The following is a 57,671-nucleotide window of genomic DNA, read 5'->3' on the forward strand; positions in this document are numbered from 1 at the left end:
GATCAAAACCACCATGTATTCCCTGCGACGCAAATTGGGCGACCCGAAAACCATCGAATCAACACGCGGGGAAGGATACCGACTCGCATGAACCGCTTTTCTAGCTGGGTTCTGGCTCCCCTTGTTAGGGGAGCTGGCGCGCGAAGCGTGACTGAGGGGTAGTCATATGCAAGTATTCCAATCGTTGCGAACGCGTTTTTCTGTCATTGCCGGCAAGCTCGCGCCGAAGTCGTTCCGCGCGAAAATCACTGTGGCCATCGCACTTATCATCATCGTGATGATGAGCGCGCTTATCGTCACGCAGAATATCGTCGTGGCACATACCACTGCGGAGGCAAGCCAGACGGTGACCATGTGCGCGAACTCCGATGGCACTGTGTCCGTCACCGCAGGCGCGGATGCCGAAAACGGATCAGCCGCCGACGGTACCGGAGATGACGCACTCGTCTGCTACACGGGTGCGAGACGAAACCTCGACGGCATGAAACTGTACGTGCCCTTCAATTCCAAAGAATGGGATACGGCCATAGAGCAGACCAAAAACGGCAGCCCTTGGATTCTTGACGAGTACAACGGCGTGATGATCAACACGGCGAACACCATCGCCAACACGCTGACCACCTCCATGCGCACGGTCTCCATTATCGCGCTCGCCGTATTTGGCGTATTCGCGGTGCTTGCAGCATGGTTCATCGGCACAATGCTGTCCCGACGCGTCACCGAAGTAGACAAGCAGGTGGCAGCCTTGCAACCTAATGATTTGAGCGTCAGGCTTGATGTGAAACCCGGCCATGACGACATCGACCGACTGGTCGATTCGATCAACGGCATGCTTGACCGCGTGGAAGCCAGCGCGGAAGCCGAACGGCGGTTCGTGTCCAATGCCTCACATGAGTTGCGCACGCCTATCGCCGCCGTGGAGACCAATCTTGATGCGCCTCTTTCCCAAGGCCGTTTCCCTGCTGATGTGGAACCATCGGTACGTCGTGCGCTTGCAGCCAATAGGCGCGGTGCCGAACTCGTACAAGCGTTGCTTACTCTTTCACGCATTCAAAGCGGCACCATCGGCGGCGATAATGCGCAGGCTGAGGGCAACGTCGATTTGCGCGAATGCATTGAAACGTCACTCGCTGATATTGATGATGCAGTTGTTCAAGCCGAAATCGCTGTCAACATCGATGGTGATGCCACAGTTCCTGCAAACCCGGCATTACTGGGATTGGCCGTGGGCAATCTGCTGCGTAACGCCGCAGTGCACAACATGGAGAACGGGTCTATCGATGCGACGATTACCACGACCGATAACGCTGGTGATAAAGAAAGTAACGGAGATGAAGCAGCCAAAAGTATTGATACTAACGCCCACCATGACGTATCGCTGACTGTCGTCAACACAACCGACGAAATACTGCCGGCAGATCTCAATGAGCTTGTCCAGCCATTCCACCGCGGTCAGAATTCGCGCATCAGCGCCACGCCTGGCGTGGGCCTTGGCCTATCCATAGCGGACGCCGCCTGCCAAGCCATGCACGCCACCCTCAGTCTCAGCCAGCCGGAACCAACCAAGTTCCAAGCCACCATACAATTCCACAATTAGGTATTGCCTTTACCTTCAATCCCCGATACATTGGCGAGAGGTAAGTTGTTCCCTCACAAGAAACGGAAAGTATTGTGACCGCTCCGAATTCGCCAGAAACCAATGCTCAGACCGCAAATCAGACCGCGGCCAAGACAGCCAAGACCGGCAAGCTTGAGGTCTCCGATCTCATTACCATTGGCGTATTCGCCGCACTGTATTTTGTGATGGTTTGTGTGGCTACGCTGGTCAGCACGCTGTTCACCGGCGGCTTCGGCTCCATCTTCCTGCCTGCCATCGCCGCGTTGATTTCCGGCTGCGTGTACATGCTGCTGGCCGCACGACTCGGCAAATTCGGCGGCATTACCGTCATGGGCGTGGTCATCGGCCTGTTCCTGTTCATCTCCGGTCACTTCGTGCTCTCGTTCATAGCCAGCATCGTATTCCCAGTGATTGCTGACTTGATTGCCAAAGCCGGCAAGTACAAGAGCAAGGCTTTGTTGCTGGCCAGCTATGTGGTGTTCTCCTACGGCCTCACCGGTCCGATCCTGCCGCTGTGGTTCATGAAGGACGCCTACATCGCCAGCCTGCAGGCACGAGGCAAGGATGCAGCCTACATCGATGGCGTGTTCGCCAACATCAACACCGGCACGTTCATCATCTCGATGGCGGCAATCCTGGTTTGCGCGATCGTCGGCGGCTGGTTCGGCCAGAAGATGATGAAGAAACACTTCGTCAAGGCCGGCATCGTCTGATGCGATCCAGCCTTCCTGTGGAACATACGGCGAGTACAACCCTAACGCCGATACAGCCCCCGGTAGTCTCAATGACACCGGGGGCACCCACGTATTCGGGCACTGCTGACGATTGCTCAACGGAACAACCAGGCCATCATATTCGAGCCGTTCGCACACTCGATCCGCGAACAAAGCTGTTTCTGCTTTTGACCGCCAATCTCATGCTGTTCTTCCATGTGACGGTCACCACGCAAATCATCCTCGTGACGATTTTTCTCATTCCGCTTGTAGTCGCAGGCCGTTGGAAGTTGACCCTGAACTTTGCACTTACGTATGCCGTGCTCACCGGATTGGGCTTCCTTGATCCTGATGCTTTGGGAGTGCCGTGGCTGCATGTAATCTCTGCGTTGGCAGTCGGCTGCACGATGATGCTGCCCTGTTTCATCACGGGAGCCTACGCGTTCACCACCACCTCCCCCAGTGAATTCATTTGCGCAATGCGACGCATGCATGTGCCTGAATCCGTGGTGATTCCCTGCGTGGTCGTCATCCGGTTCTTTCCGACGATTGCCGAGGACTACCGGCAGATTCGCAATGCGATGGCCTTGCGCGGTATTGCCGCAGGCGGCTGGGGGCTCGTGCGCAATCCCGCGCAATCGTTGGAATACATTCTTATCCCGTTGCTGATGAACGCCACCAATGTGGCCCAGGACTTGTCTGTGGCTGCGGTGACCAAGGGGCTAGGACATACAGGAATGCACACCTCGCGTACCCAGATTCGTCTGCGAATCATAGATTGGCTTGCAATGATTGTAGTGCTGATTCCGCTGGTGCTTGACATTGCTGGGGTGATTCAATAATGACAGCCGACGTGTATTCCAACAACGTGTCGTTTACTTATGAACATGCCGACGAACCAGCTTTAATCGACATCACGTTGAGTATTGCAAGCGGTCAGTGCATCGTATTATGCGGTGCCAGCGGATGCGGCAAAACCACATATTCCCGTATCGTCAATGGTCTGATTCCACAGTTCTTCCACGGTGAATGCAGTGGGGCACAACGTACTTGTGGGCTCGATACCGCTATCGAGCCCATCGATGGGCTCACTCCCTTGGTCGGCAGTGTATTCCAGAATCCCAAAACCCAGTACTTCAACGCCAAAGTCATCGACGAACTTTCATTCCCCGCGGAAAACATGGGATTGCCGCCTGAAGCAATCAATAAGCGTATCGCGAAAACCGCGCGGCGATTCTCCATCGAACCATTATTGAATCGCAGCATCTTCCACCTTTCCGGAGGCCAAAAACAGCGCATTGCCTTGGCTGCGGCAACCATGTTGAGTCCAAGACTGCTCGTGCTGGATGAACCAACAAGCAATTTGGATGCTGTGGCTATTGAGAAAATGCGCGAGCTCGTTGCACAACTCAAAGCGGCTGGCATGACCATCGTCGTGGCGGAGCATCGACTCGCATGGCTGAATGGCATCGCCGACCGATACCTTGTATTCGACAACGGTCGCATCGCACACGAATATGAGGCCGCAGAATTTCTTGCGCTCTCCCCCGGCTGTATTGGCGCAATGGGATTACGTGCACTTGATTTGCAGCCGTACCGGCAGCGCATTGCACAGCTCGAATCGCAAACGGCATCGTCGTTTTCCGAATCGCCCACACCGCTGCTTTCCACTCGCAATCTGAGTATCGGCTACCGTGGGCGTGACGGTTTCACGAGGACCATTCCGGATCTTGATTTCCATGCCGGCCAGATCATCGGCCTGATGGGCCACAACGGTTGCGGCAAAACCACACTGGTCCGTACACTGACCGGTCTTATCAAACCAGCATCCGGCACCGTGCTGCTCAATGGCAAACCAGCCAAGCCACGCGAACTGACACGTGCCGGATTCCTGGTCATGCAGGACGTGAACTATCAGCTGTTCTCCGACAGCGTGCGCGAGGAATTGTTGCTTGGTCTTGATGAGTCTGACCCGGCGAATACCAAACACTGCAACCAAGTGCTTGAAGACCTTGACCTCACCAGATTCGCCGACCGGCATCCGATGAGTCTTTCCGGAGGCCAGAAGCAGCGCGTGGCCATCGGTTCGGCATTGATGTGTGGCAAGGACCTCATCATTCTGGACGAGCCGACCAGCGGCCTCGACCGCTACCATATGGAGCACGTGGGTGAACTTCTCCGCCAGCTCGCCGCACAAGGCAAGACCGTGCTCGTCGTAACCCATGACGAGGAACTCGCCGCCGGCTGGTGCACCGACATTATCAACCTGGAACACAACGAAGACGCGTCAAAAACAAACAGCTAAAGGCATGCGCGCATTCTTTACACAGCCAACCTATTAAAACCGGTAAATATCTACCGCCTCGATTGGCGCGCTCATATATTCGAGGCATGAGATGCAGAGCAACACAACACGACAACAGTTCGATTGATTTCGAAGAATGGCCTGACAAAAATCAAACCTTCAATAATTTCGTCGTCAACACATCCAATCGAGAGGCTTGGAGATAACCATGATGACAGTCAAACTTGAGTGGACTGCTGATATGCCGTCAAACTCTCCGTATGCGCTTGATGCGAATCATAATAGGCGAATGAGCCGAGATGATTTTCATCGAGCTGGAGAGGCTCTGTCGGATTTCTTGAATATCGTTGCCGGAACGAAGACAACGGTTGAATGGTATAACGATTATTCTGCAGAAATTGTTCCGACGCTTGATGAGGAACAGGAATACTCAACGGATGATGACGGCCACACAAGCGAGGTATTCGAGCTCGATGAAGCTCTATTCGATGATATTGACTGGAAATTGCAGGATACACTGACATTAATCTCAGACGTTCAACGCCTTGGCCAGAAGGGAGTAATGAGCATTGACTTCACTGACGGCAGCATCCAGTTATCGCAGCACGATATCATTCGAATGGCTAACAGATATGCTCTGTTGAATAGCGTTTCAGCTCATCGAGATCTACTCGCGCAAATCACACGATTCAGAACCGGATTCATGACCGTACGAACTGAGAAAACCACCATCACGTTGAATCAAACCTGGATTCGCGATTTCGAAAAAGGACTTGAAATCGCACTCTACGCCATGCGTATCAGTCAACTGATTTAATTCAACAATCGCTCCAGCCATATGACTAGTCGGCATACAGGCTTGCAAGGTATTCGCCGTCTTTTTGTAACGTGTCGCGCAGAGATTGCGGAGACAATATTTCGATGATGCGATCGTCGGCGTATTGCAATGCCCACCAGAGTGCCGCTTTTTCATTCGAGGTAATTTGTACATCGTATGTGTGCTCGGCAATACGAGTTACCGTGGCATCATCGAACTAATCATAAACAGACTCAAGGGTATTCTTGATGCGCAAATGAATCGGGACGGCCTTGTCGTTCATCGGGTAGGGACGCTCCCCCATGTGTTTATCCCAATCAAATGAAGAACCCGGCTCCGGATTGAAGCTGTCCAATGCGCGCATCAGTGAATGGTCATGCTCATTCACTGCAAGATTACGGAAACGCTCTACATGCAGATAGCTCAGATTCTCATATTGATGCATATGGCAAATCAAATAGTATTTGCCGTTTCGATACATCAACCGGTATGGGTCTGCCGCATAGTTTTTTACGCTGCCTGAAGCATCTTTCCTCGGTATTAAAGTCCCGTCAACGTCATAGGTGCAGTAGTGGAATGTAATAGCCCGCTCATGAACAATCGCATCATTCAGCAGTTCGATGTTATTCAGGAATTCACGATTGTAATTGCGCGGCGTGCTCAGCTGGCCAAGAGCACCAAGCTAGTTGGGCTGGCCAGCGAAAGCATATAATTTCGCGATAAGGTCGTGCAGATATTCGCTGTCTGAGCGGGAAAGGATTGCCCCGTCAGCGAGCAGCCTCATTTGAGCGGTATCGAAAATAGGTTCAATGTACCAGCCAGGTCGAGGATCGGCGCTTTCGGCATTTTTCAAGTCCTTGCGTTCGATGCGTTCAATCTTACGCCCGAATGGCTGCATTGCTTGCAAGGTATGCAGATGGGAACGAACCGTTTTCTCCGTGACTCCAAGCTGATTGGCAATCCAAACGGCGGTTATACCATGCTCTCGGTCGGTGTTCTTATCAAGCAGTTCAAGGATGCTTACGACAATCTCTGCGGTTGACGGTACAAACTGTGCCATTACCACCATTGCCTATCCCCCTTGTAAAAGAATGCTGATTCATGAGCTAAGCTGACAAAAATGCAATTACACAAATCCATTTAATGCTCAAGCTTATCGAGATACTCTTTCTCTTTTGACAGCATCTTATCAATCGCGGTACGTAGCTTATTCTCTACTGCTTGAGGATTTACATCAGTCTTATCTTCATATTTCAGCGAACCAATATTGGTTGGAATAGTGATAATCTTCCTATATCTGTTAGTCGGGAGAACAGTCTGCAGCTTGTGAGGTATTACCTCAACCAGTCGATTCATGCGTTCAATCACATCCTCTGATTGGTTGAGTGGTCCAAGTTCAAGTTTGACCGACGGATTATTCAGCGGAGGATAAATCCAATATGTGTAGGTTCGGCTGTTATCTCCCCAACTGCCACGTTGCTCTTGTTTGTTGAGCAAATATTTATCCATACGTTTTGTAGTAAATCCAAGATATCGTCCCGGCTCATTTTCACCGTGGCACCAAGAAAAAACATCCTCATTCTTGTACTTGTTATACTCGTTCAGAACTTTAATATATATGGATCTCAACTCTCCATCAAGACTGTCATCACCGACATAGCGCGCATATACCATGTCAAATACAGGCCCATATTTCGAATACAAGTTTTTTGCTAGTTCATCGAGCTCTTTGTCTTCCACAATAGTCTCTTTCTTCAGCATGCGGATATAGTCATTGATAACGGATCCGGTTTTCGACTCCGCATATGGCACAAGGTCTTCAAGAATGCGTGCAATGGTCTCATAGCTTATGGGTATCCATTTGTCTGGATTCTTGCACTCTTTTTCAGGGGCCGGCTCTCCTCCGGGCGATAAAAGCACATATACCCGGCACCAGTCAGAATATGTATTCTCCACATAGTCGTAATACTTATCGAGCTGCCGGTCATGCAATTGAGAGTCAACCTTATTTTCAATACAAAGCGCCAGACGTTCATTGCTGTCATAACAAAGTACGTCGATACGATTCCGCCCTTCACCCGTCGTAACCTCGCGTTCAACCACGAGATCAGATAAATCCTTGACTGCAAAAGTAGCGAATCCTTCCGGATGAGCTTTGTAGAGTTCAGCAAGAAGACGACGAATCAATAAATCGTCCAATCCATGAGGATTAGACGGTTCAAGAAGCCATGCCAGAAATGCGCTGTGGCGGATTTCCTGACGACTCATGCCGACCATATCGAACATGTTAGGCTTATGCAACAGACTATTAGCCTCAAGGAAATCCGGATCCGACAGCATAGACATTGCCAAACTAACAGGCTCTATTGTTTTTACCGGTTCACTCATACCAGCCATACTACCTACTATCACCGGTATGATTCCATTGCAATTGCAAGAGTAATCTTGAATCTATTGGCGATGGACATTTTCTCTGGCATGATTATGAGAAAACGCCGCCGGTTAATCGTATCGATTGTCTCAATAACAATATGTACTGGAGAAAGAATGCACATGAGCAATGCATCCATAGACTTCAATCTGACCGATTGGCTTGGCGATTGGGAGAGCTTTGAGCATTACATTGATGCTCAGGATGAAGCTCTTCGCAAGACTTGGGATGAGGCGGAGCAGGCTGTGCTCTCTAATCCGAAGATGGCACCAATGGCAGCTCACGGCATTCGCAAGTTCTGGGCTATGGCCTGTTCCACCACCAGCCCGGAGAACATCATTCATATCGGCTATTGGACTGTTGGCGAACCGGACAGCACCGATGCGGATGTGCGCATCACCTGGTATCCGGAAGACAACACGAACCTTGACGCCTATGACTACCGCATCGATCATGTGATCGAACATGGTTTGGAAGGTTCGCCTACCTACGTGTTCCGAACCGACGATCCGCACGCCGAAGACAGTCCATTCCGTTGGTTGATTGCCATTGCACCGCTGCCGTCGCGAGCCGCATTCGCAGAAGGTGGGCTGCTGAGCCACTTGCATTTCCAGTATGCCAATGACTTGCACACGCTCGTTGCAGTTGATGACTCTGGCGCAGAGACCCTGCGCAATCCGCGATGGTATGCGACGATGTGCGCGGATGAGGGAACGGTTGAAGACCGTTGCCGGATTATTCGCGCGTTGCATCATCTAGACTGAGCAAATGCATTGCTCAATGCGCAGTTACTGTCTGTTTTTCGTTGAATACCGGCAGTAACTGCGCGGATATGGGTCCGACCTCAGCTGTTGCGGTTGATTTCGATGTCGGTGACGGTGAGGTTCGCCTCGTTGATGAGGTTGAACAGAATGACCTCGGCCAGCGGGCCGGGCTGCATGAACGTGTGCTGCTTTTCCTCGGACACGTAATCGTGGCTGTCACGGTAGAATGCGGTGTCGATGCCGCCCGGGTAGACGGCCACGACCTTGACGCTCGCACCCTTGTAAGCGGCCTGGAGGCTCTTGGTGTAGCCCTTTTCGCCCCATTTGGTGGCACAGTACACGCTTTCGTTCGCATTGCCGCGAGTGGCGGCCGTGCTCATGATCTGTGCGATCTTGACGTCCTGTTCGCCGCAAGCCTTCAGCGTCTCAACGGTCCACAGAATCATGCCCTTCAAACCTTTGAGGCACTTATCAACGTCTGCGGCCTCGTAAGCGGTCGGCACCTTGAACGATGGCTGACCAGCGTTGTTGATGAGCAGATCGATGTGGCCGAAGGAGGCGATCTCCGCCACGGATTTGCGCACGAAATCCTCGTCGGTGATGTCGCCCACGTAGGCACGATACGATTCAGCCGGCCATTGCGCGGTCAATTCGGCCTGACGCCCAGCGTTGAAATCGACGCCAGCCACCAGCCAACCGGCTTCAATCAGCTGGCTCGCCAATTCGTAGCCAAGTCCCAGTGCGCTACCGGTGACGATGGCGATCTTCTGTCCGCTTGCAGTGGTCATAGCTATCTCCTTTATTCCTCAGCGACTATTCTTCAGCAACCAATTCTAGGTAGGAGTCGTTCCACAGATCCTCATCACCGTCGGGCATGAGCAGCACGCGCTCCGGGTTCAATGCTTCAACTGCACCTTCATCGTGGGTGACGAGCACGATGGCACCCTCATATTTGGCGATGGCCTTCAAAATCTCCTCGCGGGAGGCGGGGTCAAGGTTGTTGGTGGGCTCATCGAGCAGCAGCACGTTGGCGCGTGAGGTCACCAGAGTCGCCAATGCCAGACGGGTTTTCTCGCCACCGGAGAGCACGCGCGCGGGCTTCATCGCATCGTCGCCGGAGAACAGGAACGAGCCCAGGATGGAGCGTGCGTGCGTATCATCCAATTCCGGGGCCACATGCTGCAGGTTCTCCAACACGGTGGCGTCCAGATCCAACGTATCGTGCTCTTGGGCGAAGTAGCCGATCTTGCAGCCGTGACCGTACTCCACCGAACCGGTGTCCGGCTCCTCGATATGAGCGAGCAGACGCAGCGTCGTGGTCTTACCGGCGCCGTTGTAGCCCAGAATCACCACGCGAGAGCCCTTATCAATGGCCAGATTCACTCCGGCGAACACGATGTTCGAACCATACGCCTTGGAAATATCCTTGGCCATGATCGGCGTCTTGCCGCATGGAGCGGGCTCCGGGAAGCGGATGTCCGCCACCTTCTCCTTCTTCTGCGCCTCCGAGGTCTCAGACAGGAGTTTCTCTGCACGGCGCATCATGTTCTGCGCGGCCACGGCCTTTGTGGCCTTGGCGTGCAGACGGATGCCCTGCTTCATCAGGCGTTCGGCCTTCTTCTCGGCCACTTCGCGTTCACGGCGGCGACGCTCCTCATCCACCACGCGCTGATGCAGGTACGCCTTCCAGCTCAGCGAATACATGTCGATCTGACCGAGCTGTGCGTCAAGATGCCAGACTTTGTTCACCACTTCGTCCAGCAGTTCCGTGGAGTGGGAGATGACCAGGAAGCCACCCTCATACTTCTTCAGGTATCCGCGCAGCCATTCGATGGAGTCGGCATCCAAATGGTTGGTGGGCTCGTCGAGAATCAAGGTGTCGGCGTCAGAGAACAAAATGCGCGCCAGTTCGATGCGGCGACGCTGGCCGCCGGAGAGCGTGCCAAGTTCCTGCTGCATGGTTTCCTGCGGCAGACCGAGCGAAGCCGCCATGGAGATCGCCTCGGATTGTGCCGCATAGCCGCCGGCCTTATCGAAATCCTGCATGGCCTTGTCATAACGGGCCATGGCTTTCGTCATCACATCCGGATCCGGATCGGTCATTTCCTTTTCGGCCTTGCGGATACGGTTGATGATGGTGGCGATGTCGCGTGCGCTCATCATGCGATCCAACGCGGTCTGATTCGGATCGGCGGCGTGTGTATCCTGCGGCAGGTAGCCAAGCTTGCCGGAGACGCGAACCTTGCCGGCCGTAGGCAGCATGTCGCCGGTGATCACGCGGGTCAGTGTGGTCTTGCCGGCACCATTACGGCCCACCAGACCGATCTTGTCACCCTTGGCCACATGGAAGTTGGTGGGATGCAATAAGGTACGTGCGCCGATCTGAATCTCCAGACCCTGTGCCTCAATCGCCATACCTCACCCTTCGCTTTCCCTACCGTGCAGTAATTGCAACATCTCAAAAATAACCAACAGACCATAGTAACGGAAGGCGTGAAAAATGTGCTTGACAATAATCACGGCGATACTAGCCAAGTGTTTCACTCACGTGGTCAGCTTCGCAAAGAGCAGCCAATACACTGAATCATTTCCAAAACCGTGCAGGGAAGCATGAGCTTCGCCACAGGCGTGAACCAGCAAAACGGCTAGAATCAGCACCAGAACATATCTGTACCGTGAAGGGGACCGCTATGGAATACGCCGATGATGCCGACCGCCGCGAGCTGCTGCTGCACAGCGCCTATGATGCACAGACCGTGCGGGATATGGAACGTCCGCTTCTCGATAAGGGCATACCCCTGATGCGTATGGCCGCACAAGCTGTGGCGCATACGGCCGCCGGCATGCTCGATGATGAGGATCTGGCTCTTGAGGATTCCTCCATCGTGCTCCTCGCCGGCGCTGGCGACAATGGCGGTGATGGCCTGTTCGCTGCGGCCGCTTTGACTCAGGAGGGTGCCGCGGTGACCGCCGTGGCGGTGGGCAAGTCTCTGCATGAGGCTGGATTCGCCGAGTTTGTGCGTGCTGGCGGCAAGGTGCTGGTCCTTGATCCGGCAGCCGAAATTCCCGGCTGCGCTTCGGGCTTCTCCGCCGGTGAAGCCGGTGAACGTTTGCAGGCTGCGGTGTCGCTGATTAATAAGTCACACTTGGTGATTGATGCAATGACCGGCATCGGCATTCAGGGTGCGCTACGCGGCATTCCGGCGGCACTGGCCGCCGCCGTGGGATTGGATGGCGAAGTACCGGATGAGCCGGCATTGCCCGGACGTGAATCCTCCCGTGATTATCCGTTGATCCTAGCAGTGGATACGCCTTCTGGCGTCGGCGTAGACGATGGTTCGTTGCCTGGACCTTATCTGCCGGCAAACGTGACGGTGACGTTCGGCGCGATGAAACCATGCGCTGTATTGCCGCCTGCAACGTTTGGCTGCGGCCGCATCCAACTGGTTGATTTCGGCTTCACCATCGATGATGTTGAACCTGCGGTGGAGGTGGTCGATCATCTGTTCGCCTCGGATGCGATTCGCCTGCCTCATTATGAGGATTCCAAGTACGCGCGCGGCGTCGTCGGCTTGGTGACCGGATCACAGCGCTACCCTGGTGCCGCTGTGCTCACCACTCGTGCAGCTGCACGGGCCAATACCGGCATGGTCCGTTATCTAGGCCCTGAACGTGCGCAGAACATGGTATTGGCTTCGGTTCCCGAGGCGGTGCTCGGCAAGGGGCATGTGCAGTCTTGGGTTGTAGGTTCCGGCGTGCCAGCAGCCGATGCGGAAGGTGCGGGCTCCGATCTGCAGCGTGAGACGATTGCCGCATTGGTGAAGCATTATTCATTAACGGACCCTGATACTACCAATGATGAAATCACGAACGCCAATGACGATGCCGCCTATGACATGCCGCCCCTGGTGGTGGATGCGGGAGCCCTTGACCTGCTTCCTGACCATGTGCCGGGTCAAGTGGTGATTACACCGCATGCCGGTGAGATGGCTGCATTGCTCAACCGCTTGGAGCAAAGATTATTCAGCGGTGAAATGAAGAATGATGTGGAATCCGATAGCGTTGAAATCACAAATACCGACGATACAGTTGGCACGGTTGATGCCAATGACGCCGCTGCGGTATCTGAACCGTATACCGCTCAGGACGTCATGCTGCACCCGCTCGCCGCAGCCCGCCGCGCGCATGAACTCACCGGAGCCACGGTACTACTGAAGGGTGCGGTCACCATCGTGGTGGATGAGGATCATGTCTATGCGTCCGGCAGCGCACCTGCATGGCTGGCAACGGCTGGTGCCGGTGATGTGCTCGCCGGTTTGCTCGGCGCGCTGCTTGCCCAGCAGCCCGACGGTATCACGACGGCGGAAACCGTAGCCGCTGCAGCATATCTGCACGGAGCGTCAGCCGCCATCGCATCCGAATCCGAACAACATGGCTGGCAGGAACCGGAGCTGATTGGCGGGCGTGAACATCGTCAGCAGTTCCTGACGCTCGGCCATCCAATCGTTGCCAGCGATGTGATTCGCGCCATTCCAGATGCTATCGCCGATGTGATTGCTTAGCCTCGCCACAAAGTAGACTGAAACCGAATATCGTTCCCTTTTGCTTGAGGAGCTTCAATGGTTAACTCCCCCATCACTGATGTGATTTTTGATTTCTGCGGCGTGCTATTGGATTGGAACACACGCGCCTGCTTGGAAGGCAAGTTCCCCGACGACGTAGTTGCCGCCATCTGCGCGCCAGATGATCCGCACGGTTTCTTCCACTACGAGGACCGCATGGATGCCGGTGAGGACTTTGCCGACATCTACCCGGATGTCGTGCGCGAGCAAGGCGAGGATATCGCTGGAATCTTCAAGTATTACATCGACCATTACGCGGATGCGTTGCCGCGCACGCTACCCGGCATGGTCGAATTGCTGGCCGATCTCAAGGCCCACGGCTATGGCGTATGGGGATTGACGAACTGGTCCCACGAAACCTTCCACTTGGCATTCGAAAAGTTCCCGCGAATCGAACAGCTGCTGGAAGGCACAGTGGTGTCCGGCGTGGAGAAAATGCACAAGCCGAACGCCGATATCTATGAGCTTGCATTGCAGCGTTTCGGCTTGAAGGCGGAACAGTGCGTCTTCTTTGATGACACTGCCAAGAATATCGTCGGCGCCAACGAGGTGGGCATTCACGGTGTGCTGTTCGAAGGTGCTATCGCCGCCCGAGACAGTCTCGCACAGCTTGGCGCGCAGCTGTAGAGTAACCGCGCCTCCTCGACTTTTCATCGCCCTATTTCGTTGGTATGTTCGCGCAATAACCAGGCCCGTGCGAACATACCAACATGTTCAATGCAATAATCCTTTGTTTGTTCGCGCAATGCATGATGCCTGCGCGAACAAACAAAGGATTATTCGTCTAACGCATCAAAACTAATCGTCAGTTTACGGCCCATCCCCTGTGCCAGCGCTTCGAGCGAACGGAATGATGGGTTAATATGCGCCTGTTCGATCCGACTGATGGTGATGCGCGAAATACCGGAGTTTTCCGCCAATTGGTCCTGACTCATGCCCGCATCCTCGCGAGCCTTGCGAAGCGCCTCACCCACTTCCGGGTACACATAATCCTTATCAACCACCACTACCCCCTTATGCGACGATGCATACCAAATCACAGTCATTATAGACAGAATTGACTGTTTATCTCACTATTCGCCAGCCATTGTGGAAAACCTTGGTATAACCTCAGCAAACGGCCAGCCTCGCTGATATAACTGTGATTTATGACTCTGCTTCAGCTGAAATACATTGTGAAAATCGTCGAATGCGGTTCGATGAACGAGGCATCCCACGCCCTCTACGTCTCACAGCCGGCATTGAGCTCCTCCGTAAAGGAACTGGAGAACGAGCTCGGCATTGAAATCTTCACCCGTTCCTCCCAGGGCATCGCACTGACCGTGGACGGCGCCGAATTCCTGACCTACGCCCGCCAGGTGCTCGACCAGGCCGATCTTCTGGAAGAGCGTTACAAGCACGCCAAGCCGCGCAAGCAGCTGTGCCAGGTCTCCACCCAGCATTACATGTTTGCCGTCGAGGCATTCGTGGAGATGATCAACTCCATCAAGTCTGACGAATACGAGTTCACCATCCGTGAGACCCGTACGCGCGACATCATCAACCAGGTCGCCAACATGCAGTCTGAAATCGGCATTCTGTACTTGTCCGATTTCAACAAGGACGTAATCGGCAAACTGCTGCGTGAAAAGCATTTGGAATTCCATCCGTTGTTCCGCGCCCCGTTGCACGTGTTCATCTCGCGCAACAACCCGTTGGCCGCCAAGAAGATCATCACGATGGAGGATCTGAAGCCGTACCCGTTCATTCAATACGAGCAGGGTGAAGAAGGCTCCTTCTACTTCTACGAGGAAGCAGTCTGGCCGGAATACTCCCCCAAGCAGATCAATGTGACCGACCGCGCCACGATCTTGAATTTCATCATCGGTCTCAACGGCTACACGGTGTGCACCGGCATCGACAATGGCGATCTCAACAACGAAAAGATTGTGACCGTTCCGCTCGACTCTGACGAGACGATGCTGGTTGGCTGGATCACCAACGAGCGCGCCAAACTCTCCAAGGCCGCCGAAACCTATCTCGACAAGCTCAAGTCCGTGGTCGCCGACCACGGCTACAAGCTCATCGATTAAGCAATAACACAACACTGATTGTGGCTCCCTTTTCAGGGAGCCATTTGTGTATAGAGACTTGATAAACAACTATGAAGCGACATGCAATATCAGTATCTCAGAACTGTTTTGTCATTACATCAGCACCATATCTGCCATACTGAGAATCACTATTCGCAGTGTTTATGCTCCAGTATGTGGGGATGATGCGCGTACCTGCCGGGCTGTAATTACCGTATGTCTTGACTACGCAATCGGCATTAGGCTCACATGTTGCACCACTGCTGCCCAATGCATAGCCAGAGTCCACTATATTCTGATCGGCATCCACGGTTTCGTAATACACTTCAAAAAACGTCAACGTATTTTGTGAATTATTGTGTACCGTAATTGGCACATGATATGAAAACGTTGACTGCTGTGAAATATCGCCGATTGCGGTCACCGTCAGCATCGGAGTCTGAGACTGCTGCTGGGCTTGCTTAATCTCCTGAATCAGCTGCCCGTATTTTTCCTGGTCTCGTTTAAGCTGATCGACCTGGCTTCCCGCTTCACGAAGCTGCTGCTGCCGATTGTCTATATCCTGTTTGGATTCCTCAAGATCACTGTTCGCCCATTTCAGATTCTCGGCTTCTTTACGATATTGCGGGCTTTCCTGAACCACTACGGAACGGCCACCTAGATTCCACCCAGCAAAACCGGTGCCAATAAGAGCCGCAATGCAGGCGACAACCACCAATAATCGTGCAACCACAACAAAGTATCGGGCAATTATCCCATTCTCATCACGTGAAATCATCGACCGCGCAGCAGTGAATGCATCGCCGATACTATCGAACAAACGACCCGGAAAATACCGCCCTTGCAAATCACGCTCACGAAGAAATGGATGCCATTGTGTGTTGTCAAGCTGACGGTCTTGAACCTTAGGCGTTTTTGTCGCCTTGGGATTGTTGCGCTGTGGCTGTTGGTCGCTCATGGAATCACCGCCGTCTTAACGTCATCGGCGTATTGTCCATCGACTCCCTCTGCCGAATCAGGATTCTTGGTACTTGACACTGATGCCTCATACTTGGTGGGTTTGATGGTGGCGCCTGAGAACCCCGCATCCTTGAGCATATCCCCCACCACCACTGTCTTGCCTGGATACACAATCACATTTGACGCGTACGCGCTTTCGTCGCCATCGAGTACTGCGCCATCCTTGCCGATAATCTGATAGTGCACATAAGCGCCGAACATCACATGGCCAGTGTTATTCCTCACAGTGATTTTCGGGTAATAGTACAAATCAAAACCTCCACCTAATTCGGTGTACCAGGGATCGATATCCGGGCTAATGGATTCAACAATCAATCCCGGTTTGTCGGCTTGCACATCGGCGCCATACTGCTGATATAGCTTCTTATCCTCATCAAGCTGTTTTTGCTGCGCAACCGCCCGCGCACGCAAATCATCACGCTGTTCAGTCAGATCTTTGGTTTTCTTGCGATTCTCAGCGGTCTCATCTTTGACTTTCTTGGTCTTCTGCGCCAACGCAATATAAGTTTGATCCGTAGTGGGATCTTTGGTGACACGTCCAATAACGAATGTAACTGCAAATGTCACTGCCAGAACTGCAATAATTGCCGCGACCAGTCCAATTATGCGCCTCGATCTGGAACCCTTTTTCATACTTCCACTGTACTGAGGCAATTATTGGGATACGGGCGAAGTCACGTAAAGTTCATTTTCAATATTCAGCCGTACGAATCAATCAGGCATTATTTGGTGGGCAATACCGCGCTGGCTGCAGTGGCAGCGAATCCTTTGACCACTTCAATCATCACATCACGGTCCTCCACGTCGATATTGCGAGCGGCTGCAAGCATCAACGGCAATGATTGCGACAAGTGTGAGGTCAGCTCGCCGAAGGTCTGGTATCCGCTGGCTTCGAATATCGCGAATAGGTTTTCGATGAACCGGCGGCGATGCTCGTCATCGAATCTCGCCATCCAACCGTTTACCGTACGCGCCAGGTATTGCGAGCTCGCAGCAAGTCCCTCAGCCTGAACGAACTGGCCATGATCAACCTGCCAGTGCAAGGCGAAGTGCTGCATGATGCCAATGCCGTCGCTGCCGACCACAGTATATCCGTCGCTCAACTGTTCGCGGGTTTCGAACAGCATGCCGATGATCGAGGAACCGGGGACCGATTTATGCACGTTATGCTCGATGCGCTGAAAGCCGGAGGCAGCGAAGAAATCATCATCAAAACCAGGGCCATCATGGGAGAAGACTGAGACAATACGGTCCTGGATTTCGACTGGCGCACAGGCGGCCGCATACACCGCAAGATTGCCGCCCTTGGAATGGCCGCCGACCATGATGGGGCCACTCCAACGTTGCGCCACACTGGCGAGGTATTCCGTTGCCGCTTCCTGAGAGGCGACTGGCCTGCGGAAGGCCATCGTGAAATCCTCTTTCCAGCCGACGATCGAACTGTCTGTTCCGCGGAAAGACACATATAACGTATTGGCTCCATCACCAAGCGCAAACGCGCATGCTGAGAATTGTTTGGTGGTTTCCGGGTCGAATTCATCCACGTATTCGCCGACGTGCAGACTCCGCCAGCGCGGGCTTTCACACATCGCACGCAACAGATCCACATTCATGTCCGGGGACCAGACCTTGCCGAACATGGCGTCATAGCATTCCGCACGCAGCAAATCACGGATAGAAACCATCTGAATTGACGATTGCACAGCCGCAGTCGCCGCCTCTGGATTCATCTGATATCGCGGCACGTTATCCGGCATGCGCGCATACGCCAGCTGCGCCAATGCCAGACTATCCGTCTCGTTAAACGGCAGCTTGGCAAAGGTGTCAAAATGCTCTCGAATATCGTCCGTGATGTTTCCCATAGCATTTCCTTATATGATTAAACAAGCAAAGGGAGGTTTCTCAATGAAAACCTCCCTTTGCTGTCACACGTTCCATATGCGTCGCAACATCATATTGATGGATAATACTTGTGCAAATCTACTCCGTCGGCGAGTTCGCGCAATTCTTTGGCTTGATGACGGTCAAGTGCTCCGCCTTTCGCCAATTTGTTTGCTCTGGAATCAAGAGAATGCTGCAGGCCAAGGAAATATTCCAGTGCCATTACGGCTATCGCCAGAACCGCTACCATCACTTCCATGACTATCGCCCCTTCTGTGCAATCTACGCTGCATGCAATCTTCATGATAGTCCCGGAAATAAGGAACGCCCCTTTTGCGAGGGGTGTTCCCAAAGGTTATGCGCAATGGAACCTATTGCGCAATCATGCACCGTACTGTTCGAGATAGGCGGCGGCGCGCTGCTTGATGTCGTTGCTGAGCAGCGGGGTGCCATCGGCCTTCTTCATCTTGGCGGCTGCGTCGAAGATCTCGCGCACGTTGGCGATGGCGAGTACCGGGAAGCCGAACTCCTGTTCCACAGCCTTGACTGCGGACAGGTCGGAGTCCTTGGTCTTCTCCATGCGATCCACGGAAAGGACCAGGCCCACGACCTCGACATTGGCTTCGGCCTTGAGCTTCGGAATGACCTCGCGCACTGCGGTGCCAGCGGTCATCACATCGTCCACAAGCAGCACCTTCATGCCATCGGTGAGCGGAGTACCGACCATCCAACCGCCGTCGCCGTGATCCTTCTTCTCCTTGCGATCGAAGGTGTAGCCGACGGTCATATTGTGGCCTGCGGTCAGTGCGATGGCGGTGGAGACGGCCAGTGGAATGCCCTTGTAGGCCGGACCGAACACGGTGTCGATGTCGCGCGGAATCGTGTTGTGTACGATGGCCTGGCTGATCTTCTCGGCGTAGAATGCGCCGAGGGTCGCGATCTTCTTGCCGTCATCGAATGCGCCGGCGTTGATGAAGTATGGACTCTGGCGGCCGGACTTCAGCGTGAAGTCGCCGAACTTCAATGCGTTGGATTCCAGCAGGAATTCCGTAAAACGATGTGCAAGCGTTTCTGCCATAGCATTTACCTCCAAGTTTTGCCTGCGGCCAGTTTAGCAGCGAGCTCGGGACGCTCATCCAACAGGTCATCCAATTCGCGGGCGATGCGCAACGGTGCCACCGGGTCGAAGAGTGCGGCCGCGCCCACTTCCACGGCGTTCGCGCCGGCATATAGGTATTCCAACGCCTTTTCACCGGAGTCGATGCCGCCGATGCCGATGATGGGAATCTCCGGCAGCGCGGTACGCACACGGTAGACGGCTGCGATGCCGATGGGCAGCACGGCCGGGCCGGAAACACCGCCGGTCTTATTGGCGATGATCGGCTCACCGGTGCGGATGTTGAGTCTCATGCCGAGCACGGTGTTGATCATGCTCAACGCATCAGCGCCATGTTCCACGGCTGCGCGAGCCGGTACGGTGATGTCGGTGACGTTCGGCGTGAGCTTGACGATCATCGGCTTGTCGGTCATCGGTCGTAGCTTGTCCATCAGGGTGGCCAAGGCCACGGGATCGGTGCCGACGCTCATGCCGCCATGGGTCACGTTCGGGCAGCTGACGTTGATTTCGAGCATGTCCGCATCGGAGTCGGCAAGTTTTTCGACCACTTGCATGTAATCGTCATCGCAATGGCCTGCCACATTGGCGATCACCATTGCGCCGGCTTTCTTCAGCTTGGGCAGATCGTCCTCAAGATAATGATCCACACCGGGATTCTGCAGGCCTACGGCATTGAGGTTCGAGGCCGGGCCTTCCGCGGTGCGCGGGGAAGGATTGCCCTCCCACGGAATCGGCGAGCATCCTTTGGTGCATACGGCGCCAAGCTGGCTGACGTCATAGAACCAGCGGACGGCGGCGTACTGGAAGGTTCCGGAGGCGGTGCCGACCGGGTTCTTCCATGTGACGCTTGCAACTTGGGTGGAATGTTTCCACTCGTGCGGCTCGTAAATGTTGATGTGCTTGTCGGTTTCGCGTGCAGCGGTTGCGGCAGTGTTGGCGCTCATCGTCACTTCCCCCATCCGAGTTGTTCACGGGTGAATACCGGACCATCGGAGCACACCTTGAGTCGACCGTCCACGGTGTCCACGGTGCAGAGCACACAGGTTCCGTAACCGCATCCCATGCGCTGTTCCATGCTCAGCTGCGCTGGAATATCGCGTTCGGCCGCCCATGCGGCCACTGCCTTCATCATGGGCAGCGGGCCACAGGAGAGGATAATCGGCGTGTGATCGGTGGCATAGAGTTCACCGGACTGTTCCAACTGGTTCAGCAGATCTACGACATTGCCCTGCGCGTTGTCGATGCTGAAGGAGCGATCGGTGTAGCGGGAGACATACTCCTCACCGAAGTGGGCATCACGGTAACCGATGACGGAGGTTGCCACGGAACCGGCCAGATCGGCGATCTTCTGTGCCGCGTACACCAGCGGCGGAACACCGAGGCCACCGCCGACGAGGATGTAGTTGGCGTCTTGCTTCAGGTTGAAGCCGCGCCCGAGCGGACCCAGTACGTCCACCATGTCGCCGGACTGCAATTGAGCCAACTGCTCGGTGCCGTGGCCGATGATGGCGAAAATCACGCTGACTTCGTCGCCTTCGACTTCGCTGACGCCGAATGGGCGGGGCATCAGCATGAAATCGTCGTGCGTGAACAGGTTCACGAACTGGGCGGGCTTGGCGTGGGATGCGATGAACGCGTCGCGGAAGGTCAAACGCACCACACGGTCGGTCAGTTCGGTAACCTGCGTGACTTCGACGGTGTGACGTGGCGGGAAGAATCCCGCTGCAGTGGCTTCAGCCACCACATCATGCGTTGGAGTGAAGGTAGTCATCAGATTCCTTCCTGATCAATCAGCGGTAGACGGCGATGCGCAATGCGTCGCGCATGTCCAGGGCGGCTTGACGAGCGCTTTCGGCGACCAGATCCAGTGCTTCGTCGGCGCTCATGGATTCGGAGTATTTGCCGCTCTTCTTCCATGCGCCGATGATGCCGCGGGAAGAATTGACCAACGCGCCGCTGCCATCAGCGTCGAACATGCCGGCAACATCCTGAGCGGTGCCACCCTGCGCGCCATAGCCTGGCACCAGGAAGAAGGTGTGCGGCATCCGGGCGCGCAGTGCACGACCTTCCTCAGGATGCGTGGCACCGACCACAGCACCCACACGGGAGTAGCCATGTTCGCCGATGGTTTCCGCACCCCAGCCTTCCACAAGGTCGGCCACATGCTCGTAAACCTTCTTGCCATCCGCCAGATCAAGCATCTGCAGCTCGCTGGAGGACGGGTTGGAGGTGCGCACCAGCACGAAGATGTCCTTGTCGGCTTCGGTGGCGGCCTGAACGAACGGAGTGATGCCGTCGGTGCCGAGATACGGGTTCACGGTCACGGCATCCTCGTGCCACGGATCAAACGCAGTGCCATCTTCCGAAGCTGCGGATACACCGTTGAGATGATGCGCATAGGCGGCGGCCGTGGAACCGATATCACCACGCTTCACATCGCCAAGCACATACAGGCCCTGCTGTGCGGCATACTCGCAGGTCATCGTGTACACATCCACGCCGGCCGGGCCAAGCGCCTCATACATGGCGATCTGCGGCTTGACTGCAGGCACGATATCCGCCACCGCATCGATGATGGTGCGGTTGAACTCAAAGTAGGCAACCGCCAGCTGTGCGGCGGGAAGCTCCTCCGGGGAATCAACCGAATCGCGTACTTCGTCGGCGAAGCTGGCCACGACCTGCGGCGGGACCAGTGCCTCGGTTGGGTCGAGTCCCACGACGGATGGGTTCTGTACGTTGTTGATTGCTTCGATCAGACGATCCATCGAAGTCCTTTCGTATTTACAGACGGCTGAACATGAATTGGGAGCCGATGATGGTGGCGAGTGGACGTCCGGTGACCTTCCAACCGCCGAACGGGGTGTTGCGCGCGGCAGAGTGGAAGCTTTCCGGATCCACGGTCCATTCCTCGTCGGTGTTCAAGATGGCCAGATCCACGTGAGCGGCATCATCCACACGGCTCAGATCGAGCAGGCGGTTCACACCTTCGCGCTTGCCTGCCCGATCGGCTTCGAGGCTCTCCCCCGCTGCAGCATCAGTAGTTTTTTCGGTTTCCTCGGCAATCACGGCATCCGGATCGTTGCCGGTTGGAGCCGGCTCGGCCCAGTCTTCCACCAGTGCGGCGATATCCGTGGCCTCATGGCCCATCAATGCTTCCGGTGCTACGGACATGAGCTCGATCAGACGTTCATCCGAAATGTGGCCGCCATCCACCAGCACCTTGTGGCATACGCCGTACGCGCATTCCAGACCGATGATGCCATTGGGAGCTTCAAGGAAGCCCAAAGCCTTCTCATCCATCGTGTGCGGGGCATGATCGGTGGCCAGCAAATCAACCGTGCCGTCGGCGATGGCTGCGATGGTGGCTTTACGATCCGCTTCGGAACGTAATGGCGGGTTCATTTTGGCCAGCGTGCCGTATTCAAGCAGCGCCTCATCGCTGAGCGCAAGGTAGTGCGGCGCGGTTTCGCAGGTAATCGGCAGTCCTTCAGCCTTGGCCTTGCGAATGGCTTCGAACGAGATGGCGGTGCTCACATGCTGGAAGTGCACGTGGATGCCGGTTCGGCGTGCGGCTTCGATATCGCGGGCCACGATCTTCAGCTCGGTATCTTCCGGAATGCCGGGAACGCCGAGCTTGTGGGAGACCGGGCCTTCGTTGACGGCACCGGTATCATGATGTTCACAGTGCTCGATCAAATACAGGTCAGAAGCTTTGGCGTTGGCCAGCACTTCATCCAGAATCGGCTCGGGCACAGCGGCACCATCATCACTGATGGCGGTGACCGGGTGCTCGTTCATGGCCGGGGTCTTGGCTTCGTCATCAAATCCCGGCACGTACTTAAGCCAATCGGCGGTATCGCTTGCTTCCTTGCCGGCGCGATCCTTGGATGCGCAGACGCACAAGTCATAACGAACCGGAAGCTTCACACCGTGGGCGGCATCATAGTTCTGGAGGAAATCGATGACATTGCCGAAGCCGGCGTCACGCACTTCGCGTGCGCCGGGTTTATCGGCCTGCGCATCAGCATCAGTAACCGTCTGACCATCGAGCGCGGGCAGCGTGTTCGGCATGATGAGCACGTTCGTGTAACCGCCGGATGCCGAAGCACGGCAACCGGAGACCATGGATTCCTTATAGGTCTGGCCGGGATCGCGGAAATGCACATGCGGGTCGGCGAAGCCGGGGGCCACGGTCAGTCCCGTGGCATCGATGTCAGCACCGTCATGCACAGTGTCGGTATCGGCGAAGTAGGCGTCGGCAAGGCCCGGAACCTTGAGATCGATGATCTCACCGGTGTTCCAGACCTTGATGTTGCGTAGGGTGATGCTCACAGTTTGGCTTCCTCGTCACAGTAGTCGCAGCGGTATTCGAGGCGATCAGAGTGCACCAGGTGGAACATCTGCTTGATGTCATGCTCGCTGGTGGTCACACAGCGCGGGTTCACGCACTTGATGACGCCGATGATGTGTTCGGGCAGGTGCGGCTGCTTCTTTTCGACGATATGGCCGCCGCGCACCACATCTACAGTGGCCTGACGTGCCACGAAGCCGAGCACATCGAGATCGATGTCCTTGTCGTCTTCGATCTTGATGATGTCCTTGGTGCCGAAGCGCTGGGACGTGGTGTTCATGATCAGCGCGAGCTTGGTTTTGGATGGATCGATCTTCAGGTATTCCAAGACCTTCAGTGAGGTGCCGGCCGGCACGTGATCGATGATGATGCCGTTAACGATGCTGGTGACTTCCATCAGGCTTGCACCTCCTTGGGGGTAAGCGGTTCGTAGCCGGGCAGGTCATCGCCTACCACGGAGCTTTCGAGGGCCATGCGCATGAGCATGCCGTTCTTGACCTGTTCGAAGTAGGCTGCTCGCGGGTCGTCATCCACTTCCACGGCAATTTCGTTGACGCGCGGCAGCGGGTGCAGCACGGCCATATGCGGCTTGGCGAGGGCCATCTTGCTTTCGTCGAGGATGTAGGTATCGCGCAGGCGCAGGTAGTCGTCTTCGTTGAAGAAGCGTTCCTTCTGCACGCGGGTCATGTACAGCACGTCAAGGTCACCGATCACGGAGGCCAGGTCACGCACTTCCACATACGAGCAGCTCGGCGTGGCGTTGATGCGATCGATGACGTACTGCGGGGTCTTGAGCTCTTCCGGGCTGATGAGGATGAAGCGCACATTGCCGAAACGGCACAGGGTTTCGATCAGGGAGTGCACGGTACGGCCGAACGTCAGGTCGCCACACAAGCCCACGGTCAGGTCGGTGATGCGGCCGAAGCGGGACTGCAACGTGGCGAGATCGGCCAGTGTCTGTGTGGGGTGCATATGACCACCGTCACCGGCGTTGATCACCGGCACGGAGGCGGCACGGGAGGCCACCAGGGCGGCACCTTCCTTCGGGTGGCGGATGGCGACCACGTCCACGTAGTTCGACACGGTTTTCAGCGTATCGGAAATCGTTTCGCCCTTGGTCACGGATGCCAGCTGTGCGCCGGCGAAACCGATGACCTTGCCGCCGAGGCGCAGCATTGCGGTTTCGAAGCTCAGGCGGGTTCGGGTGGAAGGCTCGTAGAACAAGGTGGCGAGCACACGGCCTTCGCAGGTGTGGGAGACTTCCTTGCGGTGGGCGTCGATGTACTCGGCCTTATGCAACATTTCGAGAATCTGATTGGTAGACAAGTCGTCAAGCGTCACAACGCTTTTGCCGACCATGGGTGTTTCTTTAGACAAGGCTCACCTTTTCGCTCGTGGTTACAGGTGGCCACCCTTATGTGACCTTATCTAACTTACGCCATTTTTCGGACAGCCGTGTTCACCGAGTGTTCACTCGAATTATGAGGGTTCCGAGCTGGCTAATGTTGGCTCCCCATCGAGGAAGCCAACGACCAAGCCACTATCGCTGCGCGCGACGACGATTGGCGGCCAAACGCGGCGCTATGACATGCATACGCGGCTTTGCCGGCTTTCGTGCAGCGCCTGCGGTGCCAAGACGGCCTGCAATCACTGGACCTGTGGCACTGTCTTCTTCCATTTGACCATAGAAGAGTCGTTGGCATACATCGCGGCATTTGCGCATCACGCCAAGCAGATCGTTTTCGAAATGCTGACCGCGGTGCGCACCGTAGCCGAGATACACGGCGATGCCGCCGAGCGAATAGATGTCATCGGGCAGAATGTCCGCTTGGTTGGCACGACCAGACCATAGATAATTACCGTTGCGGGCAGCCGTGCAAGTGGTCCACGCCTTTCGCAGCTGGATGGCATCGATGGAACTAATCAGCTTCTTGGCCTCCAGCACATCCAGAGCCTCCAACGTACCGTTGACGCGCAAATCCTTGATGTCGCCAGCATGCTGAAGCTGCAAGAGTTGCACAGTCCACTCCACATCGGAAAGACCACCCTTGCCGAGCTTCAGATGGCGTTCGCGACGCACACCACGCGGCAGTCGCTCGGCTTCCATACGGGCCTTGAGCTTGCGGATGCTCTGCAGCTCGGTGTCACTCAATTCCTGAGTCGGATAGCGTAGCGGATCGGCGACGTTAATCAGGAAATCGCGGGCCAATTCAGCGTCACCGGCTGCATATCGTGCGCGCAGCAGCGCCTGATGCTCCCACGTCGACGCCCAGGACTCGTAATACTCCTCGCAGGAGGCGTACGAGCGCACGATCGGACCGTTCTTGCCTTCCGGACGCAAGTCCAAATCAAGCTCAATCTTCGGTTCCAATGTGGTCGGGCCTTGCAGAATATTGCGCAGATCCTCTACCGCTTTCTTGGCGAACGCATTCGCCTGAGCGTCATCGGCGTCATCGGCTGGGCGATAGATCAGGATGGCATCAGCATCGGAGCTGAAGTTGACCTCGCGCCCACCGTAACGGCCCATGGCAATCACCGCGATATCCGCTGGGGCGGATTGCAAACCGAATACAGCAATCTGATGGCGTACGGCCCACTTGAGCGAAGCGTCGATGATGGCATCGTAGACGTCGGTCATGGCCTTCAGACAGGTGGCGTCGTCCATCACGCCGCTCATCCATGCCAAGCCGATACGTTCGATTTCATGGCGGCGCATGGCGCGAACCGAGTTGGCGAATTCGTTCATGCTCGAACCGAATCGTTCCAGCGCGGAGTTGGTTTGAATATCCAAAGCCTCGCGGGTGCGTGCCTTGAGATTGTCGTCGTCACCAAGCCAGCTGATGGATTCCACGGACTTATTGAGTGCGTCGCCAAGGAACCGGGAGTTGGATAGCACATGACACAGGCGCTGCGCCGCTGAAGTGGAATCGCGGAGGAACCCGAGGTAGCCGGATTGGGTGCCGAAGTTCTCCTCCAACTTGCGCCAATTGAGCAGACCCATATCTGGGTTCTGCCCCTCGCCCAGCCATTGCAGTACGGCAGGCAGAATAATGCGGTTGATTTTGGCGGCACGGCCCACGCCTGCGGTGAGTGCCTGCACGTGGCGGATGGCGGCATCCGGGTCTCCGAATCCGATGGATGCGAAACGCTCCTGTGCCGCAGCGACGCTGAGGTTGATCTGGTCATCCTCGAGCTGCGCGCTGACCGGCAGCATCGGACGGTAGTAGATGTCGAGATGCAGATGACGCACCTCACGGCGGGTGTCATCGTACTTCTCCACAAGCTCTTCCGGGTGCAATCCGAAGGCACGGGCCAGTCGGCGCAGCTCCTGGTTTTGGTTGAGTTCGTCTACGTCGATGTCACGCTTCTTTTCGAGCCCACCCACGGAAGCGCGGCCAAGATCGGGGAATAGATGCGTACGCTTCAACGACCAGATCTGCTGGCGGTGCTCCATAACACGCTCGAAGCGATAATCCTGGGACATGCGCACGGCTTGTTTGCGGGAGATATAGCCGCCTTCGGAAAGTCGCTGCAGCGAGTCCAACGTGTTGCTGGTGCGCAATGATTCATCGGTTCGACCGTGTACCAGTTGCAGCATCTGCACAGTGAATTCCACATCCCTCAGGCCACCGCGACCAAGTTTGATTTCACGATCTTTGAGCGGGGCCGGAATCAGGTCTTCCACACGTCTGCGCATTTTCTGGCAGTCATAGACGAAGTTCTTGCGTTTGGAGGCGCTCCACACGAATGGACGGGTCATATCCATGTAAGCCTTGCCGAGCTCCGGATCTCCAGCGACCGGACGCGCTTTGAGCAGTGCCTGGAACTCCCAGTTTTCCGCCCACTGTTCGTAATAGGTCTTATGCGATTCCAATACGCGAACCAGTTGGCCGTCCTTGCCTTCCGGGCGCAGTCCACCGTCGATCTGCCATAATGGCTGCTCAGCGACGCCCATGATAGCGGACTGGCAGACACGCTGCAATGTGGTGCCCATCTTGGTGCCCACGCGAATCAGCGTCTGATGATCAACGTCCTTGCTGACAGGTTCGACCACATAAATCAGATCCACATCAGACACATAGTTCAGTTCCTGTGCGCCGAGCTTACCCATGCCGATGATGGTAAAACGAATCTGATCACTACCCTCGACCTCCTTGCGGGCGATGGCAAGCGCGCCTTCGAGAGCGGCATCCGCCAGGTCCGAGAGCTCTCGGCTGATAGTCGGTTGGATGACTGTCGGATCGTTCGCAATGGCATCTTGGGCGATAATGGCCGCAAGCTGCCTACGATAGCTGGCACGCAAGGCGGTAGCCGCTTCCGCAAGATCCTTGGTGGCTTTGGGAGCGGCTTTCTCCGTTGGATCTGCGCCTACGGCCCTGAGCAGGTGGGCTCGGCGCTGTTCGTGATTGAACAGGTGGCTATTGCAATGGTCGACCGCCGCCGCTTCCACTAGGTCGGGCTTGAAGCGCATGAACTTGCCCATCGCATCGGAAACACCGAGTACAGTGATGAGACGTTTCAAGGCATCGCCATCCGGCATGACCTGCTTGAGATCGCGGCCGCTGGATTGCATGGCGTTGACGATGTCCACGAAATTGCGCAAGGCGATGTCCGGATCGCCGGCATGGGAGAGATAGCCCAGCAATTCAGCGCGATGGGAATCGGGAATACCGTCGACTTTCAGCTGGCCGAACAGTTCACGGGCCTTATCAAGGTCCTGCAATCCTGCCCTGATCAACGACATGGCACTGGGTTTGAACGTCGTCATTGCTTCCATAAGGTTCCACTATATACGCTTTGGGCCTTTGCGCTCTGCATTCTTCTGATTTGCATGCACAGCGCAAAGGCCCAAAAAGCGGTTTTCAACGTCAACGTCTGGCGAATCAGCCAGTCACTCGATCTGCGATCATTCACCAAACAGCGATTTGACGTTGCGCCATATGCGGCGCGTGGTTGCCGGATGGTTCATTGTGTACAGGTGCACGCCATCGACTCCATGCGCCACCAAATCGGCGATTTGCTCGGAGGCATAAAGAATGCCGGCATTATGCAGCGCTTCGGAATTGCCTTCCCAACGGGTGAGTAATGCATCAAGATGCTCCGGAATACGTGACGCATTGCGCTCGGCCATACGTCGGACCGATTTGGCCCCGCGCACCGGCATGATGCCGGCTTCAATCGGCACTTCGATGCCCGCCGCGCGAACCTTGTCACGGAAACGGTAGAAATCGTCGTTGTCGTAGAACAGCTGGGTAATGAGATGGGTGACACCGGCATCCACCTTGATTCTCAGATGTTCGATGTCCTTGTCCAAGGATTCGGCCTGATAGTGGCCTTCCGGATAGCATGCGCCGAACACCGTGAAGTTGGGTTTGCGTTCGCGGATGTAGGCCACCAGATCGCTGGCATGTTCGAACGTGCCGACCACCTGTTCGCCGTCGATGTAATCGCCGCGTAAAGCAAGTACGGTGTTGACGCCGGCATTTTCGAACATGTCCAGCGCCTCATCGATTTTGGCTTTGTCCGAATACAGGGCAGTCAAATGGGCGACTGCCGGAATGCGGTATTCGTTCACGATGGTGTTGGCGATGCGTGCGGTGGCGGTGCGGTCGGAATGCGTGCCGTGACCGTAGGTGACGGAAATGAAGTCCGGTTTCAGATCTTCAATGCCGTCCAACGTGTCATAGATGGTTCCCACAGGAGCATCTCGCTTGGGCGGGAAGACCTCCAATGAAAACATCGGCGTATGCATAATAAGTTCCTTTTGACTGAAAAAGATGTCTCTCTGACGAGTCAGATAGCATATGGCTCCCTCTGACGAGGGAGCTGTCGAACGGAGTGAGACTGAGGGAGAGAAGTTTGCGATGGTGCAATAGTCTCTCCCTCAGCCAGCTTCGCTGACAGCTCCCTTTCAGAGGGAGCCTGAGGCATTACTACTTGGCGAGCTTGGCGCGGACTGCCTTGGCGGCGGCGACCAGATGCTCGAGGCTCGGCCAGGTTTCGGCGTTGCCACGGGTCTTCAGACCGCAGTCCGGGTTGATCCACACCTTGTTGACATCCATCTTGTCGAGGATCTCGTAGATACGATCCTCGATTTCCTTCTCGGACGGGATACGCGGAGAGTGGATATCGTAGACGCCCGGGCCGGCTTCGGTTTCGAAGTGAGCGTCGTGGATGGCGTCGAGCACCACCAGATCGCCACGGGAGGCTTCGAAGGAAATCACGTCGGCATCCATCGCGTCAATGTCGCGAATGATGTCGTTGAACTCGGAGTAGCACATATGGGTGTGGATCTGAGTGGTGGGCTTCACTGCGGAGTGCACCAGGCGGAAGGCCGGCACTGCCCAGTCAAGGTACTTGACGTGCCAATCGGACTTCCTGAGCGGCAGCTTCTCACGCAAAGCGGCCTCATCGATCTGGATGACCTTGATGCCTGCGGCTTCGAGATCGAGCACTTCGTCGCGAATGGCGAGGGCCAGCTGCTTGGTCTGCTCTTCGTGGGTGATGTCCTCGCGCGGCCAGGACCAGTTGAGGATGGTCACCGGGCCGGTGAGCATGCCCTTCATCACATGGTTGGTGCGGGACTGTGCGTATGCGGACCATTCTACGGTGATCGGCTTGGCGCGGGAGACGTCTCCCCAGACGATCGGAGGCTTCACGCAGCGGGTGCCGTAGGACTGCACCCAGGCGTTCTTGGTGAACAGGAAGCCGTTGAGGTTCTGGCCGAAGTATTCGACCATGTCGTTGCGCTCGAATTCGCCGTGGACCAGCACGTCGAGGCCGATTTCCTCCTGATGCTTGATGCAGGCGTCGATCTGGGCCTTAATGAACTCGTCATAGGCTTCCTTGGTGATTTCGCCCTTGCGGAACTTGGCACGCTCGGCACGCACTTCCTTGGTCTGCGGGAAGGAGCCGATGGTGGTGGTAGGCAGCGGCGGCAGGCCGAGGGCTTCGCGCTGCAGCTTCTGACGCTCCTCACGGGCGGGCTGACGTACGAAGTCATCGGCGGTCAGGCCGGCGACGCGCTTGGCGACGGCCGGGTCGGCGGCGACGCGGGTGCCGTCGAACAGTGCCTGGTTGGCGGCGAGAGCTTCGGATGCCTTCTTCTCGTCTTCGGTGGCGTCAGCGAGCACGGCGACTTCCTTGAGTTCGTCGAGCTTTTCGACGGCGAAGGCGAAGTGCTTCAGGTCTTCGGCCGGAATGCCGGTTTCACCTTCGGTGCTGAACGGCACGTGCAGCAGTGAGGATGCGGTGGAGACGGCCACGTTCGGCGTGACCTGCTTCAGGGCGTCCACGAGACCGAGGGAGGTGGCGTAGTTGTTGCGCCAGATGTTGCGGCCGTTGATCACACCGGCGAAGATGGTGGTGTTGGAGGCCACGCCGTACTTGGCCACGGCTTCGAGGTTCTCCTCACGGCCTTCGTTCAGGTCCAGGCCGATGCCGTCGAAACCGAGCAGGTTGACGGTCTCGTACACGTCGGCGATGTGGCCGAAGTAGGTGTTGAGCAGCACCTTGACACCGGCCTTGGCGGCCAGAATCTTGGTGTACAGGGTCTTGAAGAGCTCCACGTCGCCCGGCTCCTTGTCGAGCACGAGGTATGGTTCGTCAAGCTGCAGCCATTCGGCGCCCAGCTCGTTGAACTTGGTGAGCACTTCGGCGTAGACGGCGGCCACGGCGTTGACGAGGCCCTTGTCGTATTCGAGTTCGGTGGCCTGGTCGGTGCGGGCGAGCTTCAGGAAGGTGTACGGGCCGATGAGCACCGGCTTGGTGAGAATACCAAGTGCCTTGGCCTCGTTGAACTCGTCGAACGGCTTGGTGGAGTTGAGCTTGATCTCCTCGCCAGGCTCGATTTCAGGCACCAGATAGTGATAGTTGGTAGTGAACCACTTCTTCATCGGCAGGGCGGTCACATCGCCCTTCTCGCCCTGATAGCCACGGGCCATGGCGAAGAGCGTGTCCTCCTGGTTTTCGAAGGCGAGACGCTCATAACGCTTCGGAATCACGTTGAGGAGAATGGCGGTGTCCAACATCTGATCGTAGTAGCTGAAGTCGTTGCTTGGAATCAGATCGATGCCAGCAGCCTGCTGCAGCTTCCAGTGCTTGGCGCGCAGCTCAGCGGCGGTGGCCTTGACGGCGTCAAGGTCGTTGGCGCCCTTCCAGTAGCCTTCGATGATCTTCTTCAGTTCACGGTTCTGGCCAATACGCGGGAAACCGGAGACGGAAGTCAGAGTGGACATGAATCCTCCAATGTATGCGTTCGTAACCCGACTTAGGCTACCAAAACATCACAGATTCACACTCATAAGAACACTTTGAGTGTCGTTATAGGGCGAACTTATAGCCGTCAGGGACTCAGTCAAAATCCTTGACGTTGATTACGGCAAGCAGCTCGCCGCTATGAACCTGCCACTCATCGAACGGCTTATCAGAACCGAAAATAACAATGGAAGCCGGCGAAAGCCCCAGATTCAGCAAGTCAAGGCGCTCCGCATCGGAATCCGCGGAGGCGATCCATTGCGATGCGATGGACACCGTAGGCTCGTGACCAACAATCATGAACACACGCTGCTTGGGCTTCACGTGAGCCAGCTCGTCGAAGACGGCCTGCACTCCTCCGTCATACAGATTGATGCGATAGTCCACTATGGGATCGTCACCGAAAATCTTGAGCATGCGATCCAAGGTCTGTCGTGTGCGGGTAGCAGCTGAGCAGGAAATCTGGTCAGGCTTCAATCCGATTGCCTCGATGCCTTTGCCTACGATTTTGGCTTGCTTGAGACCCTTTTCGGTCAGCTCGCGTTCAAGGTCATCCTTGCCGCCGAACGGTTCGGCCTTGGCATGCCTCATGATGATGAGAATGTGCTTGTATTTCTTGGCCGCTTTGGCTACTTTGCTCAGCTTGATGCCCACTTCGAGGCTTCCTTTCTTCAAGGTTTGCACAGCTCACATCGGACTATATGAACATATGAATACTTCATTATAGTCCATTGTGAGCGTTCACATAACCATCGGAAACGCCTTATGCAGTACGGAGTCGGCTGATTCCCCGGTATTCTCAGGATTCCTGAGGATTCTCAGATTCTTCGGATTGTTCTGACGCGCCTATGACACCCAGCTCGCCTAATTCGCCAACTTGACGGCCCAAATCACGCAACACCTTACGCAGTTTATGGTCGGAGATGTCGCGCAGCTCCAGTTCCTCCAGACGCGCCTCGCGCTGCTCCTCGGTCAGCTCATCCACGTCAGTCACGGTGTCTTTGGAATAGCGTTCGCGCTTCTTCAGCGCGGCAAAGCCCGGTGCCATTGCACGCGAGATCACCAGGAAACCGGTGTGGCCAATCATCTGATGATCCGGGCGCACGGCCAACCCTTGCGCCTTCCAGGTGCGCTCAAGCGTCTCCTGAATCTGCGGCTCGGTCCAGCAGCCAGCAGCACGTAGGGCCTCAGCCAAACGACTCATCTGCGTGGTGGTGGTCACGTAGCAGACCAGCACGCCGCCGGGCGCGATCACGCGATACGCCTGTTCAAGACGGTTCCACGGGTCAAGCATGTCAAGCATGATGCGATCGAACCAGTGCTCGGGAAGCTCAGCGGCCACAGAGTCGAAGTCGCCGGTCAGTAATCGCCACCAAGCCGGTTTTTCACCGTAATACAGCGTGGCGTTGGCTTCGGCCACGCGTGCGAATTCGGAGCGCAGTTCAATGGTGGTCAGATGGCCGGACTCCCCCACCGCATCCAGCAGATTCAAGCTCATGGCGCCCGAGCCAGCACCGGATTCCAGCACACGCAATCCGGAGCGAATATCGCCGAGCTGAATCACCTGGGCGATGTCTTTCGGATACATGATCTGCGCGCCGCGCGGCATGGAAAGCACATAGTCTGCCAGGCGCGGACGCATCGCCGCATATTCCCAGCCACCGATGGCGCGCGAAGACTTCCACGGCTTGTTCTTGTCTTTCTCCGGATAAACCTGGTTGACCTGCGCCTCACGCTTGGCATGCACGGTGGTGATCACGGTGCCTTCCACTGCACCGATCACATCGTCGTGCAGAATCAGCCCATGTTCGGTTTGCGTGGAGCCACCCGGCACCAGCTGGTCGGTGATCTTCTTGCCCTTGCGGTCGGTGAACTGCACCTTCTCGCCCGCAACAAACGCTCCACGCCTGGGATTCATGGACTCTCCTTATGTGTCCCGTTAGTCAAACGTAACAAGTCTAATGCATGTTGCCGCAGCGAAGGCTCTAATAGCAAAGTTCACCGACGACTGCAAACAATAAACCGACAGCGAGGAACTATGCCATTATCAATGACTCTTTTCGTAGCATTCCTCCAGGCGATGCCGTAGTCCCTCGTCGACAGCAAATAAGTAAAGACCATGAACGCCACGTTTAAGTAGCACATTCAATTCATGCTGTAGGTTTTTCTTGGTGAAGTCTGTATCTAAATCTCTACGCTTGTTAGTAGCCAAATAATTATGACTTGCCTGCCCATCAAAGATAATTTGCCCATCACGATATTTGACTGAAGGACCAATAATCACACCGGCATAATTCAAATCGAAGCCTTGAATGGTGAACGTGGAACCAATTTCGTCAATGGTGTAGTCTTTTCCAGCCCAAGATAAATTCTTATCAATGGATCTCGGATTAGGATCATCCAGTTGATAATTCCAAGGTTTGCAGAAGCGACAAGTGCTCACATCCCCAGGGATATAACCCTCTTCATCGTCTTCCGCAAGTCCCATATGCCAATGTCCTGAACTGTCACAATGCATCGAAACATTCCAAAACCCATGTGGATCGCCATCATTTCTGGAAGCGGAATACTTCCAATCGTATGTGGCAAGTACACGAGATAGACCAGCTCCATTCCATCCGCCGGCAGGCTTTCGGGACTTCTCCGCTATTGCGTTGAAGAGCTCAATAGGCGAATCAAATACCTTGATTTCATACGGTTGCCGGCACGGCTTTCCGTTAGTGTTCAGTGGGACCCGGTCCTGAGGGATCGGTTCGATACCCTCGCCTGCAGCAAACCGGTCAATCCACTGAACGACCTCTTCACTAGCATCAATACGGAATTGCCGAGCAAGACGAATATGAGATACGTCGACAGACATGGGAGGGAGACCATCCTCTTCCCCTAAATTGACGGTATCAGACTTACTGATTCTTCCGGTATTGTCATTATCCAAATCAGCATTAGGAAACAATCTTTGAAGTACAGCCGAATGCCACTGCTGACGAGATTGAAGAATCTGTTCCGGATCGAATACCGCAATGACTATACGTGCGCGTCTTAAGATATCGTAGAGCTGGTTTTTACCTGAATAACCTTGTGTACCCTGCGTGGTCAGTAAATGCGCTTCATCAATGAGTACGATGTCGGCTCTGCCTTTCGGCCTATCGGGAAAGCCTCTGCCACGGCCATTCGTCTCACTAAACCTGTTGATGAATTGGCTGGGTAACATCACCACTTCATCAGGCTTCTTTTGTAGTCCAAGCTTCAGAGCAATCTGATTGTACACATGAACTTGTTCTTTGTGATTCACCAAAATGTATGCGGAAAGTTCGTTAACCTGCAGGCGATTCAGATCAGACTGTTCCTCATCCTCGGAATAGGTAGCACCCTGAATCCCAATTTCCGTGGCAATACGATAGAAGAGATGACTTAGTAAAACGGTTTTTCCTGTACCGGCAGCACCTTGAACGAAAATCAATTGAGGGTTAACCGTTAGACCAACAGTGTCCCTATCCTTTTCAACCAGCATTTCGAGTTGCGCAAGAATGGCTTCTTCAGCATCAAGCTGCTGAGGACTCAGCCGATGAAATGGCGAAGCCTTGAACAGTGCAGAATCACGAATGATTTCTTCAGCTGGGAACAACTCGGGATCATCGCGATGCAGTCCTAGCCATATCTTTGAAAATATCGCGTCAAAATAATCTGACGTGTAATACAAACCTTGTGCGTTTGTACGTCGATTATTGAGTTTCTTGACCGATTCGGTGCTTGACATGTAATGCATGAGACGATTCTCGACATCCAAGGTCAGGGATTTGTTGAACATTGGATGAGAAATCACATATTGTTTGAAAGCGTCAGCATTTTTGTCGACTGCTTCTTTCACAGCTCGCCAATCATCTCGCCTGTTTGCATCACCTTTGAGGTGCTCTGACGTTCGATGCCTTATATCGTTCGTTTCACCAACATATGCCGTATATTCGTTTTTAGCGGAATAGCGGTTCCTAGTTCCGGAATACACGATATAGACCGTGGGATACGACAAAAGATACAGCATGGTATTTTCCAGCTCAGAATCTTTAGCGGCTTTGCTGGCACCATTGCCCTTTTCAGCCTCACTCAATGCCTTCTCGAAATCTGCTTTTCCGTATTTTCCATACGGCAAATTCACGATGATAGGCTCCATGCGTTCAATAGACATAACTATATTATGCCTACTATTTCATCCATCCAGGTCAACACCTTCTAGAATGACAACCATGATTAGCGACAGCACGATTCAAGCAATACGCGATTTCACCGAGGAACGAGGATGGGCGCAATTCCATTCGCCCGCCAACCTAGCAAAATCCATCAGCATTGAGGCTGCGGAATTACTCGAATGCTATCAGTGGGTGCCTGAGGCACCTGCTGCAGAAACCGGACGCGCTCAAGAAGAGCTAGCGGACGTACTCACGTACTGCATCATGATGGCCGACGCACTTGAAGTAGATTTAGACGACATTATCATGCACAAATTAGCAAAGACTAAACGCAAATATCCGGTGACGGCTGTTCGAGATAATTTCGAAGAGTATGAGGCCAGACATCTCGAGGCACGCAAACTGCATGGCAATGCGAAATAGCATATAAAAATGCCTCTGCACTCTGTCTAACGTACAAAGATTGTTCAGGATAACCTGTCAAGAAACAAGAGGTGACCAATATGCGGCTTACGATGGTTAGCGATTTTGATGCGAACGGCAAGGGTCCGCTGTTTTTGATGTTCCACGGGTATGGGAATGACGAAAGCGAGATGGTGCGCATTCTCGACGCGGTGTACGCGAGCACGGGCGAAGCGCCTGATTATCTGTCGTTCCGTGGCACGTACTCGAGGCCGTACATGGGCGGGAATTACTGGTATCCGGATGGATGCGGCGTGGAGGAACGGCAACGCGAATGCGCGGCTGTTGGCGAAGCAGTGGTTTCCTTGTTGAATGCGGGGGCGTTCGCCCATCGCAAGAAGATTCTGATTGGCTTCTCACAGGGCGGCTATCTTTCCTATCGCCTCGTGCAGGCGTACCTGAATCTGTTCGATGCAGCCATCTTGCTCAGTCCATCATTCAAAGGCGAGGAAGGTGCGCAATTGAACTCACCCACCCGACTCTTCCTCGCATATGGATCTTTAGACCGTACCATTCCACTTCCCGACCAGCACAATGCTCGCGCAGTGTTGGAATCTGCCGGCTATCTGACGTACCACGAATACCCGGGCATGGGTCACGCCATCTGCGATGAGGAAATCGCTGATATTCAGGACTTCGTAAGTCAGCTATAACCTCGGGGCTAGAGGTATCTCCCTTGCGAGGGGTACATCCAAGTGCTTACGGATATCTATCTGCTTTGCAAGAGGTATTTCAACTGCGAAACATGGAGTATCGACATTGGAATAACGTCATTCCTATATGAAGTTTTGATATATATGTACCCCTCGCAAAGCAGATAGACACCTGAAGTTCAGCCAATGTACCCCTTACAAGGCAGATGCATGCTTGCAACTCTGCAATCAGGAGTAACGAGAGCTTGAGGTCTCTAGCGCACATCCCATTCAGGCTTCCAGGAGTATTGCATGTCGTAGGCGGAGGCCCAGAACATGTATTCGTTCTCCACGCCGACCACGAAGATGTCCACGAGCTCCCGCTTGTGTTCCTCGCTCAGGCCTTCAACCAGCTCCTCGATATGTTCGAGCAGCCAAACGGAGGAGCTCCAGAACTCCTCGGTCTTGTACATGTCGACCCAGCTCTTGTATGGATTGCCTTCGAGCGTATCGGCGAATTCGGCGGCCAGACGCTGACCGTAGTCGGCATACACCCATGCGCAAGGCAGCACGGCCACCAACACGTCCACCAGAGAGCCGCCGTAGGCGATGGAGAGAATGTTCGACGTGTAGGCGCGGGCGAACGCGGATTGGCGCACATGATTCATCTCTTCCTCGGTGACGCCAAAGCTTGCCATGTACTTGCGGTGCATGGCGGATTCCACGTTGAAAATCGCGTTCTGCACGTTGGCCATGAACTGCATGACCTCGGGATCCTGCGTCTTGGTGAGCGCGAGCGCGTGCACCTTGGCGTAATCCTTCAGGTAGCGGTAATCCTGCAGCAGGTAGAACGCGAACTTCTCACGAGCCAGCGTACCGTTGCCGAGTTCACGCAGGAACGGCTGCTTGTAACCCTCCTCCCATACGAGGTCGGCGGCCTTGCGCAGACGCTGGGCGAACGGCGGCAGATGGTCGAGCGTGATTGGGCCGAACTGGGCGGCATCGAATGCCATAATTGCTCCCTTCGATGGTGTTGACCAACAGGTTCCAAGGGTCAGGCATCGTGCCTTTCTCAACCCGGTTTTACACTCACTACGCGTTCATGCGTTCCGCGCATGCGCGCGCTTCGCAAGTCTGCCGAGTTCCCCTGCAACGGCCTTATTATACGGGTTTTCAGCCATTTGCAACAGCCCGTCCACAGCCCGCGAAATACGCTGATCCACAAGTGCACCTCACTATAGTGAGCATTGTGAGGTAGGCGATGTTGTCTATGCCGATTTCACGCAATTCAACGACGCCGCATACAAGCACAACAAAGGAGTGGGTATGGCATTGATGGAACCGCCGGCGATTCCGGTTCGCAAGGCACATGATGGTTTGGAGCTTCCGGCCATCGGTTTCGGCACGTATAAGGTCAATGGTTTCGCGGGCGCAGAGGCCATCAAGTCCGCACTTCAGGTCGGCTACCGACTGATTGATTCCGCGTTCAACTATGAGAATGAGGGTATCGTCGGCAAGGCGATTCGCGAGTCCGAGGTGCCGCGCGAGGACATCATCGTGGCCTCGAAGCTGCCAGGTCGCCATCATCAGTATGATCAGGCTCGAGTGACTATTGAGGAATCCGTGGCCCGCATGGGTCTGGACTACATCGACCTGTATCTGATTCACTGGCCGAACCCGTCTCAGGGCCAGTTCGTGGAGGCTTGGCAGGCGTTGGTCGACGCTCAAAAGCAAGGCATTGTGAAGCATATTGGTGTGAGTAATTTCCTGCCCGGTCATATTGATTTGTTGATTCGCGCCACCGGTGTGACTCCGGCGGTGAATCAAGTCGAATTGCATCCGTTCTTCCAGCAGAACGAACAGCGTGCCTACGATGACGCGCATGGCATCATCACCGAGGCATGGAGCCCGCTCGGCCGCGCCAACCAGATGCTCAAGGATCCGACCATCGTGCGCATCGCCGAGAAGCATGGCGTCTCCCCTGTGGCCGCGATTCTACGCTGGCACCTGCAGCTGGGTGACGTGGCCATTCCGAAGTCGATGCATGCCGATCGTCAGCGCGCCAACCTGGATTTGACTGGTTTCGAGCTGGACGAACAGGACATGCAGGACATCGCCGCCATGGACAATCCGGAAGGCTACACTTTCGGCCAAAACCCGCATTGGCACGAGGAAGACTGATTTTTCTGCGGTGATCGCGGGTACTCCATGAATCTCGCAATCACGCAAATGTTAACTTCCTGAACTTTTTACGCGAGCCTATCGCAGATAACCCAATTGTCTGTGATAGGCTCGCCCTGTTGATGGCAACAATGACGCCGCCACCGAACAGAACGGAGAACTATTATGACCGATGCTTCAGTATTCGATCAGTATCCCCTCGATCAATGGAAAGACCCATCTCACAACATCATGGACCGCTTCTCGCTTGCCGGCAAGAAGGGCTTCGTAACCGGAGGCGCAGGTGGGCTTGGCCGCAATGTTGCCGCAGCCTGGGCCGAAGCCGGTGCCGATGTGGCGATCGTCGACCTGCCGCGCACCAAGGAGACGCTTGAGCCGCTTGCCCAGGAGCTCTCCGAACGTTATGGCGTGAAGGTCGTGCCGTTGTACTGCGATGTTTCCGATAAAGCGCAGGTCGACGCGCTGAAGACTTCACTGGTTGATGCACTTGGCACAGTGGATGTGGCGTTCATCAACGCCGGCGTGAACGTGCCCGGCGATGACGCCGACGAACCGTATGAGATCTGGCAGAAGACCATCGACATCAATCTGACCGGTGCTTATCTGACCGCGCAGATCGCACAGCACATCATGCGCGAACACAATCATGGCGGCTCGCTGGTCTTCACGTCGTCACTATCCGCGCATAATGCGAACTTCATCGCCGGAGGCCCATCGCCGGTGGCGGCATATGGCGCCTCCAAGGCCGGCATCTACGAATACGCACGCTACCTGGCCGCCGCTCTGGCTCCATATGGCATTCGTTCAAACGCCATCTCCCCCGGTTATGTGTGGTCCGGCATTTTCGAAGGCCGCATCGTTCCCGAAGCCCACGATATGATGACCGCTCCCGTGCCGATGCGTCGCTTCGGCACCAATGAGGAAATCGCCTCGGCCGTACTGTTCCTCGCCAGCGACGCGTCCTCGTATGTGACCGGCACGAATCTGCAGGTCGACGGCGGCTACTCCGTGTACTAAGCCGTGTCAGGATTTCAACTCCCCTGCCGGCTGATGCCGCCTTTATGACCGGTCGCTTTGAATGGCTGTGCATGCCGCATCGATGTATGCGATGCGGCATGCACAGCCATTTTGTTTGTGTGCCCATTACCGCCATTCATATGACTAGCGCCGTTTTTTGTTTGTCCTTTGACCGTAATGTTCTTAGCCGCCAACGCCTTCATCCATCGCTCATCCATGCACGCACCTCCTTGTCGTTCCATCGTTCAATAAACCGTCTACCGTAGTTGCGGGTCAGCGAAACGGCGATTGCTGAGGACCGGCAGCGTTCGCCGTGCCGTATCGACAGCATTGTGGTCAAGGTTGGCGGTGATGAGTTCCGACCTATCATCTCCAGCTTCGGCGAGGACTTCGCCAAGTGGGCTGATGATACGGCTACAACCGATGTTGCGGCTGCCGACTTCACTGCAGGCCAGCACATAGCAGGTGTTCTCCATCGCCCGCGCAGCAGTCATCAGTTTCCAGTGATACTCTTTGAGCGAACCGCGCACCCATGCTGCTGACACCACTATTACATCAGCTCCGCGCACTGCCAGGGAGCGTGCAGTTTCGGGGAAACGCACGTCGTAGCAGGTCATGACGCCAACCTTCCAGCCATCGATATCGACGATGGGCGGTAGTTCCATGCCGGACTTGACCACGGCGGATTCCTTGGCCGAGAACGCATCGTACAAGTGCAGTTTGCGGTAGGTCGCCACGATTTCGCCGCCGCGGATGACCAGAAACACGTTGGAGACTCGCGAATCCTCAGCACCTTCTGGTGGAGCTACATGAACAGTGCCCATCAACGTGATGCCGCGTTTGGCGCTGATGGTTTTGAGTCCGGAAACGAACGGTCCATCGAGGGGCTGCGCATGCGCGGCCGCAAACGCATCATCATCGCCATCGCGCGCGATCAGTCCTTCGGGCAGCAACAGCAGGCGCGCGCCTTTGGCCGCGGCATCGCGCGCGAATCCATCGATAATCTCGAGGCTCCGTTCCGGCTCACGCGCCACGGTGAACTGTGCGATGGCAGCGGATAGCCCGATAGCTTGTGAATCGCCGCGCATTGGTCCTCCTGTTACTTGTCCAGCTCCTTTTGCACAAGAGCTGCGGACTCCTTGGTCAACGACCCGTTTTCAGATAACAACGGCGTGTCCAATACCGCTTTGATCGAGGCAGCGGTGGAGGCTGCCGCCGCTACCGTATTTCTGCTCCCAAGCGTGAATTGCGAGTAGTCGGTGCCCTCGGTATCGATGATGTGTTCCAGCTCATAGATCAGTGGAAGGAATTTCGCATCCAATCGAGCCAACAACGCATAGAACATGGAGCTACGCCGACGTATGGCGACGCATTGATCGATTCCCGCCATCATCTCCTCACAGTATTGGTCGGTTTTGGCCGACTGTGTTTTGGCTTCTTCGAGATTCTGGCCGCCTTTGGCCCCGACGATGGCTCCCATCACCAGTAGAGCAGGCCCGGCGACCAATCCTCCCAAAACGGCAGCTCCCCCGGCCATGCCCATGCCGCCGGCCGCCAAGGAACCACCGCCGAAGAACGCAAGCGTGGCATTGGAGGCCGCAGCACCGCTCAATGCGCTGATTGCGGTCCCGGTGGATGCCGTAGCGAACGTGGTGGCTGCACTGTACGCGCCGAATGCGGTAAGCGCTCCACTGGCGATTCCCGTGACTCCGCCCTGCATAAGCGATGACGCCATGTTGCCCATGGATTCAAGCTCTTCAAAAGCCGCCTTGTCGATGCGGAGCTTTTCCAGTTCGTCCAAGCCTTCGGATGGCGTGAAATCTACGTTCTTCAGTTGGCCAAAGGCGTCAAGGAAACGCCTGATATTCCCATCGAGCACAATGATCTTCTCTTTGCCGAGCGCATTGAGCGATTGCGAGCATTGCTCGCGAAGCTGTTCGAGACGGTTGGCGGCCCATCGAATACGATTATTGGAATTGTCGTTCAGACGGTCGGCTTTGAACTGATCCAAACCGCCCTTGGCGCCCATGCCAAGCCCAGCGACACCACCGACGGCGGCGAGTCCCATGAACAACGGTGCAATGAAAACTGGCATACTACCCATCCTCCTCGTTGAGTTTCAGCGCTTGCCGCCGAATAATCCGCCGACGAAACCTTTAACCGCATTGGCTGCATCCTCGGCCTGTTTTTGTGCCTCCCTTGCTGCATTGCTGGCTTGCTTTCGCACCTCATCACCGACCGGGTTCAACGCATCGCCAACCGATTTCACAGCGGAGTTCACAGCATTACCGGCCTGTGCCACGCCGGGAACATTGGCAACGGCTTGTTTCACCGTATCCGCGGCATCCTGCATGCCCTGCTGTACCTGTCCGATCACTGGAGTCACCGCTTGGTCAACGTTCTCCTTGGCGAGGTCGAACACGTCCTTATGCACGGTAATGGCCGCAGGCGCCTTCGGAACCATTTCATCCGCCACCAGCTGAGTCGCCGCCAGCCGGATCGTCTCTTCACGCTCGCGGAGAGCCTCCACCACAGGCTGCACTTCGGCATAGGGACGATCCGATGACGTGATCCACGTCAGTTCCTCCCGTACCGATTGGGCGGCATTCATCAGATGCTCCATCTCGGGATAGATGGAACGCTCCTTGATAACCGTTCTGGCGATATGGCGAACCAGCTTTCTCTCGGCTTGGTCATAATGCCCATCCGCGTACGCCACCGACAGCATATCCCACAACAGGAGTCTGGATGACACCCCATCCCCGGATTCGGCGCGTTTCGAGACAGCCTCGTCAACCCCTTCGACGATCACGTCATATCGGTCATCATCCTTATCGGCATACTGCGATAAGTAACCGGCACAGGAGTCCACCAGTTGCTCGGCGTAGTCATGGAAATGCTCGTTGTCCAATTCCTCGCCGATATGGTTGAACAGTTCCATCTCATCCGCGGTGACTGAACCGTCCACGGCCATCAAATAATAGAATGCCCGCAAAGCGGCCTTGCGCTGAATGGTGGTCATTGCTTCTCCTCACTTTTCCTAGAGAACAAAGTCCTCGCCGGAGCCCATCATGTCATCGAACTCTTGCTGGGTGCGGAATCTCGGCCGGTATCCCAAAGCCTCTTGTATGGAAGCATTGGCTGTCAGATACCCGTTGATATCGTTGGCAAGAATCGCGGCATCCATGGCGTCGAAGGCAGCATTGAACGTTTTCGTCTTATCAGCCAGATACGTATCAACTGCGGTATTGAAGTCACTACGATACCGGCGTATCAGCTCCACGGCTTCAGCGCATTCCTGCTCCACGCGGATACGCTCTTCTTTCGCCAATTCGTATTCACGCAATGCCGTTGCCAGCTCTTCATATACGGCGATGGCGGCGGTATAGCCAAGCATGCTGCCCAACATGCCGGCGGCGATGGCTGCGGCACCGGTGACTCCAGCTGCGCTGACCGCGGATGTTGCGACAGCGGTGCCCATGACCGCGCCTAATTGCCCAAGACCCTGCTGCCCCATCTGTTCAATGCACTGAGCTGCGGTCAACTCGCCGCGGCAATACCCGGCAATGGCTTTCGACACGTCCACGGTTGTGGAGACCAGAGTTGCCGCCACATTGGTCTTGGACAGACTTCGCACGTATCCGTTCGAAGCATTCTGCATGGCGCCTTTGATTGCGGTGCCCGAAAATGCAGTGGCATAGCTGAACGCTGCAGCTGTAGCTGTATCCGCTCCCACGCGCTTCGCTGCCTCTTGCGGTTCGATAGTGCCATTGACGCAACCAACCAGATTACGAACCAGCGAGGTCCCACCACCAATCAACGCACCGGTTTTCGCCTGTGCCATACCGGCACGATGCGCCAACTTGGTCACGTCCTTCGCGGCAGTGAGCTTCGGGTGCATGACCGCTTGCTCGGCTTCGCGCTTGGTCAGGCCGCTTTTACGAAGGCTTTTCTTAATAGTGTGGAGCTTATCGATTTCCTGCTGGACGCGTTCAGAGGATTCTTTCGTGAGCTTGCCGGAATCCAGTTTGCGTTGCATGCTGTGGATTTGGGTGTCGATGCCGTCAGGACCATCACCCATGAGCACGTCATAATAATCATCTGGAATATCCATGATGACACCGCAATCACGGTACTTTGCGTACTCTTTGCTTTTCAAAGCCTTCAGTAGAGCTCTGGAATCGCTACCCACGAATTTCATCTGAGATTGCGAGCCGCCCAGAATCTCGCCGAAAGCATCAACCTCAACGATGTCGACAATCGGATCGTTGGCCTTACCCTTCACTGCGTCGTATCGCTTGAAACGTTCCGATTCACCATTGATAATGCGGTCGGCATTTCTACGCGCGGTCGACTCGACTTCCGCGCTAAAACCGGCGAGCTGCTTCACACCCTGCCTGCCAGCCATCTCAGCGTTGACTTTCAGGCTATTGTGCGGCACTGGTTTGCCGCCGACGCTGGCTGCTTCATGATCCGTACCGCTATACGCCACAAGATGCTCTTTCACGGCGGAACCGAAACGCTGCACCGTTTCCGCGGCGGCCCCTTCCAAGGCCTTTTGCACCATAGCTTTTTGCGCAGTTCGGCGTTGCTGCTCATGTTCCGGTTCATGATTCACGCGTGAGGCGTCATCGTCGAATTCCGCGACCATTGCATGCTCCTTCCACGCGATAATAAAGCCATAATCAGGCCTCGCCACGACGCATTGCGTTACTGGCTACGTTGGTTCCCATAATAACGTGACCTGCCCATGCCACCACTCCCCTCAATGGTGCCGCGTAGCAGTCACACCAAGCCAAGTGCGCGGAAGGCGTTGGCGAGACCGTTGTTGTGGATGTCGGTGGTCTGCAAGTCGCAGAACTTCTCGATGCCATGAATCGCATTGCCCATCGCCACGGACGTGCCGGCGGCCTTCAACATCGCGGTGTCATTGTCCGAGTCACCGATGGCAATGGTGTCGGCGATGGTATAGCCAAGCGCATCAGCCACATCACGCACGGCCGTACCCTTATCAATGCCGTTAATCAGCAACTCGCCATTGTTCGGAGAAATCTTGTCGTACGAACCATGCACGGTCTCAAACCAAGGAGATAAATCTCGTTTGGTTTGTTCAAAAGTCACGTCTGGGTTGGGACCGGTGAAGTACGAGCCTTTGCTGACCTTGATGGTCTGGCCCAGCGTGGAACCAAATGGCACTTCGACTTCGTCCAGAAGATGCCAGAACTTCGCGAATTCACCGCGGTTGAACGCTTTGCCCTTGGATTCCAAATGGCGGCGGTAGCCTTCGGAGATGTACATGCCGTCCGCGCCCTGCCACTGGTAGCTTTCAATGTGATGCAGCTTGAAGTATTCCATCGCCGCATCCACGGCCGCAGCCGGCACCAGATGCTGGAACAGCAGCGTATCGCCGACATTCGCCTGCGCGCCCGCTACGGACACCACACCGTCGAAGCCCAAGTCCAGAATGCTGCGTTCGATTTTCGGCATGGAGCGACCGGTGCAGATGAACAGCTTATGCCCGTTGCGCTGAGCCTCATGACAGGCTTCTTGCGCGGATTCGGGCACCACGTGGTTCTCATCCGCCAAAGTCCCATCGATATCAATGAAAACGAGTTTGCATGCAGTCATTATCCATCTTTCACAAAAATGAAATATATCAATTAATATTGTCTACAACTATTATAGATTAATTTAATCTAAGCAAATTAGCACTATCAAGAATTTCTTTAATCTCAAGAATAGAGCCAACATAACTATATGAAGAATTATATCTACAAATAGCATAAACCAAATTTACTCGAGGAACATCTGCAGTTCCATACAATATTTCAGAAGCTTTGAAAATACTCTCTTCATCACTTAACGGAACCGAAGATTTAACCTGAGCAATGCCAACAGTAAGCTGAGCCCCAGGTAAATTAACCAAAACATTCTCAATTTTTCTTATGTACCACGGTCTATTCAAATCTTCATATATAAGAATTGCCATCAACAAAGATAAGGAAGCATTATTCTTACTTGCGGCATGTCTGACAAAAATATAATATTTTGAGTATAACCGTGAAAAACATTTCTTAATGAGTCTTTCTTTTCTTTCCACCGCAGAAAGGGACTCAAATTCCTTATGATTATCGTTTCGGAGCAATTCAAAGAACGCGACAAGAATCAAAGCCGACGATAGCGTTCCCCAAATATTGTCAATAAAAGCTTCGATATCGGAAGGAGCAAATACAGAATAATCATAAAAAACTGAAATATACACTATAAGAGAGGAAAAACAAATGCATCCAGCAATGCAGTATATATTTATAAGACGCTCTCCAAATGTAAAAGCCTTTATTATATTAATAACATATGTACATGCTATAAATAGCAGGGTAGAAATCAATACAGCAACAAAACGCAAATAAATATTATAGTGGACTGAACACAATATAGACGTTTCCGCAAAAGTTACAATACAAACTGGAGTAAATCTCAAAAGATTAAACCGGAAAAACCCACTACCTTCACCAGAAGCAATCGCCTCTATTGTATAGTAGGAATTCAGAGTCGGTCTTTCGTCTCTCCTCTTAATTAATAGGGAAAAACCCAGCATCGCAGTAAATGCAATTATCACAGTGCACACATAAATAATATCTATGGTCATACTACTCCCCAACCTACAATTGCAAATGACAATCATATACGACTGAGGAGCAGCGGCATAAATTACCTATACGTCCAATTGCGAAGTTGTTCCTACTAATTCACACTGCGTAGGCGGACCAGCGGCCGTGGCTGTGTTCGACTTCGATGGGCATGCCGAACAGGTCGGAGAGTCGCGCGTCAGTCAGGCCTTCCTCCAGCGGACCGGAATAGACGATGGTTCCTGCGGATGGGTTGCCCATCGCATCGATGCCATCATTGGTGGCATCTTCTGCAGATACCGGCTTGCGGCCCATGATGGCGATATGGTCGAAACCGTCGGGAATCTCCTCCAGACGATGGGTCACCAGCACTACCGCACGATCGGAGCTTTCCTCACCAATACGGCTCAACGTACGCATCACCTGCTCGCGCCCGCCCAGATCAAGGCCGGTGGTCGGCTCGTCCATAATCAATAGTTCCGGGTCGCCCATCAGCGCACGGGCAATCAGTACGCGCGTGCGTTCGCCTTCGGACAGGCGCCACATCTGCTTGCCTTCCAAGTAGCCCACGCGGAAGTCATGCAGCAGCTGGCGGGCTCGTGCATATTCAGCTTCGGTGTAGGTGTCCTGCCAACGGCCAGTTACTGCGGAAAGACCGGTGACCACGGCATCCAGCGGATCTTCGAAATCCGGAAATTGACGACCCAAGTCGGCGGAGGCGAGACCGATGCGCGTACGAAGTTTAAACACATCGTATTTGCCGAGCTGATGGCCGAGGATGAATACACGGCCTTCCGAGGGGAAAGTACGTGTGGCGAGCATGCCCACCGCCGTTGATTTGCCAATGCCGTTCGGCCCGAACAGCACCCACCGTTCCCCTGCCTTAACGGTCAGGTTCACATCGGTGATGATCACGCGGCGATTGCGGCGGAATTCAACGTTGTCGAGTTGCAGAACGGTGGTAGGCATAGTGAACATTCCTGAAATACATGGTAACTGTAATAACACGTAGAGGGAGAGGCTCGTCTGTGGGCGATGTCTCTCCCTCCGTCACGCTTCGCGTGCCACCTCCCTCATCAGAGGGAGGCTGAGTTCAGGTTACTTCTTCTGTTCGTCGAGGACGGACTGGTAGACCTTGACGGTTTCGTCGGCGATGGATTCCCAGCTGAATACGTCGCGGGCGCGCTCGTAGCCGGCCTGACCCATCTTCTTACGAAGCTCCGGATCGGCCATGATCTTGTTGATGGCATCGGCCATATCGTGCACGAACTTGTCCGGGTTGGTCGGGGTGCCGGTGCCATCGTGCAGCTGGTCGATCGGTACCAGGAAGCCGGTCTCACCATCCACCACAACCTCAGGAATGCCACCGGTAGCGGAGGCCACCACGGGCAGGCCGCAAGCCATGGCCTCAAGGTTCACAATGCCCAGCGGCTCGTAGATGGACGGGCAGATGAAGGCATCGCAGCCGTGTTCCAGAGCGGACAGCTCGTTCTTCGGCAGCATCTCCTCAATCCAAACGATGTTGCCGCGCTCCTTGTCGAGCTCGGCGAACGAGGTCTTGACCTCTTCCATAATCTCCGGAGTATCCGGAGCGCCAGCGCACAGCACCACCTGAACATCCGGGTTCACGAAGTGTAGGGCCTTCAAAAGGTACGGCAGACCCTTCTGGCGGGTGATACGGCCCACGAACAACAGGGTCGGCTTGGAACGGTCGATGTTGTAACGCTCGAAGACCTTCCAGCCCGAATCATCGTCGGCCGGAGTGGCGAATTCGGACATGGTGATGCCGTTGTATACCACGACCACCTTGTCCGGGTCGAGGCTCGGGTAGGCGGCGAGAATGTCCTTCTTCATGCCGCCGGAGACTGCAATCACGCGGTCGGCATGCTCATAGGCGTCCTTCTCAGCCCAGGAGCTCAGGTTGTAGCCACCGCCGAGCTGCTCGCGCTTCCACGGGCGGAACGGCTCGAGCGAATGAGCGGTGATGACCAGCGGAGTGCCGTGCAGCATCTTGGCCAGATAGCCGGCGAGGCAGGCGTACCAAGTGTGTGCGTGGATGATATCGGCATCGACATCATTGGCAATCTGCAGATCAATGCCGAAGGTCTTCAATGCAGGGTTTGCATCAGCAAGCTCGGAAGGAGTACCATAGCCCACAACCTTGAGGCTGCCCTTGGCTTCGGCGGCATTCGGAATCGCAGGAACATCGGCCTCAGTGCGCTTGCCGTCAAAAGCGCGTACGGTCACATCAATGCGTTCAGCCAAAACCTTGGACAGCTCTTCGGCGTGCACGCCAGCACCACCGTAGACGTGCGGCGGGTATTCACGTGTAAGGATGTCAACTTTCATCGGATTAGCTCTCCTTCGTGCATCGAGAAAATCAAGCAGTTCCTACTTTAAAGCACGAGCCCCGCAAAAACGCACAACCTTCAGCGTGCGTTTTGTATTTACCGATCCACTCGTCACTTGCACACCACACAATAGTGCTGATACCACGAAGCCCAATGGATACGAAACTAGACGATGGGCACATCCGCATCCTAAACTATAGACACTCGCACAGGTCTTCAACGAAGGGGTAACATGACCGGGCCACAACCGCACAATCCATATGGGCAAGGACAGCCCAACCAATCCAATCCATATCAGCCCAACCAATATGGTGGACCTTCATATCAAGGAAAACCTCCTCAGCAATCAAACCCATATTTTCAACATTCTCAACCCACCAATCCACAACAGAGTCCGTATCCACAACAGCAATACCCTTACGCCCAGCAAACCAATCCATACACGCAACCTGGCGCACGGCCGAACAATCCAGCAGCCTCATATAGGCCTGCCGCCCCACGCCCTACGCAATCTCCGTACTATTACGCCCAACCGGTAAAGAAAAGGCGCGGTCTGAGCGGCGGCGGCATTGCAGCCATCGTGATTTCAGTCATTCTCATCCCGGTGCTGCTTTTCATAGCGATTACCGCCGGTTTCGCGGCGATGGCGAACAAAGCGCTTAACGATGCCGTCCAGCAGTCGCAAAGTCAAGCGGAACAGCAACAGCAGAATGAACCCAAAGTCACCTACATCACGATGAAGGATCGTCCTTCATATCAGGAAACATACCAGTACGTCAACGATAAGTATGAGCAATACAGCCAGGAAGCGCTCACCGATTTACAAGGCTTCATGGATAAGTACCGTATTCCCATCAGCGATGATGGCGGCAAATATGTGACTGACTTTATCGCCGTATTGGGCAAGTACTCCTCGAATCTGAAGCTTATCGGAGACACTATCGGCATTGATGCCAATGAGATGGACGATGTGATTGCTTCCTACAAAACCGATACGGATACAGTAGAGGCTCATTTCAAGAAGGGTGAGCCGCTTGAGGTGCAGATCACGCTCAAGGGCACTAATGGTGATACGTACACGGTCGATGGTCAGAATTCCGTGGAATTGAAGCCGCTATGGGCGGACCTGGAACCGAAAATCGCAGCTGCCGCCAACACTATGGGATCGAATTATAAGGAAAGCGCTCAGAAAATCGTTGAGCTCGCTGGCTTACAAATCAACTGGGATTTCAAAGCCGGTATGCAATACTGCACCAAATCTTCTTCAAACAACCCGGATATGCAAGCGCTCGAGGATAAGGAAACCTTTGCGTACTACTGCCCGGTTACTCCAAACGTTATTTACGCCAATACGGATGCTAATGGTTGGGATACGGATTACGCGCCCGCCGCCGCCATTCGTCACGAGCTCGCCCACCATGCCATTCACATGTACTGCGGTACCATTCAGCCGCCAGTGGTGGTACAGGACGGCGTGAATCGATTTGAGGGTGTGACAAACAGTTACGCCATCAAATATTTGGGTGCGGATGCGAATTGGCTGAAGCAAAGCGCACAGTACGCCGCACAGAATCATCATGAGCAATATTTGATGAACGATTTCACTGATAAGGCCGCGGAAGCGATTCACAGGGGTGAATGCGAGGCGATCAAGTAACGTACTCGTTCGCAAGTTCATCTATTGGCACCGCGGCAACAGTGAGCATGACGAATAAGTGCCATTGTGGCTGCAAGGGACACTAAGTATGCGCGTCAGCCAAGGCTGCGCATACTTAGTGTCACTTTCGATATGAAAAACGGCGCTATGTATGCGTTATGTTCGTTGAGCCGCATACATAGCGCCGTTTTGGTCAGTACCAGTTGTTCGAATGGTTATCGAACCCGTTATATCAGACGGCGGTACCGTTCTGATCGAGGTTCGGATTGTCCTTCGAGTTGCCGGCGGTGAAGAACAGGCTCACCACACCGACGATGAAGACGCCGGAAACGGTGGCGATGAGCCACATCGGATGCGTCGGCAGCCACATGACCACGAAGAACGCGATGATGGCCAAGGCAATCAGCGTCCAGCTGCCCACGCGGAACCACTGGCGTACCGAATGCGGAGCCTTGAACATCTTCGGATTCGAATAGTTCGGATTGGTGGTCAGCAGGGTTTCGGCTTCCTCGACCTTGCCGCCGCTCGGCTTCCATTCCTTGCCATCGGTACCTTCCTGCAAGCGAATGGACTTCTGCTGCAGCTGGTATTCGTCAATCATTCCAGAACGGCCGCGACCTTGGGTCTGGTCGTACTGGGACGGCACTCCCCTACGATTGGCTTTGGCTTGGGCACGACGTTCTCGACGATTCGGCATGTGAGTACTCCTACTTTGGAAAAAACAAATCCTGCGGTAGATAATACCGCAGGATTCGCTATGGCAACCGTATTTGACTAATCAGCGAGGCAGCATCATCGGGCGATCGGACGCCTTGATCGGGGCCGGCAGCTCGCTGGTCTTCTCGCTGGAGAGGTACTCGTCCACGGCCGCTGCGCAGGAGCGGCCTTCCGCGATGGCCCACACCACGAGGCTCTGGCCACGGCCGGCATCACCGCAGACGAACACGCCATCCTGACTGGTGGCGAAGTTATCGTTGCGGGCAATGTTGCCGCGCTTGTCGAGCTCGACCGGCAGCTGGTCAACCAGCGTGGTGGTGTCCGGGTGCAGGAAGCCCACAGAGATGAGCACCAGGTCGGCCGGAATCACGCGTTCGGTGCCAGGCTGGCGGGTGAACGGACCGTTCTCGCCAGGCGCAACGTTCACGATCTTCAGGCCGGTCACGTGACCGTGCTCATCGGCCACGAAGCCCTCCGCGGTGGCGGAGTTCTCGATGGTGACCTTGGACTGCTCCTCTTCGGAACCGACGAAGTTCACGGAGTCGGTGCTGTACAGGTAGGTGCCGCCTTCGGCCATCGACGTGGTCTTCTGGTAGGTGCGGGCGAAGGTCGGCCACGGCTGGTTGGCCGGGCGGGTCTCCGGTTCCTTCGGCATGATCTGCAGCACGGTGACATCCTTGGCGCCTTGACGGATGGAGGTACCGAGGCAGTCGGAACCGGTGTCGCCGCCGCCGATGACCACCACGTGCTTATCCTTAGCGGTGATGTCGTTGACCGGCTTGACGCCGAAGACGCGACGAGTGGCGTCCGGCAGGAAGTCGAGGGCGAAGTGGATGCCATCGAGTTCACGACCCGGAATCTTCATGTCGCGCGGCACGCGGGAGCCGATGGCCACAACCACGGCATCGTAACGATCGCGCAGCTCATCCCAGGAGATGTCCTTGCCGATTTCCACGTTGGTGCGGAATCGGGTGCCTTCGGCTTCCATCTGCTCCACGCGGCGATCGATCAGACCCTTTTCGAGCTTGAAGTTCGGGATGCCGTAGCGCATCAGGCCACCGATGGCATCATCCTTCTCATAGACGACCACGGTGTGGCCGGCGCGGGTCAGCTGCTGGGCAGCAGCCAAACCTGCAGGGCCGGAACCGACCACGGCCACGGTCTGGTCAGTCAGACGCTGCGGCGGCAGAGGCTTGACATAATCCAAATCCCATGCCTGGTCGATAATCGTGCATTCGTCGTTCTTGATCATGGTCGGCGGCTGATGGATGCCGAGCACGCAGGCCTGCTCGCACAGTGCCGGGCAGATGCGGCCGGTCACTTCAGGGAAGTTGTTGGTCTGGGAGAGACGGTTGTACGCATCCTCCCACTTGCCCTGGCGAACCAAATCGTTGAACTCAGGAATCACGTTGCCGAGCGGGCAGCCGGTCATACAGAACGGGGTGCCACAGTCCATGCAGCGTGCGGCCTGTTCGCGGGTCCAAGGCTGCAGACCGGATTCGGCGTGCACGTCGAACCAGTCCTTGATACGTTCCTCGATGGGGCGTTCAGCCAGCTCGCGGCGGGTACGGACTTTCAGGAATCCTCTTGGGTCGCCCATGTCAGCGCACTCCTTCCGTGACGTGCTCGTAAACCTCTTCCCAGGCTCCGGGCGAATTGAAATCGATGTTGTTGGCTTTGGCTTCTTCCATGGCCTTGGTCATAGCAAGGTATTGCTTCGGGACCACGTGGGTGAAGCGCTTGACGGTTTCGTTCCAGTCCTCGAGCAGTGCCGCCGCGAACTGGGAACCGGTCTCCTCCGCATGCTGCTTGACGAGGCCGTACACCAGCTTGGAGGTTTCGGCGTTCAGCGACTTGAACAGCAGGCTGCCGGACTTGATGGCACCCGGGTTGACCTTCTTCATGTCGAGGTCAAGCACATAGGTGTTGCCGCCGGAGAAGCCTGCGCCGAAGTTGCGTCCAGTCGGGCCGAGCACCACGACGGTGCCGCCGGTCATGTATTCACAGCCGTGGTCGCCCACGCCTTCCACCACGAAAGTGGCACCGGAGTTACGCACGGCGAAGCGTTCGCCGGCGCGGCCTGCCACGAACATCTGGCCGGAGGTGGCACCGAAACCGGTGACGTTGCCGGCGATGACATTCTCGTGCTTGTCGAAGGTGACGCCATCCTCGGCACGCACGATCATGCGGCCGCCGGACAGACCCTTGCCGGCGTAATCGTTGACTTCGCCGTAGATGCGCAGGGTCTCGCCGCGCGGAATGAAGGCACCGATGGACTGGCCTCCGGAACCGTGCAGGGTCATGTCGATGGTGTCGTCCGGCAGACCTTCCTCGCCGTAACGGCGGGTGATCTCGTAGCCGACCATCGTGCCGACCGTACGGTTGACGTTGCGGATCGGCATCTCGATGCGCACGGGTTCCTTGCGTTCGAGCGCTGGCTCGGCGAGCTTGATGAGCTCGTTGTCCAGAGCCTTTTCAAGCTCGTGGTTCTGCTCGATGGTCTGGTGCAGGATGGTGCCCGGAACCGGGCCGGCCTGCTTCAAGACGTTGCTCAGGTCGATGCCGTCGGACTTCCAACGCTTGATAGCTTCGTTCTGGTCGAGGCATTCGACGTGGCCGATGGCCTCTTCGAGCGTCTTGAAACCGAGCTGAGCCAGAATCTCACGCACTTCCTCTGCGATGAACATGAAGAAGTTGACCACATGCTCGGGCTTGCCGCGGAAGCGGGCGCGCAGCTCAGGATCCTGGGTTGCGATGCCCTGCGGGCAGGTATTCTTCTGGCAGGCGCGCATCATGACGCAGCCTTCAACGATCAAGGCAGCGGTGGCGAAGCCGAATTCCTCGGCACCGAGCAGTGCTGCGATGACCACGTCGCGGCCGGTCTTGAGCTCACCATCGCACTGGACGACGATGCGGGAGCGCAGACCGTTCAGAATCAGCGTCTGCTGGGTTTCGGACAGGCCGATCTCCCATGGGGTGCCGGCGTGCTTGATGGCGTTGAGCGGGGCTGCGCCCGTGCCGCCGTCATAGCCGGAGATGAGCACCACGTCGGCATGGCACTTGGCCACGCCAGCAGCGATGGTGCCGACACCGAACTCGGAGACGAGCTTGACGTGGATGCGTGCCTTCGGGTTGGCCATCTTCGCATCGTTGATCAGCTGCTTCAAATCCTCGATGGAGTAGATGTCGTGGTGCGGCGGCGGGGAGATGAGCTCCACGCCCGGGGTGGCGTGGCGGACCTGTGCGATCCACGGCGGGACCTTGGCACCGGGCAGGTGGCCGCCTTCGCCTGGCTTGGCACCCTGGGCGAGCTTGATCTGCAGATCGGTGGCGTGTACCAGGTAGTCGGAGGTCACACCGAAGCGAGCGGAAGCGATCTGCTTGATGCGGCTGTAACGCTGCGGATCGTTGATACGGTCGTCGGATTCGCCGCCCTCACCGGAGTTGGAGCGTGCGCCGATGGAGTTCATGGCGATGGCGAGCGTTTCGTGTGCTTCCTGGGAGATGGAACCATAGCTCATGGCGCCGGTGGAGAAGCGCTTGACAATTTCGCTGGCCGGCTCGACTTCGGAGATGTCGATGGGCTTGCGGGTGTTCTTGAACTTCATCAGGCCGCGCAGGGTCATGATGCGGTTCGACGTGTCGTTAATGTGGTGCGAGTACTTCTTGAACATCTGGTAGTCGCCGCGCTGGGTGGACTGCTGGAGCAGGAAGATGGCCTCAGGATCGTTGAGGTGGTCTTCGCCGGTACGACGCCACTTGTAGTCGCCGCCAGTGCGCAGATTGCGGTGCGGTGCGGCGGTCCACTGGTTCGGGTAGGCCACGCGGTGGCGGATAGCCACTTCCTCGGCGATTTCATCGAGTCCGACGCCACCCACACGGGAGGTGGTGCCGGTGAAGTATTCGTCCACGACTTCCTGGCTCAGGCCCACGGCTTCGAACAGCTGTGCGCCACGGTAGCTCATGATGGTGGAGACGCCCATCTTGGACATGATCTTGAGCACGCCGGTGGAGAGCGCCTTGGTGAGGTTCTTCACTGCGGTGCGCTCGTCTACCTTGAGGTAGCCGGTACGTGCCAGGTTCTCCACGGATTCGAAGGCCAGGTACGGGTTCACGCAAGCGGCACCGTATGCGATGAGCAGTGCCACATGGTGAATCTCACGCACATCGCCGGCTTCGACGGCCATGGAGATCTGAGTGCGGGTGTGACGGCGCAGCAGGTGATGCTGCACAGCTGCGGTCAGCAGCAGGGATGGAATCGGGCCCCACGTGTGGTTGGAGTCACGATCGGAGAGCACGATGAAGTTCTTGCCGTTTTCGATGGCTTCATCGATTTCGGCGAAGATCTCGTCCAGGCGCTCCTTGAGTGCCTTGCCGCCGCCGGCCACCTGGTACAGGCCCTTGACCACGTACGGACGATAGTAGTCGCCGAGGATGCGGGCACGGTCGAGACGCTTCAGCTGGGCCATCTCATCGGAGTTGACCACAGGCAGCGGAATCAGGATCTTCTTGGCGTGCAGTTCGGAATCGGCCAGCAGGTTCGGCTCCGGGCCGATGGCGGATTCGAGGGAGGTGACGATCTCCTCACGTTCCCAATCCAGCGGCGGGTTGGTGACCTGTGCGAACTTCTGCATGAAGTAGTCGAACAGCATGCGGCTGCGCTTTGACAGGGCCGGCAGCGGGGTGTCGTTGCCCATGGAACCGAGCGGCTCCTTGCCGGTGTTGGCCATCGGGGTCAGCAGCAGCTTCAGGTCCTCTTCGGTGTAGCCGAATGCGCGCTGGCGGCGCTGCACGGACTGGCCGGAGTGGCTCACATGCTCACGCTTGGGCAAATCGGAAAGCTCCACGGAGTTGCCTTCCACCCACTTGCGGTACGGGTGCTGGGCGGCAAGGTTCTTCTTGATTTCCTCGTCCGGGATGATGCGGCCTTCGGCGGTGTCCACGAGGAACATCTTGCCCGGCTCCAGACGACCCTTGGACACGATGTGGTCCTGCTCGGTCTCGGGAAGCACGCCGGCTTCGGAGGCGAGCACGATGTAGCCGTCATCGGTGAGCTGCCAACGGCCAGGGCGGAAGCCGTTGCGGTCCAGCAGGGCGCCGACCTGGGTGCCGTCGGTGAAGACGATGTCCGCCGGGCCATCCCACGGCTCAATCAGCGTGTTGTTGTACTCGTAGAAGGCGCGCACATCCGGATCGAGATCGTTGTTCTTCTCCCATGCCGGCGGCAGCATCATGCAGATGGCGTGCGGCAAGGAACGGCCGGCCAGGTGCAGCAGCTCGAGGCACTCGTCGAAGGTGCCGGAATCGGAATATCCCGGAGTGGTGATCGGCAGCAGCGGCTTGAATTCGCCGAGCAGCTCGGAGCTCAAACGGCCTTCACGGGCGGACAGCCAGTTACGGTTGCCCTGGATGGTGTTGATCTCACCGTTGTGGGCGATCAGGCGGAACGGCTGCGCGAGCGGCCAGCTCGGGAACGTGTTGGTGGAGAAGCGGGAGTGGACGATGGCCACGGTGGCCTTCATGCGCTCATCGACCAGATCCGGGAAGAAGTGGGTGAGCTGCATGGTGGTGAGCATGCCCTTGTACGTGATGGTACGAGCGGACAGGGAGGCGAAGTAGACGCCGACTTCATGCTCCACGCGCTTGCGAATGCGGAAGGTCTTGCGGTCGAGTTCCACACCGCCCAAGGAACCATCCTCGGAGGCGATGACCAAGGTCTTGAATCCTGGCATTGCGGCCAGCGCCTGCAGACCGAGGCCGTCCGGGTTGGTGGGGACCACACGCCATGCGAGGACTTCGAGGCCTTCTTCACGCACAATCTTGGCGATGGCCTGCTCCTGCTGACCGGAGGTTTCGATATCGCGGTCGAGGAAC

52 protein-coding genes (2 of these 52 cut by a window edge) are annotated in these 57,671 nt (G+C 55.7%); 15 read left to right on the top strand and 37 right to left on the bottom strand.

Features of this window, described 5'->3' with window-relative positions; all coding sequences use genetic code 11:
- The 6 genes from F7D08_RS05595 to F7D08_RS05620 form a co-directional block, all read left to right on the top strand.
- Positions 1–91: the 3' portion of a response regulator transcription factor gene (locus F7D08_RS05595; protein ID WP_152209676.1), read on the top strand. Its footprint begins 581 nt before the window's first position; 91 of the gene's 672 nt are visible here — the last part of the coding sequence; its start codon lies beyond the left edge, outside the window; the stop codon is at positions 89–91.
- Between the two features lie 75 nt (positions 92–166).
- Positions 167–1,597 carry a sensor histidine kinase gene (locus F7D08_RS05600; protein WP_152209677.1) on the top strand — a complete coding sequence of 477 codons (1,431 nt, stop codon included), beginning with the start codon at positions 167–169 and terminating at the stop codon, positions 1,595–1,597.
- Positions 1,598–1,671: 74 nt separating this feature from the next.
- Positions 1,672–2,331 (top strand): MptD family putative ECF transporter S component, encoded by a 660-nt coding sequence (locus tag F7D08_RS05605; RefSeq protein WP_152209678.1) that lies wholly within the window; start codon positions 1,672–1,674, stop codon positions 2,329–2,331.
- 140 nt (positions 2,332–2,471) lie between these two features.
- Positions 2,472–3,173, top strand: a complete 702-nt coding sequence (locus F7D08_RS05610) for an energy-coupling factor transporter transmembrane component T (protein ID WP_226803397.1) — start codon at positions 2,472–2,474, stop codon at positions 3,171–3,173.
- Positions 3,173–4,636 (top strand): ABC transporter ATP-binding protein, encoded by a 1,464-nt coding sequence (locus tag F7D08_RS05615; protein ID WP_152209680.1) that lies wholly within the window; start codon positions 3,173–3,175, stop codon positions 4,634–4,636. Before F7D08_RS05610 ends, F7D08_RS05615 begins: the two co-directional genes overlap by 1 nt.
- Before the next feature lie 208 nt (positions 4,637–4,844).
- On the top strand, positions 4,845–5,453 hold the full coding sequence (locus F7D08_RS05620; RefSeq protein WP_152209681.1) for a hypothetical protein: 609 nt from the start codon (positions 4,845–4,847) through the stop codon (positions 5,451–5,453).
- Positions 5,454–5,670: 217 nt separating this feature from the next.
- Here the strand turns inward: F7D08_RS05620 and F7D08_RS09815 are convergent, their stop codons facing one another.
- From F7D08_RS09815 to F7D08_RS05630, 3 genes are all read right to left on the bottom strand, one after another.
- Positions 5,671–6,117, bottom strand: coding sequence for a WYL domain-containing protein (locus tag F7D08_RS09815; RefSeq protein ID WP_319624261.1), 447 nt, complete (start codon positions 6,115–6,117; stop codon positions 5,671–5,673).
- Positions 6,118–6,135: 18 nt separating this feature from the next.
- Positions 6,136–6,513: a hypothetical protein gene (locus F7D08_RS09820; protein ID WP_226803391.1), complete on the bottom strand. Its 378-nt coding sequence runs from the start codon at positions 6,511–6,513 to the stop codon at positions 6,136–6,138.
- A gap of 80 nt (positions 6,514–6,593) precedes the next feature.
- Positions 6,594–7,841, bottom strand: coding sequence for a PDDEXK-like family protein (locus F7D08_RS05630; protein WP_226803392.1), 1,248 nt, complete (start codon positions 7,839–7,841; stop codon positions 6,594–6,596).
- A gap of 165 nt (positions 7,842–8,006) precedes the next feature.
- Here F7D08_RS05630 and F7D08_RS05635 point away from each other — a divergent pair, with 165 nt between their 5' ends.
- Positions 8,007–8,648, top strand: a complete 642-nt coding sequence (locus F7D08_RS05635) for a hypothetical protein (RefSeq protein WP_226803393.1) — start codon at positions 8,007–8,009, stop codon at positions 8,646–8,648.
- 80 nt (positions 8,649–8,728) lie between these two features.
- On the opposite strand, the gene F7D08_RS05640 is transcribed toward F7D08_RS05635, so the two are convergent.
- Together F7D08_RS05640 and F7D08_RS05645 are read right to left on the bottom strand one after the other, a co-directional pair.
- Entirely contained in the window at positions 8,729–9,436 is a 708-nt protein-coding gene (locus F7D08_RS05640) for an SDR family NAD(P)-dependent oxidoreductase (RefSeq protein ID WP_152209684.1), read from the bottom strand.
- Positions 9,437–9,461: 25 nt separating this feature from the next.
- A complete protein-coding gene (locus tag F7D08_RS05645) occupies positions 9,462–11,063 on the bottom strand; it encodes an ABC-F family ATP-binding cassette domain-containing protein (RefSeq protein WP_152209685.1) in 1,602 nt (533 codons plus the stop codon).
- Positions 11,064–11,338: 275 nt separating this feature from the next.
- On the opposite strand from F7D08_RS05645, the gene F7D08_RS05650 reads away from it, so the two are divergent.
- The gene (locus F7D08_RS05650) at positions 11,339–13,210 is read left to right on the top strand and encodes a bifunctional ADP-dependent NAD(P)H-hydrate dehydratase/NAD(P)H-hydrate epimerase (RefSeq protein ID WP_152209686.1); all 1,872 of its coding nucleotides are present in this window, start codon (positions 11,339–11,341) and stop codon (positions 13,208–13,210) included.
- 57 nt (positions 13,211–13,267) lie between these two features.
- Complete coding sequence (locus F7D08_RS05655) at positions 13,268–13,897, top strand: HAD family hydrolase (RefSeq protein WP_152209687.1); 630 nt, start codon at positions 13,268–13,270, stop codon at positions 13,895–13,897.
- Positions 13,898–14,046: 149 nt separating this feature from the next.
- Here F7D08_RS05655 and F7D08_RS05660 read toward each other — a convergent pair whose 3' ends face one another.
- Positions 14,047–14,274, bottom strand: a complete 228-nt coding sequence (locus F7D08_RS05660) for a helix-turn-helix domain-containing protein (protein WP_193316205.1) — start codon at positions 14,272–14,274, stop codon at positions 14,047–14,049.
- 144 nt (positions 14,275–14,418) lie between these two features.
- Here F7D08_RS05660 and F7D08_RS05665 point away from each other — a divergent pair, with 144 nt between their 5' ends.
- Complete coding sequence (locus F7D08_RS05665; RefSeq protein ID WP_152209689.1) at positions 14,419–15,342, top strand: LysR family transcriptional regulator; 924 nt, start codon at positions 14,419–14,421, stop codon at positions 15,340–15,342.
- A gap of 97 nt (positions 15,343–15,439) precedes the next feature.
- On the opposite strand, the gene F7D08_RS05670 is transcribed toward F7D08_RS05665, so the two are convergent.
- The 17 genes from F7D08_RS05670 to F7D08_RS05750 form a co-directional block, all read right to left on the bottom strand.
- Positions 15,440–16,300, bottom strand: a complete 861-nt coding sequence (locus F7D08_RS05670; RefSeq protein WP_152209690.1) for a hypothetical protein — start codon at positions 16,298–16,300, stop codon at positions 15,440–15,442.
- A complete protein-coding gene (locus tag F7D08_RS05675) occupies positions 16,297–16,995 on the bottom strand; it encodes a hypothetical protein (protein ID WP_152209691.1) in 699 nt (232 codons plus the stop codon). Before F7D08_RS05675 ends, F7D08_RS05670 begins: the two co-directional genes overlap by 4 nt.
- Positions 16,996–17,084: 89 nt before the next feature.
- Positions 17,085–18,224, bottom strand: coding sequence for a DUF2974 domain-containing protein (locus tag F7D08_RS05680; protein WP_152209692.1), 1,140 nt, complete (start codon positions 18,222–18,224; stop codon positions 17,085–17,087).
- A gap of 89 nt (positions 18,225–18,313) precedes the next feature.
- Positions 18,314–18,502, bottom strand: a complete 189-nt coding sequence (locus F7D08_RS05685; protein ID WP_152209693.1) for a hypothetical protein — start codon at positions 18,500–18,502, stop codon at positions 18,314–18,316.
- A gap of 123 nt (positions 18,503–18,625) precedes the next feature.
- Entirely contained in the window at positions 18,626–19,321 is a 696-nt protein-coding gene (pyrE, locus tag F7D08_RS05690; protein WP_152209694.1) for an orotate phosphoribosyltransferase, read from the bottom strand.
- A 5-nt stretch (positions 19,322–19,326) separates the two neighbouring features.
- Positions 19,327–20,319 carry a dihydroorotate dehydrogenase gene (locus F7D08_RS05695; protein ID WP_404979655.1) on the bottom strand — a complete coding sequence of 331 codons (993 nt, stop codon included), beginning with the start codon at positions 20,317–20,319 and terminating at the stop codon, positions 19,327–19,329.
- Positions 20,307–21,131 carry a dihydroorotate dehydrogenase electron transfer subunit gene (locus tag F7D08_RS05700; protein ID WP_152209696.1) on the bottom strand — a complete coding sequence of 275 codons (825 nt, stop codon included), beginning with the start codon at positions 21,129–21,131 and terminating at the stop codon, positions 20,307–20,309. The genes F7D08_RS05695 and F7D08_RS05700 overlap by 13 nt, the downstream gene beginning before the upstream one ends.
- 19 nt (positions 21,132–21,150) lie before the next feature.
- A complete protein-coding gene (pyrF, locus tag F7D08_RS05705) occupies positions 21,151–22,125 on the bottom strand; it encodes an orotidine-5'-phosphate decarboxylase (protein WP_152209697.1) in 975 nt (324 codons plus the stop codon).
- 16 nt (positions 22,126–22,141) lie between these two features.
- On the bottom strand, positions 22,142–23,692 hold the full coding sequence (locus tag F7D08_RS05710; protein WP_152209698.1) for a dihydroorotase: 1,551 nt from the start codon (positions 23,690–23,692) through the stop codon (positions 22,142–22,144).
- A complete protein-coding gene (locus F7D08_RS05715; RefSeq protein ID WP_152209699.1) occupies positions 23,689–24,108 on the bottom strand; it encodes an aspartate carbamoyltransferase regulatory subunit in 420 nt (139 codons plus the stop codon). Before F7D08_RS05715 ends, F7D08_RS05710 begins: the two co-directional genes overlap by 4 nt.
- The gene (pyrB, locus tag F7D08_RS05720) at positions 24,108–25,070 is read right to left on the bottom strand and encodes an aspartate carbamoyltransferase (protein WP_152209742.1); all 963 of its coding nucleotides are present in this window, start codon (positions 25,068–25,070) and stop codon (positions 24,108–24,110) included. The genes F7D08_RS05715 and pyrB overlap by 1 nt, the downstream gene beginning before the upstream one ends.
- A 181-nt stretch (positions 25,071–25,251) precedes the next feature.
- Entirely contained in the window at positions 25,252–28,479 is a 3,228-nt protein-coding gene (locus tag F7D08_RS05725; RefSeq protein ID WP_404979656.1) for a bifunctional [glutamine synthetase] adenylyltransferase/[glutamine synthetase]-adenylyl-L-tyrosine phosphorylase, read from the bottom strand.
- Between the two features lie 138 nt (positions 28,480–28,617).
- Positions 28,618–29,463: a methylenetetrahydrofolate reductase [NAD(P)H] gene (gene metF / locus F7D08_RS05730; protein WP_152209701.1), complete on the bottom strand. Its 846-nt coding sequence runs from the start codon at positions 29,461–29,463 to the stop codon at positions 28,618–28,620.
- A 181-nt stretch (positions 29,464–29,644) separates the two neighbouring features.
- Entirely contained in the window at positions 29,645–31,948 is a 2,304-nt protein-coding gene (gene metE / locus F7D08_RS05735; RefSeq protein ID WP_152209702.1) for a 5-methyltetrahydropteroyltriglutamate--homocysteine S-methyltransferase, read from the bottom strand.
- 115 nt (positions 31,949–32,063) lie between these two features.
- A complete protein-coding gene (locus F7D08_RS05740; protein WP_152209703.1) occupies positions 32,064–32,621 on the bottom strand; it encodes a SixA phosphatase family protein in 558 nt (185 codons plus the stop codon).
- A 145-nt stretch (positions 32,622–32,766) separates the two neighbouring features.
- Positions 32,767–33,885 carry a tRNA (adenine-N1)-methyltransferase gene (locus F7D08_RS05745; protein ID WP_152209704.1) on the bottom strand — a complete coding sequence of 373 codons (1,119 nt, stop codon included), beginning with the start codon at positions 33,883–33,885 and terminating at the stop codon, positions 32,767–32,769.
- Positions 33,886–34,014: 129 nt separating this feature from the next.
- Positions 34,015–36,150, bottom strand: coding sequence for a DUF2075 domain-containing protein (locus F7D08_RS05750; protein ID WP_226803394.1), 2,136 nt, complete (start codon positions 36,148–36,150; stop codon positions 34,015–34,017).
- 58 nt (positions 36,151–36,208) lie between these two features.
- On the opposite strand from F7D08_RS05750, the gene F7D08_RS05755 reads away from it, so the two are divergent.
- Together F7D08_RS05755 and F7D08_RS05760 are read left to right on the top strand one after the other, a co-directional pair.
- Positions 36,209–36,574, top strand: a complete 366-nt coding sequence (locus F7D08_RS05755; protein ID WP_152209705.1) for a nucleotide pyrophosphohydrolase — start codon at positions 36,209–36,211, stop codon at positions 36,572–36,574.
- An 80-nt stretch (positions 36,575–36,654) separates the two neighbouring features.
- Positions 36,655–37,266, top strand: coding sequence for an alpha/beta hydrolase (locus F7D08_RS05760; protein ID WP_152209706.1), 612 nt, complete (start codon positions 36,655–36,657; stop codon positions 37,264–37,266).
- A gap of 254 nt (positions 37,267–37,520) precedes the next feature.
- Here F7D08_RS05760 and tenA read toward each other — a convergent pair whose 3' ends face one another.
- Complete coding sequence (gene tenA / locus F7D08_RS05765; RefSeq protein WP_193316206.1) at positions 37,521–38,258, bottom strand: thiaminase II; 738 nt, start codon at positions 38,256–38,258, stop codon at positions 37,521–37,523.
- A 319-nt stretch (positions 38,259–38,577) separates the two neighbouring features.
- Here tenA and F7D08_RS05770 point away from each other — a divergent pair, with 319 nt between their 5' ends.
- Together F7D08_RS05770 and F7D08_RS05775 are read left to right on the top strand one after the other, a co-directional pair.
- The gene (locus F7D08_RS05770) at positions 38,578–39,426 is read left to right on the top strand and encodes an aldo/keto reductase (RefSeq protein WP_152209745.1); all 849 of its coding nucleotides are present in this window, start codon (positions 38,578–38,580) and stop codon (positions 39,424–39,426) included.
- Positions 39,427–39,591: 165 nt separating this feature from the next.
- A complete protein-coding gene (locus F7D08_RS05775) occupies positions 39,592–40,443 on the top strand; it encodes an SDR family NAD(P)-dependent oxidoreductase (protein WP_152209707.1) in 852 nt (283 codons plus the stop codon).
- Between the two features lie 14 nt (positions 40,444–40,457).
- Here the strand turns inward: F7D08_RS05775 and F7D08_RS05780 are convergent, their stop codons facing one another.
- The 10 genes from F7D08_RS05780 to F7D08_RS05825 all read right to left on the bottom strand — a co-directional run bounded on the left by F7D08_RS05780 (position 40,458) and on the right by F7D08_RS05825 (position 49,863).
- Entirely contained in the window at positions 40,458–40,661 is a 204-nt protein-coding gene (locus tag F7D08_RS05780; protein WP_152209708.1) for a hypothetical protein, read from the bottom strand.
- Between the two features lie 39 nt (positions 40,662–40,700).
- Entirely contained in the window at positions 40,701–41,531 is an 831-nt protein-coding gene (locus F7D08_RS05785) for a nitrilase-related carbon-nitrogen hydrolase (protein ID WP_152209709.1), read from the bottom strand.
- A gap of 11 nt (positions 41,532–41,542) precedes the next feature.
- Positions 41,543–42,538, bottom strand: a complete 996-nt coding sequence (locus F7D08_RS05790) for a hypothetical protein (protein WP_152209710.1) — start codon at positions 42,536–42,538, stop codon at positions 41,543–41,545.
- A 24-nt stretch (positions 42,539–42,562) separates the two neighbouring features.
- The gene (locus F7D08_RS05795; protein ID WP_152209711.1) at positions 42,563–43,465 is read right to left on the bottom strand and encodes a tellurite resistance TerB family protein; all 903 of its coding nucleotides are present in this window, start codon (positions 43,463–43,465) and stop codon (positions 42,563–42,565) included.
- An 18-nt stretch (positions 43,466–43,483) separates the two neighbouring features.
- Positions 43,484–45,094 (bottom strand): hypothetical protein, encoded by a 1,611-nt coding sequence (locus F7D08_RS05800; protein ID WP_152209712.1) that lies wholly within the window; start codon positions 45,092–45,094, stop codon positions 43,484–43,486.
- Between the two features lie 134 nt (positions 45,095–45,228).
- A complete protein-coding gene (locus tag F7D08_RS05805) occupies positions 45,229–46,074 on the bottom strand; it encodes an HAD family hydrolase (protein ID WP_193316210.1) in 846 nt (281 codons plus the stop codon).
- Between the two features lie 55 nt (positions 46,075–46,129).
- The gene (locus F7D08_RS05810; protein ID WP_152209714.1) at positions 46,130–47,092 is read right to left on the bottom strand and encodes a hypothetical protein; all 963 of its coding nucleotides are present in this window, start codon (positions 47,090–47,092) and stop codon (positions 46,130–46,132) included.
- Positions 47,093–47,192: 100 nt separating this feature from the next.
- Positions 47,193–48,041 carry an ABC transporter ATP-binding protein gene (locus F7D08_RS05815; protein WP_152209715.1) on the bottom strand — a complete coding sequence of 283 codons (849 nt, stop codon included), beginning with the start codon at positions 48,039–48,041 and terminating at the stop codon, positions 47,193–47,195.
- 129 nt (positions 48,042–48,170) lie between these two features.
- Positions 48,171–49,421, bottom strand: a complete 1,251-nt coding sequence (gene glgA / locus F7D08_RS05820) for a glycogen synthase (protein ID WP_152209716.1) — start codon at positions 49,419–49,421, stop codon at positions 48,171–48,173.
- 196 nt (positions 49,422–49,617) lie between these two features.
- A complete protein-coding gene (locus F7D08_RS05825) occupies positions 49,618–49,863 on the bottom strand; it encodes a hypothetical protein (protein WP_152209717.1) in 246 nt (81 codons plus the stop codon).
- Between the two features lie 140 nt (positions 49,864–50,003).
- On the opposite strand from F7D08_RS05825, the gene F7D08_RS05830 reads away from it, so the two are divergent.
- The gene (locus F7D08_RS05830; protein WP_152209718.1) at positions 50,004–51,080 is read left to right on the top strand and encodes a hypothetical protein; all 1,077 of its coding nucleotides are present in this window, start codon (positions 50,004–50,006) and stop codon (positions 51,078–51,080) included.
- Positions 51,081–51,312: 232 nt separating this feature from the next.
- On the opposite strand, the gene F7D08_RS05835 is transcribed toward F7D08_RS05830, so the two are convergent.
- The 3 genes from F7D08_RS05835 to gltB all read right to left on the bottom strand — a co-directional run.
- Positions 51,313–51,777: a photosystem II reaction center protein J gene (locus F7D08_RS05835; protein WP_152209719.1), complete on the bottom strand. Its 465-nt coding sequence runs from the start codon at positions 51,775–51,777 to the stop codon at positions 51,313–51,315.
- Positions 51,778–51,858: 81 nt separating this feature from the next.
- Positions 51,859–53,397, bottom strand: coding sequence for a glutamate synthase subunit beta (locus tag F7D08_RS05840; RefSeq protein WP_152209720.1), 1,539 nt, complete (start codon positions 53,395–53,397; stop codon positions 51,859–51,861).
- A gap of 1 nt (position 53,398) precedes the next feature.
- Positions 53,399–57,671 carry the 3' portion of a glutamate synthase large subunit gene (gene gltB / locus F7D08_RS05845; RefSeq protein ID WP_152209721.1) on the bottom strand. It continues 299 nt past the right edge of the window, so the window shows 4,273 of its 4,572 coding nt (coding positions 300–4,572); its start codon lies off the right edge, out of view; the stop codon is at positions 53,399–53,401.

Origin of the sequence: Bifidobacterium cebidarum (genome assembly GCF_009193305.1) — a bacterium.
Lineage (GTDB): Bacteria > Actinomycetota > Actinomycetes > Actinomycetales > Bifidobacteriaceae > Bifidobacterium > Bifidobacterium cebidarum.

What these genes read in the sequence shown, in the direction of transcription:
- F7D08_RS05725 (WP_404979656.1), bottom strand. Translation starts at nt 28,479, where the DNA reads ATGACGACGTTCAAACCCAGTGCCATGTCGTTGATCAGGGCAGGATTG.
- F7D08_RS05835 (WP_152209719.1), bottom strand. Translation starts at nt 51,777, where the DNA reads ATGCCGAATCGTCGAGAACGTCGTGCCCAAGCCAAAGCCAATCGTAGG.
- F7D08_RS05745 (WP_152209704.1), bottom strand. Translation starts at nt 33,885, where the DNA reads ATGAATCCCAGGCGTGGAGCGTTTGTTGCGGGCGAGAAGGTGCAGTTC.
- pyrE (WP_152209694.1), bottom strand. Translation starts at nt 19,321, where the DNA reads ATGGCAGAAACGCTTGCACATCGTTTTACGGAATTCCTGCTGGAATCC.
- F7D08_RS05715 (WP_152209699.1), bottom strand. Translation starts at nt 24,108, where the DNA reads ATGGAAGTCACCAGCATCGTTAACGGCATCATCATCGATCACGTGCCG.
- F7D08_RS05700 (WP_152209696.1), bottom strand. Translation starts at nt 21,131, where the DNA reads ATGACTACCTTCACTCCAACGCATGATGTGGTGGCTGAAGCCACTGCA.
- F7D08_RS05795 (WP_152209711.1), bottom strand. Translation starts at nt 43,465, where the DNA reads ATGACCACCATTCAGCGCAAGGCCGCTTTGCGGGCATTCTATTATTTG.
- metF (WP_152209701.1), bottom strand. Translation starts at nt 29,463, where the DNA reads ATGCATACGCCGATGTTTTCATTGGAGGTCTTCCCGCCCAAGCGAGAT.
- F7D08_RS05635 (WP_226803393.1), top strand. Translation starts at nt 8,007, where the DNA reads ATGAGCAATGCATCCATAGACTTCAATCTGACCGATTGGCTTGGCGAT.
- F7D08_RS05675 (WP_152209691.1), bottom strand. Translation starts at nt 16,995, where the DNA reads ATGAAAAAGGGTTCCAGATCGAGGCGCATAATTGGACTGGTCGCGGCA.
- F7D08_RS05750 (WP_226803394.1), bottom strand. Translation starts at nt 36,150, where the DNA reads ATGTCTATTGAACGCATGGAGCCTATCATCGTGAATTTGCCGTATGGA.
- F7D08_RS09820 (WP_226803391.1), bottom strand. Translation starts at nt 6,513, where the DNA reads ATGGCACAGTTTGTACCGTCAACCGCAGAGATTGTCGTAAGCATCCTT.
- metE (WP_152209702.1), bottom strand. Translation starts at nt 31,948, where the DNA reads ATGTCCACTCTGACTTCCGTCTCCGGTTTCCCGCGTATTGGCCAGAAC.
- tenA (WP_193316206.1), bottom strand. Translation starts at nt 38,258, where the DNA reads ATGGCATTCGATGCCGCCCAGTTCGGCCCAATCACGCTCGACCATCTG.
- F7D08_RS05670 (WP_152209690.1), bottom strand. Translation starts at nt 16,300, where the DNA reads ATGAGCGACCAACAGCCACAGCGCAACAATCCCAAGGCGACAAAAACG.
- F7D08_RS05685 (WP_152209693.1), bottom strand. Translation starts at nt 18,502, where the DNA reads ATGGAAGTGATGGTAGCGGTTCTGGCGATAGCCGTAATGGCACTGGAA.
- F7D08_RS05640 (WP_152209684.1), bottom strand. Translation starts at nt 9,436, where the DNA reads ATGACCACTGCAAGCGGACAGAAGATCGCCATCGTCACCGGTAGCGCA.
- F7D08_RS05600 (WP_152209677.1), top strand. Translation starts at nt 167, where the DNA reads ATGCAAGTATTCCAATCGTTGCGAACGCGTTTTTCTGTCATTGCCGGC.
- F7D08_RS05815 (WP_152209715.1), bottom strand. Translation starts at nt 48,041, where the DNA reads ATGCCTACCACCGTTCTGCAACTCGACAACGTTGAATTCCGCCGCAAT.
- F7D08_RS05645 (WP_152209685.1), bottom strand. Translation starts at nt 11,063, where the DNA reads ATGGCGATTGAGGCACAGGGTCTGGAGATTCAGATCGGCGCACGTACC.
- F7D08_RS05790 (WP_152209710.1), bottom strand. Translation starts at nt 42,538, where the DNA reads ATGCCAGTTTTCATTGCACCGTTGTTCATGGGACTCGCCGCCGTCGGT.
- F7D08_RS05630 (WP_226803392.1), bottom strand. Translation starts at nt 7,841, where the DNA reads ATGAGTGAACCGGTAAAAACAATAGAGCCTGTTAGTTTGGCAATGTCT.
- F7D08_RS05840 (WP_152209720.1), bottom strand. Translation starts at nt 53,397, where the DNA reads ATGGGCGACCCAAGAGGATTCCTGAAAGTCCGTACCCGCCGCGAGCTG.
- F7D08_RS05785 (WP_152209709.1), bottom strand. Translation starts at nt 41,531, where the DNA reads ATGCGCGGCGATTCACAAGCTATCGGGCTATCCGCTGCCATCGCACAG.
- F7D08_RS05615 (WP_152209680.1), top strand. Translation starts at nt 3,173, where the DNA reads ATGACAGCCGACGTGTATTCCAACAACGTGTCGTTTACTTATGAACAT.
- pyrF (WP_152209697.1), bottom strand. Translation starts at nt 22,125, where the DNA reads ATGGATCGTCTGATCGAAGCAATCAACAACGTACAGAACCCATCCGTC.
- F7D08_RS05655 (WP_152209687.1), top strand. Translation starts at nt 13,268, where the DNA reads ATGGTTAACTCCCCCATCACTGATGTGATTTTTGATTTCTGCGGCGTG.
- F7D08_RS05650 (WP_152209686.1), top strand. Translation starts at nt 11,339, where the DNA reads ATGGAATACGCCGATGATGCCGACCGCCGCGAGCTGCTGCTGCACAGC.
- F7D08_RS05810 (WP_152209714.1), bottom strand. Translation starts at nt 47,092, where the DNA reads ATGACCATAGATATTATTTATGTGTGCACTGTGATAATTGCATTTACT.
- F7D08_RS05825 (WP_152209717.1), bottom strand. Translation starts at nt 49,863, where the DNA reads ATGGATTGGTTTGCTGGGCGTAAGGGTATTGCTGTTGTGGATACGGAC.
- F7D08_RS05755 (WP_152209705.1), top strand. Translation starts at nt 36,209, where the DNA reads ATGATTAGCGACAGCACGATTCAAGCAATACGCGATTTCACCGAGGAA.
- F7D08_RS05620 (WP_152209681.1), top strand. Translation starts at nt 4,845, where the DNA reads ATGATGACAGTCAAACTTGAGTGGACTGCTGATATGCCGTCAAACTCT.
- glgA (WP_152209716.1), bottom strand. Translation starts at nt 49,421, where the DNA reads ATGAAAGTTGACATCCTTACACGTGAATACCCGCCGCACGTCTACGGT.
- F7D08_RS05800 (WP_152209712.1), bottom strand. Translation starts at nt 45,094, where the DNA reads ATGGTCGCGGAATTCGACGATGACGCCTCACGCGTGAATCATGAACCG.
- F7D08_RS05775 (WP_152209707.1), top strand. Translation starts at nt 39,592, where the DNA reads ATGACCGATGCTTCAGTATTCGATCAGTATCCCCTCGATCAATGGAAA.
- F7D08_RS05665 (WP_152209689.1), top strand. Translation starts at nt 14,419, where the DNA reads ATGACTCTGCTTCAGCTGAAATACATTGTGAAAATCGTCGAATGCGGT.
- F7D08_RS05695 (WP_404979655.1), bottom strand. Translation starts at nt 20,319, where the DNA reads ATGGGGGAAGTGACGATGAGCGCCAACACTGCCGCAACCGCTGCACGC.
- F7D08_RS05680 (WP_152209692.1), bottom strand. Translation starts at nt 18,224, where the DNA reads ATGGGAAACATCACGGACGATATTCGAGAGCATTTTGACACCTTTGCC.
- F7D08_RS05760 (WP_152209706.1), top strand. Translation starts at nt 36,655, where the DNA reads ATGCGGCTTACGATGGTTAGCGATTTTGATGCGAACGGCAAGGGTCCG.
- pyrB (WP_152209742.1), bottom strand. Translation starts at nt 25,070, where the DNA reads ATGGTCGGCAAAAGCGTTGTGACGCTTGACGACTTGTCTACCAATCAG.
- F7D08_RS05780 (WP_152209708.1), bottom strand. Translation starts at nt 40,661, where the DNA reads ATGGATGAGCGATGGATGAAGGCGTTGGCGGCTAAGAACATTACGGTC.